This window comes from Mesorhizobium sp. M0174 (assembly GCF_040322275.1).
In the GTDB taxonomy this organism is placed as follows: Bacteria; Pseudomonadota; Alphaproteobacteria; order Rhizobiales; family Rhizobiaceae; genus Mesorhizobium.
The window spans coordinates 280,993-332,777 of record NZ_JAMYTB010000003.1; the positions used below are offsets into that span (position 1 = coordinate 280,993).

Annotated in this window: 68 protein-coding genes and 1 pseudogene (2 of these 69 only partly in view); 9 read left to right on the plus strand and 60 right to left on the minus strand. The window is 62.0% G+C overall.

The window, feature by feature from the left end; genetic code table 11:
- The 12 genes from NKJ13_RS07770 to NKJ13_RS07825 form a co-directional block, all read right to left on the minus strand.
- A protein-coding gene (locus tag NKJ13_RS07770) for a hypothetical protein (RefSeq protein ID WP_352710741.1) crosses the window boundary here: on the minus strand, positions 1 to 213 show its 5' end (the start). 444 nt of this gene lie to the left of the window's left edge; 213 of the gene's 657 nt are visible here — the first part of the coding sequence; it begins with the start codon at positions 211 to 213; the stop codon falls past the left edge of the window.
- Positions 210 to 1,343 carry a peptidoglycan-binding protein gene (locus NKJ13_RS07775; protein ID WP_352777510.1) on the minus strand — a complete coding sequence of 378 codons (1,134 nt, stop codon included), beginning with the start codon at positions 1,341 to 1,343 and terminating at the stop codon, positions 210 to 212. Before NKJ13_RS07775 ends, NKJ13_RS07770 begins: the two co-directional genes overlap by 4 nt.
- Positions 1,344 to 1,480: 137 nt before the next feature.
- Positions 1,481 to 1,858, minus strand: a complete 378-nt coding sequence (locus NKJ13_RS07780; protein ID WP_352777511.1) for a hypothetical protein — start codon at positions 1,856 to 1,858, stop codon at positions 1,481 to 1,483.
- Positions 1,859 to 1,938: 80 nt separating this feature from the next.
- Complete coding sequence (locus tag NKJ13_RS07785) at positions 1,939 to 3,345, minus strand: hypothetical protein (RefSeq protein ID WP_352777512.1); 1,407 nt, start codon at positions 3,343 to 3,345, stop codon at positions 1,939 to 1,941.
- A gap of 81 nt (positions 3,346 to 3,426) precedes the next feature.
- Positions 3,427 to 3,651, minus strand: a complete 225-nt coding sequence (locus NKJ13_RS07790) for a hypothetical protein (RefSeq protein WP_352777513.1) — start codon at positions 3,649 to 3,651, stop codon at positions 3,427 to 3,429.
- 61 nt (positions 3,652 to 3,712) lie between these two features.
- Positions 3,713 to 6,601: a hypothetical protein gene (locus NKJ13_RS07795; RefSeq protein ID WP_352777515.1), complete on the minus strand. Its 2,889-nt coding sequence runs from the start codon at positions 6,599 to 6,601 to the stop codon at positions 3,713 to 3,715.
- A 101-nt stretch (positions 6,602 to 6,702) separates the two neighbouring features.
- Positions 6,703 to 7,923 carry a hypothetical protein gene (locus NKJ13_RS07800; RefSeq protein ID WP_352777517.1) on the minus strand — a complete coding sequence of 407 codons (1,221 nt, stop codon included), beginning with the start codon at positions 7,921 to 7,923 and terminating at the stop codon, positions 6,703 to 6,705.
- A gap of 8 nt (positions 7,924 to 7,931) precedes the next feature.
- Positions 7,932 to 9,956, minus strand: a complete 2,025-nt coding sequence (locus tag NKJ13_RS07805) for a phage tail protein (protein WP_352777518.1) — start codon at positions 9,954 to 9,956, stop codon at positions 7,932 to 7,934.
- Positions 9,941 to 10,357, minus strand: coding sequence for a DUF6950 family protein (locus tag NKJ13_RS07810; protein WP_352777520.1), 417 nt, complete (start codon positions 10,355 to 10,357; stop codon positions 9,941 to 9,943). Before NKJ13_RS07810 ends, NKJ13_RS07805 begins: the two co-directional genes overlap by 16 nt.
- 6 nt (positions 10,358 to 10,363) lie before the next feature.
- Positions 10,364 to 10,996, minus strand: a complete 633-nt coding sequence (locus NKJ13_RS07815; protein ID WP_352777522.1) for a hypothetical protein — start codon at positions 10,994 to 10,996, stop codon at positions 10,364 to 10,366.
- Between the two features lie 3 nt (positions 10,997 to 10,999).
- The gene (locus tag NKJ13_RS07820; protein WP_352777524.1) at positions 11,000 to 11,203 is read right to left on the minus strand and encodes a hypothetical protein; all 204 of its coding nucleotides are present in this window, start codon (positions 11,201 to 11,203) and stop codon (positions 11,000 to 11,002) included.
- Positions 11,203 to 11,955, minus strand: coding sequence for a hypothetical protein (locus NKJ13_RS07825; protein ID WP_352777525.1), 753 nt, complete (start codon positions 11,953 to 11,955; stop codon positions 11,203 to 11,205). The genes NKJ13_RS07820 and NKJ13_RS07825 overlap by 1 nt, the downstream gene beginning before the upstream one ends.
- A 69-nt stretch (positions 11,956 to 12,024) precedes the next feature.
- Here NKJ13_RS07825 and NKJ13_RS07830 point away from each other — a divergent pair, with 69 nt between their 5' ends.
- Positions 12,025 to 12,390, plus strand: a complete 366-nt coding sequence (locus NKJ13_RS07830; protein ID WP_352777527.1) for a hypothetical protein — start codon at positions 12,025 to 12,027, stop codon at positions 12,388 to 12,390.
- Here the strand turns inward: NKJ13_RS07830 and NKJ13_RS07835 are convergent.
- From NKJ13_RS07835 to NKJ13_RS07860, 6 genes are all read right to left on the minus strand, one after another.
- Positions 12,387 to 16,226 (minus strand): phage tail length tape measure family protein, encoded by a 3,840-nt coding sequence (locus NKJ13_RS07835; protein WP_352777528.1) that lies wholly within the window; start codon positions 16,224 to 16,226, stop codon positions 12,387 to 12,389. The genes NKJ13_RS07830 and NKJ13_RS07835 overlap by 4 nt on opposite strands.
- A complete protein-coding gene (locus NKJ13_RS07840) occupies positions 16,223 to 16,531 on the minus strand; it encodes a phage tail assembly chaperone (protein ID WP_352777529.1) in 309 nt (102 codons plus the stop codon). The genes NKJ13_RS07835 and NKJ13_RS07840 overlap by 4 nt, the downstream gene beginning before the upstream one ends.
- A 47-nt stretch (positions 16,532 to 16,578) precedes the next feature.
- A complete protein-coding gene (locus NKJ13_RS07845) occupies positions 16,579 to 17,016 on the minus strand; it encodes a hypothetical protein (RefSeq protein WP_352640716.1) in 438 nt (145 codons plus the stop codon).
- A 294-nt stretch (positions 17,017 to 17,310) separates the two neighbouring features.
- Positions 17,311 to 17,853, minus strand: coding sequence for a hypothetical protein (locus NKJ13_RS07850; RefSeq protein WP_352777530.1), 543 nt, complete (start codon positions 17,851 to 17,853; stop codon positions 17,311 to 17,313).
- A complete protein-coding gene (locus tag NKJ13_RS07855) occupies positions 17,850 to 18,509 on the minus strand; it encodes a hypothetical protein (RefSeq protein ID WP_352777533.1) in 660 nt (219 codons plus the stop codon). The genes NKJ13_RS07850 and NKJ13_RS07855 overlap by 4 nt, the downstream gene beginning before the upstream one ends.
- Positions 18,510 to 18,639: 130 nt before the next feature.
- Entirely contained in the window at positions 18,640 to 18,900 is a 261-nt protein-coding gene (locus NKJ13_RS07860; RefSeq protein ID WP_352777534.1) for a hypothetical protein, read from the minus strand.
- 220 nt (positions 18,901 to 19,120) lie between these two features.
- On the opposite strand from NKJ13_RS07860, the gene NKJ13_RS07865 reads away from it, so the two are divergent.
- Positions 19,121 to 19,255: a ribbon-helix-helix domain-containing protein gene (locus NKJ13_RS07865; RefSeq protein ID WP_352777536.1), complete on the plus strand. Its 135-nt coding sequence runs from the start codon at positions 19,121 to 19,123 to the stop codon at positions 19,253 to 19,255.
- Between the two features lie 12 nt (positions 19,256 to 19,267).
- Here the strand turns inward: NKJ13_RS07865 and NKJ13_RS07870 are convergent, their stop codons facing one another.
- The 42 genes and pseudogenes from NKJ13_RS07870 to NKJ13_RS08075 all read right to left on the minus strand — a co-directional run bounded on the left by NKJ13_RS07870 (position 19,268) and on the right by NKJ13_RS08075 (position 49,514).
- Positions 19,268 to 20,755: a phage tail tube protein gene (locus NKJ13_RS07870; protein WP_352777538.1), complete on the minus strand. Its 1,488-nt coding sequence runs from the start codon at positions 20,753 to 20,755 to the stop codon at positions 19,268 to 19,270.
- 264 nt (positions 20,756 to 21,019) lie between these two features.
- Entirely contained in the window at positions 21,020 to 21,196 is a 177-nt protein-coding gene (locus NKJ13_RS07875; RefSeq protein ID WP_352777541.1) for a hypothetical protein, read from the minus strand.
- Entirely contained in the window at positions 21,196 to 21,606 is a 411-nt protein-coding gene (locus NKJ13_RS07880) for a hypothetical protein (protein ID WP_352777542.1), read from the minus strand. The genes NKJ13_RS07875 and NKJ13_RS07880 overlap by 1 nt, the downstream gene beginning before the upstream one ends.
- Positions 21,606 to 22,229 (minus strand): hypothetical protein, encoded by a 624-nt coding sequence (locus NKJ13_RS07885; protein WP_352777543.1) that lies wholly within the window; start codon positions 22,227 to 22,229, stop codon positions 21,606 to 21,608. The genes NKJ13_RS07880 and NKJ13_RS07885 overlap by 1 nt, the downstream gene beginning before the upstream one ends.
- Entirely contained in the window at positions 22,229 to 22,582 is a 354-nt protein-coding gene (locus tag NKJ13_RS07890) for a hypothetical protein (protein ID WP_352777544.1), read from the minus strand. Before NKJ13_RS07890 ends, NKJ13_RS07885 begins: the two co-directional genes overlap by 1 nt.
- Complete coding sequence (locus NKJ13_RS07895; RefSeq protein WP_352777546.1) at positions 22,579 to 22,989, minus strand: hypothetical protein; 411 nt, start codon at positions 22,987 to 22,989, stop codon at positions 22,579 to 22,581. The genes NKJ13_RS07890 and NKJ13_RS07895 overlap by 4 nt, the downstream gene beginning before the upstream one ends.
- Positions 22,990 to 23,640: a hypothetical protein gene (locus NKJ13_RS07900; protein ID WP_352777548.1), complete on the minus strand. Its 651-nt coding sequence runs from the start codon at positions 23,638 to 23,640 to the stop codon at positions 22,990 to 22,992. It abuts the gene before it with no gap.
- 3 nt (positions 23,641 to 23,643) lie between these two features.
- Positions 23,644 to 24,150 carry a hypothetical protein gene (locus NKJ13_RS07905; protein ID WP_352777550.1) on the minus strand — a complete coding sequence of 169 codons (507 nt, stop codon included), beginning with the start codon at positions 24,148 to 24,150 and terminating at the stop codon, positions 23,644 to 23,646.
- Between the two features lie 4 nt (positions 24,151 to 24,154).
- Entirely contained in the window at positions 24,155 to 24,523 is a 369-nt protein-coding gene (locus tag NKJ13_RS07910) for a hypothetical protein (RefSeq protein WP_352777551.1), read from the minus strand.
- 12 nt (positions 24,524 to 24,535) lie between these two features.
- On the minus strand, positions 24,536 to 25,051 hold the full coding sequence (locus tag NKJ13_RS07915) for a hypothetical protein (protein WP_352777552.1): 516 nt from the start codon (positions 25,049 to 25,051) through the stop codon (positions 24,536 to 24,538).
- A gap of 94 nt (positions 25,052 to 25,145) precedes the next feature.
- Positions 25,146 to 25,583 (minus strand): hypothetical protein, encoded by a 438-nt coding sequence (locus NKJ13_RS07920; RefSeq protein ID WP_352622221.1) that lies wholly within the window; start codon positions 25,581 to 25,583, stop codon positions 25,146 to 25,148.
- 78 nt (positions 25,584 to 25,661) lie between these two features.
- Positions 25,662 to 27,053, minus strand: a complete 1,392-nt coding sequence (locus NKJ13_RS07925) for a phage major capsid protein (protein WP_352777554.1) — start codon at positions 27,051 to 27,053, stop codon at positions 25,662 to 25,664.
- Positions 27,054 to 27,070: 17 nt separating this feature from the next.
- Entirely contained in the window at positions 27,071 to 27,970 is a 900-nt protein-coding gene (locus NKJ13_RS07930; protein WP_352777556.1) for a head maturation protease, ClpP-related, read from the minus strand.
- A 2-nt stretch (positions 27,971 to 27,972) separates the two neighbouring features.
- Positions 27,973 to 29,382 (minus strand): phage portal protein, encoded by a 1,410-nt coding sequence (locus tag NKJ13_RS07935; RefSeq protein WP_352777558.1) that lies wholly within the window; start codon positions 29,380 to 29,382, stop codon positions 27,973 to 27,975.
- Between the two features lie 15 nt (positions 29,383 to 29,397).
- Positions 29,398 to 31,230: a terminase large subunit gene (locus NKJ13_RS07940; protein ID WP_352777561.1), complete on the minus strand. Its 1,833-nt coding sequence runs from the start codon at positions 31,228 to 31,230 to the stop codon at positions 29,398 to 29,400.
- Positions 31,231 to 31,238: 8 nt separating this feature from the next.
- Complete coding sequence (locus NKJ13_RS07945) at positions 31,239 to 31,745, minus strand: helix-turn-helix domain-containing protein (RefSeq protein ID WP_352777562.1); 507 nt, start codon at positions 31,743 to 31,745, stop codon at positions 31,239 to 31,241.
- 78 nt (positions 31,746 to 31,823) lie between these two features.
- The gene (locus tag NKJ13_RS07950) at positions 31,824 to 32,156 is read right to left on the minus strand and encodes an HNH endonuclease family protein (RefSeq protein ID WP_352777565.1); all 333 of its coding nucleotides are present in this window, start codon (positions 32,154 to 32,156) and stop codon (positions 31,824 to 31,826) included.
- Between the two features lie 142 nt (positions 32,157 to 32,298).
- Positions 32,299 to 32,967, minus strand: a complete 669-nt coding sequence (nusG, locus tag NKJ13_RS07955) for a transcription termination/antitermination protein NusG (protein ID WP_352777566.1) — start codon at positions 32,965 to 32,967, stop codon at positions 32,299 to 32,301.
- The gene (locus tag NKJ13_RS07960; protein WP_352777568.1) at positions 32,942 to 34,165 is read right to left on the minus strand and encodes a helix-turn-helix domain-containing protein; all 1,224 of its coding nucleotides are present in this window, start codon (positions 34,163 to 34,165) and stop codon (positions 32,942 to 32,944) included. The genes nusG and NKJ13_RS07960 overlap by 26 nt, the downstream gene beginning before the upstream one ends.
- A complete protein-coding gene (locus NKJ13_RS07965; protein ID WP_352777569.1) occupies positions 34,162 to 34,704 on the minus strand; it encodes a hypothetical protein in 543 nt (180 codons plus the stop codon). Before NKJ13_RS07965 ends, NKJ13_RS07960 begins: the two co-directional genes overlap by 4 nt.
- A complete protein-coding gene (locus NKJ13_RS07970; RefSeq protein WP_352777570.1) occupies positions 34,701 to 36,770 on the minus strand; it encodes a DNA cytosine methyltransferase in 2,070 nt (689 codons plus the stop codon). Before NKJ13_RS07970 ends, NKJ13_RS07965 begins: the two co-directional genes overlap by 4 nt.
- Positions 36,767 to 38,224 carry a DHHA1 domain-containing protein gene (locus NKJ13_RS07975; RefSeq protein ID WP_352777571.1) on the minus strand — a complete coding sequence of 486 codons (1,458 nt, stop codon included), beginning with the start codon at positions 38,222 to 38,224 and terminating at the stop codon, positions 36,767 to 36,769. Before NKJ13_RS07975 ends, NKJ13_RS07970 begins: the two co-directional genes overlap by 4 nt.
- Complete coding sequence (locus NKJ13_RS07980) at positions 38,221 to 38,379, minus strand: hypothetical protein (RefSeq protein WP_352777573.1); 159 nt, start codon at positions 38,377 to 38,379, stop codon at positions 38,221 to 38,223. Before NKJ13_RS07980 ends, NKJ13_RS07975 begins: the two co-directional genes overlap by 4 nt.
- Positions 38,380 to 38,517: 138 nt before the next feature.
- On the minus strand, positions 38,518 to 38,811 hold the full coding sequence (locus NKJ13_RS07985; protein WP_352777574.1) for a hypothetical protein: 294 nt from the start codon (positions 38,809 to 38,811) through the stop codon (positions 38,518 to 38,520).
- Positions 38,808 to 39,104 (minus strand): hypothetical protein, encoded by a 297-nt coding sequence (locus NKJ13_RS07990; RefSeq protein WP_352777576.1) that lies wholly within the window; start codon positions 39,102 to 39,104, stop codon positions 38,808 to 38,810. The genes NKJ13_RS07985 and NKJ13_RS07990 overlap by 4 nt, the downstream gene beginning before the upstream one ends.
- On the minus strand, positions 39,097 to 39,369 hold the full coding sequence (locus NKJ13_RS07995; RefSeq protein ID WP_352777577.1) for a hypothetical protein: 273 nt from the start codon (positions 39,367 to 39,369) through the stop codon (positions 39,097 to 39,099). Before NKJ13_RS07995 ends, NKJ13_RS07990 begins: the two co-directional genes overlap by 8 nt.
- Positions 39,366 to 39,554 (minus strand): hypothetical protein, encoded by a 189-nt coding sequence (locus NKJ13_RS08000; protein WP_352777579.1) that lies wholly within the window; start codon positions 39,552 to 39,554, stop codon positions 39,366 to 39,368. The genes NKJ13_RS07995 and NKJ13_RS08000 overlap by 4 nt, the downstream gene beginning before the upstream one ends.
- Positions 39,551 to 40,156 carry a hypothetical protein gene (locus NKJ13_RS08005; protein ID WP_352777581.1) on the minus strand — a complete coding sequence of 202 codons (606 nt, stop codon included), beginning with the start codon at positions 40,154 to 40,156 and terminating at the stop codon, positions 39,551 to 39,553. Before NKJ13_RS08005 ends, NKJ13_RS08000 begins: the two co-directional genes overlap by 4 nt.
- On the minus strand, positions 40,153 to 42,780 hold the full coding sequence (locus tag NKJ13_RS08010) for a DNA methyltransferase (protein WP_352777583.1): 2,628 nt from the start codon (positions 42,778 to 42,780) through the stop codon (positions 40,153 to 40,155). The genes NKJ13_RS08005 and NKJ13_RS08010 overlap by 4 nt, the downstream gene beginning before the upstream one ends.
- On the minus strand, positions 42,777 to 43,013 hold the full coding sequence (locus NKJ13_RS08015) for a hypothetical protein (protein ID WP_352777584.1): 237 nt from the start codon (positions 43,011 to 43,013) through the stop codon (positions 42,777 to 42,779). Before NKJ13_RS08015 ends, NKJ13_RS08010 begins: the two co-directional genes overlap by 4 nt.
- Positions 43,010 to 43,210, minus strand: a complete 201-nt coding sequence (locus NKJ13_RS08020; RefSeq protein ID WP_352777586.1) for a hypothetical protein — start codon at positions 43,208 to 43,210, stop codon at positions 43,010 to 43,012. The genes NKJ13_RS08015 and NKJ13_RS08020 overlap by 4 nt, the downstream gene beginning before the upstream one ends.
- Positions 43,211 to 43,947: 737 nt before the next feature.
- A pseudogene (locus NKJ13_RS08025) lies at positions 43,948 to 45,063 on the minus strand (MT-A70 family methyltransferase); the annotation flags it as partial.
- The gene (locus tag NKJ13_RS08030) at positions 45,060 to 45,221 is read right to left on the minus strand and encodes a hypothetical protein (RefSeq protein WP_352777587.1); all 162 of its coding nucleotides are present in this window, start codon (positions 45,219 to 45,221) and stop codon (positions 45,060 to 45,062) included. The pseudogene NKJ13_RS08025 and the gene NKJ13_RS08030, both read right to left, overlap by 4 nt.
- Positions 45,221 to 45,490: a DUF2312 domain-containing protein gene (locus tag NKJ13_RS08035; protein ID WP_352777687.1), complete on the minus strand. Its 270-nt coding sequence runs from the start codon at positions 45,488 to 45,490 to the stop codon at positions 45,221 to 45,223. The genes NKJ13_RS08030 and NKJ13_RS08035 overlap by 1 nt, the downstream gene beginning before the upstream one ends.
- A 224-nt stretch (positions 45,491 to 45,714) precedes the next feature.
- Positions 45,715 to 46,329 (minus strand): hypothetical protein, encoded by a 615-nt coding sequence (locus NKJ13_RS08040; protein WP_352777589.1) that lies wholly within the window; start codon positions 46,327 to 46,329, stop codon positions 45,715 to 45,717.
- Positions 46,330 to 46,332: 3 nt separating this feature from the next.
- Positions 46,333 to 46,794, minus strand: coding sequence for a hypothetical protein (locus NKJ13_RS08045; RefSeq protein ID WP_352777591.1), 462 nt, complete (start codon positions 46,792 to 46,794; stop codon positions 46,333 to 46,335).
- Entirely contained in the window at positions 46,794 to 47,165 is a 372-nt protein-coding gene (locus NKJ13_RS08050; RefSeq protein WP_502901891.1) for a hypothetical protein, read from the minus strand. The genes NKJ13_RS08045 and NKJ13_RS08050 overlap by 1 nt, the downstream gene beginning before the upstream one ends.
- A complete protein-coding gene (locus NKJ13_RS08055) occupies positions 47,162 to 47,485 on the minus strand; it encodes a hypothetical protein (RefSeq protein WP_352777594.1) in 324 nt (107 codons plus the stop codon). Before NKJ13_RS08055 ends, NKJ13_RS08050 begins: the two co-directional genes overlap by 4 nt.
- Positions 47,482 to 48,039: a GcrA family cell cycle regulator gene (locus NKJ13_RS08060; RefSeq protein WP_352777595.1), complete on the minus strand. Its 558-nt coding sequence runs from the start codon at positions 48,037 to 48,039 to the stop codon at positions 47,482 to 47,484. Before NKJ13_RS08060 ends, NKJ13_RS08055 begins: the two co-directional genes overlap by 4 nt.
- Positions 48,036 to 48,494, minus strand: coding sequence for a hypothetical protein (locus tag NKJ13_RS08065; protein WP_352777597.1), 459 nt, complete (start codon positions 48,492 to 48,494; stop codon positions 48,036 to 48,038). Before NKJ13_RS08065 ends, NKJ13_RS08060 begins: the two co-directional genes overlap by 4 nt.
- Complete coding sequence (locus NKJ13_RS08070) at positions 48,494 to 49,159, minus strand: hypothetical protein (protein WP_352777599.1); 666 nt, start codon at positions 49,157 to 49,159, stop codon at positions 48,494 to 48,496. Before NKJ13_RS08070 ends, NKJ13_RS08065 begins: the two co-directional genes overlap by 1 nt.
- A 130-nt stretch (positions 49,160 to 49,289) precedes the next feature.
- Positions 49,290 to 49,514: a helix-turn-helix domain-containing protein gene (locus NKJ13_RS08075; protein ID WP_352777601.1), complete on the minus strand. Its 225-nt coding sequence runs from the start codon at positions 49,512 to 49,514 to the stop codon at positions 49,290 to 49,292.
- Here NKJ13_RS08075 and NKJ13_RS08080 point away from each other — a divergent pair.
- The 7 genes from NKJ13_RS08080 to NKJ13_RS08110 all read left to right on the plus strand — a co-directional run.
- Entirely contained in the window at positions 49,513 to 49,965 is a 453-nt protein-coding gene (locus NKJ13_RS08080) for a hypothetical protein (protein ID WP_352777603.1), read from the plus strand. The genes NKJ13_RS08075 and NKJ13_RS08080 overlap by 2 nt on opposite strands.
- 136 nt (positions 49,966 to 50,101) lie before the next feature.
- Positions 50,102 to 50,554, plus strand: a complete 453-nt coding sequence (locus NKJ13_RS08085; RefSeq protein ID WP_352777605.1) for a hypothetical protein — start codon at positions 50,102 to 50,104, stop codon at positions 50,552 to 50,554.
- A 112-nt stretch (positions 50,555 to 50,666) separates the two neighbouring features.
- On the plus strand, positions 50,667 to 50,852 hold the full coding sequence (locus NKJ13_RS08090; RefSeq protein ID WP_352777607.1) for a hypothetical protein: 186 nt from the start codon (positions 50,667 to 50,669) through the stop codon (positions 50,850 to 50,852).
- Positions 50,849 to 50,995, plus strand: coding sequence for a hypothetical protein (locus NKJ13_RS08095; RefSeq protein ID WP_352777609.1), 147 nt, complete (start codon positions 50,849 to 50,851; stop codon positions 50,993 to 50,995). The genes NKJ13_RS08090 and NKJ13_RS08095 overlap by 4 nt, the downstream gene beginning before the upstream one ends.
- Positions 50,995 to 51,186, plus strand: coding sequence for a hypothetical protein (locus NKJ13_RS08100; protein WP_352710871.1), 192 nt, complete (start codon positions 50,995 to 50,997; stop codon positions 51,184 to 51,186). The genes NKJ13_RS08095 and NKJ13_RS08100 overlap by 1 nt, the downstream gene beginning before the upstream one ends.
- Entirely contained in the window at positions 51,183 to 51,569 is a 387-nt protein-coding gene (locus NKJ13_RS08105; protein ID WP_352777612.1) for an HNH endonuclease, read from the plus strand. Before NKJ13_RS08100 ends, NKJ13_RS08105 begins: the two co-directional genes overlap by 4 nt.
- Positions 51,569 to 51,785 carry the 5' portion of a hypothetical protein gene (locus NKJ13_RS08110; RefSeq protein WP_352777615.1) on the plus strand. Its footprint extends 5 nt past the window's final position, so the window shows 217 of its 222 coding nt (coding positions 1–217); it begins with the start codon at positions 51,569 to 51,571; its stop codon lies beyond the right edge, outside the window. Before NKJ13_RS08105 ends, NKJ13_RS08110 begins: the two co-directional genes overlap by 1 nt.

Here is a 51,785-nt window from a genome sequence, read left to right on the forward strand (position 1 = left end):
ACGAGGATCACCTTCGGCCGGCTTTCGATTGTCCCTGTCGCCGGCGATATAGCCGTCCCTGGTGTACAGGATGTCGGCTTCGCCAAGTTCGAACATGGCATTGCAATAGCCGCCCGTCGCCGCGCATTTGTGCTGGTCGCTCGAAGTATATCGGCGAAGCCACTCACGCTCGCGATCGGTCGGCCCCCACCAGGATATCTTAACCTCGCTCATCGCCGCGCTCCGCTCTGGAACGCCTCGACGCCTTTGGCCTCACCGTGGCGGGCAATGAGATATAGCCCGCCGGCAACCACGGCGATCCCCAGCATCCACACCCAGCCGGGCACGTCGCCGGCGGCATCCTTCACCGGCTGCATGACGCCGGAAGCCTGGTCGAGATTGCCGAGAATGCCGTCAAAGAAGCTGCCGATCAGCGCAAAAATGCTGGCGAAGAAAGCGCCGACCTTGGTCAACCAGTTCGTGCGGACCTCCGGCACCTTTTCGCGCACGACGTCTGGCGTGGCATCGGTGCGCGCCGGCGCCAGCACGCGCGGCTTGGCCTTCTGCAGCGCCAGCAGCAGATCGTCGTCGATGCCGTCGCCGTCTGGCAGGCCGTTTTCGGCGCGGAAGGCGCGGATCGCGGTCGATGTCATTGTGCCGCCCTTGCCGTCGACGCCGCCGACCTCGGTGTAGCCGAGATCCTTCAGCTGCTGCTGCACGCGCGCGATCGTTTCCTTGGCCGGAGCGTCCGCAGTGGCTGGCTCTGCCGCCACGGGCGGGGCCGCAGGAGGCGTTGCGGCGACCGGCGGCTGCGGAGCGGCGGCCGTCGCGCCTCCCGCGGCCTTGACCTTGTCAAGCATTGCTTCGACCCGCTCCGGAGCGAGCAGGGCCTTGTTCAGCCTGTCGCCGGCATAATAGGTCTCGCCACGGGCCACCTTGCGATGCGCACCCTTGGTCGCCTGCAGCACCGGAAACGACGCCCATTCCTGCGCCAGCGCCAGGCCGAAGGCGGTACGAGAGCGCCGGCCGGCGATGAACTCGGTAAAGCCGCGTTCCTTGAGCAGCTGATAGCCGAGAGCTTCCTGCATCGGCCCGTCCATCAGTTCCTTGCCGATCAAGCCCAGAACCTTCTTGAGACGCTGAAGCGTCGCCTTCATGAACTGCAGCTTGCCGCAGGCCGAGCTACCGAACCGCTTCGTCCAGCTTGAGCCGGCCGCGATCACCTCGTCGATCGTCATCCTGGTAAGCGGCTTCGGCAGCTTGGCCTGGTTGTTGCCGTACACGGTATCATAGCCGTGCGGCGCCTCGATGCTTCCGATGAAGTCGAGCAGCATCGCCGCTCCCCTGGGAACGTTTCGGTCCATAGCAGTTCCTTTCCGCCCTCACGGGCAGGTTGCTGGATTAACTTGGCTGCGGGGGTTGAGCGCCTAATGGCGTTGCGGATTAGAAGCGGAAAGGAAAAGACCGCCGAAGCGACCTTTGCCTTCGAACGAATCTCGGGTCAGTAAATGCAGGCCTTGTAGGTGCCGCCAGCCTGGGCGGGAAGGCCGCAAAGCAGCCCCGTCTCTACGAGTTTTGCCGCAAGATCGGTGCCATCAGGCAGGAAGCATTGCACGACGATTGCGCCATTGAATTTCGGCGCCGTCCTGCCGTCGCAAGGCGTTCCCAGCCCGACAGGCTTGCAAGTGAGGGTGTTCCCTTGAAACGTCTGCACCGCTGTCGCAGCGTCCCTGGCCGACACCATCGGTCTTGGCTCAACGCCGCACAGGACGATCTTCGTGTAGTACGTGGTATAGAGCGACATGTCGTCCAGCGAACGGACCGTGAGCCTGCCGGTCATAGGCTTAAGTGCCGCCGGCTTCACTTCGACGTGCCTCACGTCAACGCCCATCCTTGCAATCACAACCATGAAGCCGGTCGCGAATAGGGCAAAAAAGGCGAAGAACCACAGTTTCCGCATTACCTGGCGATACGCTCTTTCAGTTGACCCGCGAACTGCCGCGCCGCCAATGAGCCGCGCGGCGGGCCGTAAGGCGCCATCCTGCGCATCTTTGGAGCCGGCATACCGTATGCGATCATCGCCACCATGAACAACCCGCCGCCGGTTACGAGGCCGGTGAGCAGCGGGATATTCGCCTCCTGCATGAGAAACGGCAGCGACACAGTTGCGGCAAAGGCAAGCCGCGCACGCGTCACCACTTTATTGGCAAGACTGAGCAGCACGCCGAAGACAATCCCGACGATCATGACGCCGATCATGCCGAACGCCGCCAGCCCGTCGCTTGCCCAAAAGCTCGAATTGGCGTTGAAGCCGTCGCCGCCGGCAAGCCGGATGCCAACGACAAACCCCAACGGGACCTTGTAGGGGTACTGGATGAACAGGTTGAGGATATTCGAATGTGACCAATAGGTTAGAGGGCTATCGGAAAACACGTCCGCGTAAACCCCTACCATTGCCCCTTGCAAGGCGAGAGTTCGCATGAAGATGGTGGACACAATGTCAAAAGCAACTCCTGACGGCCGATCCCCGGTAACGATGAGGATCGCGGAAACCAGCATGCCCAGCGCCGCCGCTCCAAACGCAAGCCGCGAAACCACGATGCGGCCATTCTTGACCGCGAAGATGTAAAACCCGACCACCACGAACAACATGACCAGCATCACCTTGCCGGCGAAGGCCATGAAGACCAGGACCTGACCCGCTATGGCGACAGGCAGCAACCATCTCCTTGACCTGTCGAACATGCCCACCGCCAGCAGGTAAGGGTTCATCGCGTTCGATAGCCAGCCTGTGAGATATAAGGCGAGTGTACTAGGGGCAGCCGCAGCGAATAGAGCGCGCTGAGTGTACAGCGATTCAAGGGTGGAAAACCTCAGCATTCCCCTGAACTCGTAGAAATAAAACGCAACCGCAGCGAAATAGACCCCCATGAACAGAAACAGGAACCGATCCGCTTGAAGGCGTTGCGTGATGACACCTTGGCGGAAAATAAGAACTCTCGGAATGTAGATCATAAACAGGAACGATATCGTCAACGACAGCATCAGGCCTGGAGCGCTAAACGATTCGAACCCTTGGACAGAGATGCACAATATCGCCGGAATGAAGATGATCAGGAAAATGATCCAGCAGGCGAAGTCAGAATATCTGTTGATCGATACCGGCAGGATGCACCCGAACAAGGCTATGATACTGTAGGCCAGTAAGGCATTGACGAGATCGTGGTTGTACCACAAGCCGAGATAGAAAAACGTTACTGTTCCCCAACTGATGTAAGCGTGCATAAAGCAAACGACATAGACGGTAAGCCAGAGCAGAGCCGTTAATCTCTGATAGCTAATATTGCCCGGTGTTACGTGCTCCACGTCCCCTGCCCCACCCCAAGAATAATTGCCCGTTGGTGGGTATAGGGTCTGCCAATTATTTAGGCAATGGCAAAGTTCTCTCTAGGCTTGGTTGATGGCGTCAGATTTCCAGGCCATTGCCGCGTCACTGATGGCGCCATAGAGTTGCGGGCCATCGCTCGACGCGAGAAGGCCCGAGATACCTCTTAGTTCGAAATAGCCATCCCCAGATTCATATCGCGTTTGATTGTCGGACACCACCACAACGCCGTTTTCGTAGACAATAACTGTTCTTTTCCCAACCGTGATTTCTACCTTGATAGTCATATGCTCAGGTCCCTTAGAGTGAACATGCAAGTATACCAATCTCCCTACGCAATACCAGCTATCAGGTCCGGATAATCGCGCCCGACGTCGGCTTGACGCCGATCTGATCCCAGACGCAGCCGCCATCGACAATCCCTGTGCCGGTTCCTGTCGGCCCTGTCGCACCGGAAATGCCAGTCGTAATGCTTGCAAGCTGGTAGATCTTGCCCGCATCGGCGGTGACTAGCTGCCCAACAACCGGATAGCTCGTCAGCGTTACCCATGCCGGCGCAAGCCAGCCGGTTGTGAGCGTGAAATACATCGCTGCCGCTGCTGCCGCCGGAGCATCATTGCGCATACCCATGATGGAGCCGGCAGGATAAAATCCATGGCCACCTGCTATGACAGGATCGGCTGTCACCAATGCCATTTCCCCATCATCATCGACCGGCGAATACACACGCATTGCACCAAGCCCGGTGATTGTCGGGTAGGCTTCCCCTGGTGCATTCATATGGCTATAGCCGACGATTTCCATCGCTTGGAGAACAGCTGGATTTGTCCCGCCGCCGACCATCATATGAAGGGTCTTGACCTCATCCCGAACCGTAATCCAGAGATCCTTCGCATAGGCAAGATCAGCCTGCACCGCAGCCGGCGGACCGTTCGTCAGGATTGGCTGGGTGGAGTTGAAGGCAAACCCGCCCTTGACGTATTGTTCGGTTCCCCACGTCGCCAGTTCGCCAGCCGTCAGCCAGTCGGCCGCGCCATAGGTCGCGGGCAGTTCGGTGATGGTACCTGTCAATGCCGCTCCCGCAGCGTCGAAAGCGTAGAAAGCAGGCCGGCCAGGGAAGTTATCCTGCGCCGCGTAGCGGAACCGGAATGTCTTAATCTTAGACGTATCAACAGCCACACCAACTCGCGTTCCATTTGCGATAAGCAGTGCATCTCTGTGGGCGCCAATTGAGGCGGCCGACGTAGTGACCCGCTTCTTTGTCGGAGTAGCGCCAGCTCCTTCCACGAGGAAGAGTTCATCCCCCTTTAGGTACGCTGCACCGGCACCGCCGGCTGATTTCAGCAACTTTCCAAGCCCACCCCGGCGCCAGGAATGGGCCACAGCGCCCGGCCCGGTCATGGTGTTGCCGACCGCGCCGTTGATTTGCAGGATCGAGATTTTCTGCACCGTCCCGGCAGAGTTGTTCCATGGCGCATCGAACTCGTTGAAGGACGCGGAGGGGCCGGCAGCGCCGCTGACCAGACCGCCATCGCAGATCATCATCGGTCCCTTGCAGCTCTCGAAGCGGCTGCCGGTAAATTTGTTGTAGATGCCGACGCCATCGAACAGGACCGGGCAGCGATATGTCGCGCCCGCTGGCTGGCCGAGTTCGAAGATCAGATCATGAAAGGCGTGGTTGTTGTTGCCACGGTAAGAGGCGACTTTATTCCAAGTAAACACTTGGCCGTACGCATTGCCAAGTAGTGCGGCAGAAGATGTGCAACCGTGGCGTCCTCCAAAAACTTGGCACGCATTGGTAAATCCGGCGTTAGGGTCAGTTCCAGACGTTGTAAAGATGCGTTGAAACTTAACATCGGAAATATGCAGACCATATATTTTCGTGTAGGGAAAGTTTACGTACTCAATGCCCTTGGTGAAGCCGTAGGTGAAATTCTCAACGACCTTGCAGAAAAAGCCGTATTTCATGCGGATGGCGGTATCGTCAGTCTGAAGGGTGCCGGGCCATTGCAGTGCACCAGTCGCGATGACACAAGGATGCAGGAAGGTGCCTTCCCAGAACCGCAGCACGGAAGTCCCGACGACATCGAACGCTACTTTGGTCCGCGCACCACTGTATTTGAACGTGACGTAGCTCAAGTCAATGAAAAGCGCCGAGGCCTGCGTCCCGCTCACCAAACCATAGACCGGCAAGATCACTGTGTCGGTGATCTTTGAACGTTGGAAGCTCTTAATCTTGATCGGCCTATTAAGGGCCGCCATGCCTGCAAAATAGTTATTCCAGGCGGTGGTGTTGTCGGTTACAAAATTGTCGTTGATGACGCCGTATTTTTCCGGCTGCGGATTCTTGTCGCTATCAAGCCAGTAGGCGCCGGCCGCATCCTGTTTATAGCACTGCGTGGGGATGCCGGTCAGGTCGGCCAATAGGACGCGCCGGTAATTGCCTTCTCCACCATCGCTATTCGATGCGTACCCGTTCAGTGTGATGTTGTTGATCCCGACAGGAATCGTCAACGAGCCAAGTCCGGTGCGCGTGGCATAGATCGGAACATTGCCCTGACTGACGATGTCAGAGGCGAAGCCTTCCGCGATGTCGCGTGCCGCTTCTGCCCTATCGGCCTGTGCGCCGGCCAAAACCACGGCGGCTTCGGCTGCGGCCTGAATCGCAGCGCTAGCCTGGTCGGACAGCAGGCGGAAAGTGGATCCGGATACAAAGCCAAGCACCGGACCGGCCGTGAGCCCGCCCACCACAACATTGTTGCCAGCGGCCGTCTTGATAGTCAGCGCGGAGCCGCCATTGAAGGCAACTGTGACTGGAGACGCCGTGTTGGCCTCAAAGACATCAAGGCGGACGATTTGGGAACCGGATGCCGACAAGCCTATGCTGGTCGTTGCCACAATGGCATTCGGTGTCCCTGCCCCAGCATCAACAGCGTGGACGATCTGAGTGCCCGGAACGAAGTCCAGGAGGCGAGACCACGATCCGGTAGCAGATGCGCCGACCTTCATGTAAAGGCCGTCGTAGCCAGGGTCGCCCGACACCAGCGCTGGAGTATTGGCTGCCGGCGTCAGGTCGGCGTCGAGCGCAGCCTTCGTCGCGTAGACCTTGCCGTTCGTGAACGCGAGAGTGGCGAGGGATTCAAGGTATGTTCCCCACTGGCGGATTTGTGATTTCGTCGGCTGCGATGGAGCTGCGCTCGGTCCGTCAGCCCAGATCGTGTTGGCAAGGTCGACCATGCGAATTTCTCCAGGTCCGGCCAAGAAGGCGGCCGTTCAAAAAATAGTGGCATTCGTTCGGATGAGCGAAGTGACCCCAGGGCGCGCGCCTGATTTAGGCCCTATGGCGCGACGTAGCCGCCGCAGTTGAAATAGACCTGCGCCCCAGTCGTGATGTTGGCGACATTGAGCGCGGTCGCTGCGGTAGATTTCAGCGGCGAAGGAAAGCTTATACGCAGCGGGCCAACCCCGAGCGCTTTGAGGAAGCCCCTGTAGATCACCGTCGAACCGTCCTTGACGACAATTTCGGTGTCGACCGTGGCATGCACGTTTTCGGCGGAAAGCCATGTCATATAGTTGCGCAGACCAGCCGCTGCCGCCGCCTTGACCGGCACGTCAGCCGTGCCGACCTCACCGCCAGACGCTGCGGCATAAGACCAATCAGCCTCTGGGATGGAGAATGGCTTTTGAATAAGCGCGCCAACGAGCGTTGCTACAAGATCAGCCGCATCTCCGGCCTGAACTGCGGTATAGTTTGCTGTTATCGCTCTTGCGCCACCCCGAAGCGGAGCGCCAGAGATTGCCGCGTCATGCGCGGCCGCACCGACGATCGGCAGAGAATTGTTCGCAACATTAACGCCAGCAACACTGCTGACCGAGACTTTACTAAGTTCACCAACGGCCGTTACCGTACCGGACCCATAAACCGAAACCCTCGCCCGGAAATATCGGGCCTTGCGCGGGAACTGGAGGAGCGCCGTCGTGGTCGTGGTGGTCTGCGGAGCGACAGATCCGATATCGAGTGATCTAAGGCCTGCGCATGAGAACCAGTTAGCATTGTCGGCGCTTGCCTCAAAAATTACCGTGCACCCGACGCCAATGCTCGTAATCTGTACGACGATGCTTTCGTAGCCAAGCATATCCTGGGTAAAGATGACGGCGGCACTGGTTGCCGACCCAGAGACCGCCAAGCCATCAAGTTGTGACACCGGCACTCGTGCAGCGTCCGACATCGCCGTCGCGGAAAGCAGGCCTGCAATCAGCGACGTCAATCGCTGCGCAATGCGCTGCAGCCTACCGTTTAGGCCGCTCGATGCCGTATCGCTGGCAGGCGCGGTTTCTGTTACAGCCCCAAGAAGGATGGCCTCGGCAGCGAGATCGGCCTGGATGGTGTCGAGCTTGGTGTTGGCTGCGGTCTGAAGGGTCGACGTTGCCTGCGGCACCGGCACATCAGTTTCGTCAACCGCGATGGTCCGGGCGATATCGAGACCGCCGGCCGTGGTGACCGAGCGATTTCGCGTTGCCGCCAAGGCGTCCTTATAGCTTGCTGCTGTTCCGGCCATGTCGGCTCCTAAACGTCAAAGATGAATTGGCTGTTGGTGGCGACAGAAAAGTCGAAGCTGGCATCGGTGCCGGTCGTGTAGACAATTTCTGAATCGGACCAGGTGCCATACTTTCCGTTCGACCCGATGAACGCGGCCTGCACTTCGATCTGGGTTTCCAGGGGAACCGCATTGGTGTTGACGATGATCAAGCCGGCAGCCGGCACGGCATCCGGGTACTTCTGTTCGATCCAGGCCCCCGGAACGCCGCCGCCGGTGTCAACAATCCGATAGCGCAGCACGGTCGTGACATCGGCGGTGTTTGGGTCGATGATCGCGACGCGGATATAGGCGGAACCGGCGGACGCCACGGCATAGACGGTGTCGATCACAGCGCTCGGCACGCCGTCCGATTCCGGCTTCGGCGGTACCGGCGGCGCCGATCCTTCGTCAATTGCCGGGGTCCACGCATCGATGTCGGCCGGCATGACGACGAAGGTCATCTGGAAGCCGCCGCGCTGCACCGACAGCACCGAGCGGCGGTTGTTGATCAGCTTCCCGTCCATGGAAGGAATGCTTACCGGGGTCTGCAACCTGACCCACGGCGCATAGACTGCGTTGATGCCGGTGAAGCGGACGTCGAGGGAGCCGCGCTTTTTCTGCCGCAGGCGGGCGAATTCGCGCTTGGCCAGACGGCGCGCCTGGCGCCATTGATTGACCCAGAGATAGGCGGCATCCTGCGGCAACACCCGGCCGGCCTGCAGCTGGGCAGGCACATCTTCGAAGAAGTCGGTATCGGTCGAGGTGTAATCCGTCGCCGGATAGGTGAACTTCGGAACGAGGCGGTTGACCTCTTCTTCCGGCAGAACGTCGTGCTGGATGGTGTAGCCGACGATATCGGCGTCGGTCAGCGTGGCGACGTACTTCTCGCGGAACTTGCCGGCGACGAACAGCAGCGCACCATCGCCGCGCTCGCACATCCATCCATCGCATGCGGCGAGAATGGCATTGGTGGCGGCCTTTGGATCATGCTCCGTGGTGTCGAAGCCGCCGCAGGTATATCTTTTCTCTGACCCGCCGACGGCGCGCGCTATGAGCTCGTCGCAGACGTCGGCCTCCTCCTGCCACATGTCGAGCACCGGCAGCAGCGCCTTCCTGAAATCCCGCTTCGTCCCGAATGGATTGAAGCACTCGTGCCAGGCCAGCTGGATGGCCGGGTTTTCGGTGAAGACCCAGGTCGAGGGGTCCTCAGGATCCTGCAACGGCTCACGAAAATCCCAGCACAAAGCCAGTTCGGCAACTACCGAGAGCGCCGGCTTGCCATAGGGGAACAGCGACTGAAAGTCTTCGGCCTGAGGCGATTTGGCAACCATGCCGATGTACGCCTGGCCATCGCCGCGATGGTTTTCGGTCCAGATATCATCCGCCCCAAAATAGGCCACGATCTCCGAGATGGCCGTTTCCGGGGTCAATCCGATCCGAGTATAAAGCTGACATCTCGTCGTGCCGTAGCGATTGCCATGGGCGGCGCTGACATCATTGCCGGTCAACACGATCTTGTCGTCATTGAAGTAGTAATCGATGTAGCCGTTGATCCGATGCGCGACGATCGCCTGCACGGAGATCATGAGATCATCGGCGGTTTCCCAGAGCATCATCGCTCCGGCCAGCCTTGCCCGCCCGACACCCCAGAACCGGTAGGGAATGGCCTGTGTCAGCGGCTGGCGCCCGTCCTCCGGCTTCGGCGGGGTCGGAGCCAGCAGGTAAGAAAGACCTACCGTCAGGGCCGTGGTGACAATTGCGGATGCAATCGCCGCGTAGGTGATCGTCGTGCTGCCGAAGGTTATCCCGCCCCCGCCGAGGATGGCGGTGAAGATCGGAACGAAGATCGGGTCCTTGTGGACCGGCCACTGGTACTCGCCGTTCCATCCCGACGCGAGGAACTCCTGCGTCGTCGTCGTCTCAAACGCGCCAATGCCCGGATTGTAAGAGACCGGCTTGCCCTTCAGCGCCTCGCGGATGGCCGCTTCGAGCAGGGTTATGCGATGCGCCATGCCCTGCCCGTCCAGTCGAGTTTCTTGACCATCGGGCCGCGCGCCGACAGCACCGCCCAGAGTGGACCGAACTTGATCCCGGGAATGTGCTTGACCACCATGCCGGCGGCATCGAAGCCAGTCATGGCGCTGACGATGCCGATATCGCCGTCCTGCGGCTGCTGGACGCGTTGGAAGCCCAAGGCGCCGAGCTTGGCCCCGATCAGCGCCCCAACCCCGCCAGCGGCCCGCAGGACGGCGTCAGCGCCATCGGCGTCGAAGTATGTCCCACGCAAATCGGCGGCAGGATCCTTGCCCGTCCTCGCCAGCACCCAACCAGCGCAAAACGTCGTGCAGTCGTCACCGCCCATGCCGCCCCACCGCCACCGGTGCGGCAGCCTGATATATTCCTCGAGGGTCATGATGCCTCAGTAGTTCGGCCATGCCGGAGCGACGCCGCGGCCAAGTCTCGCGATGTTCGAGCAGAACTCGTCGGTCGGATAGAACGCCTTCTGGTGCGCGGGCGTCCACAGCGACTGGGAGGCCCGCGACCTGGTGTTGGTGCCCGACACGACGGCCAGGCTCAGGGTGGTCTTCTTGTTCTCTCCGCCGGTGACGGCAGGAGATGATTCCGTCGGGTGCGAGGCCGTCCCGGTCCACAGCGCCACGATGCTGGACATCGGCTGGTAATACTGGTCGAGCGTCGTGAAGCCTATCTTCAGGTCCTTGCCGCGCACATCCGGCATGGTGTCCAACACCTTTTGCGCGGTGGACGGATCGATGCCGGAGATACCGAACTCCACGGAGCTCGACTGGCCGTTGACCAGCACTTCCAAAGTCGGGATGTTAAGGAGCCTGCCGCCGCCGAGATAGACGGTGTCATCCTCGTCGATGCTGTCGAAGCCGGCCGGGATGTCGTTGACGCCCGCCCAGATATGCAGACCGGGATCGGTCTCCAGACGGAAGAAGATACCAAGGATATGGCTTGTCGCCATGGCATCCAGCACCGGCTGCGGCACATAGTTGACCGAGTAGGAGCCGATCAGATCCTGCCAGGCCATTGGTCAGTCGGCCCGAAATCCATGAATGGTCCAAGCCGCACCGGCAAGGCCAGCCGCGAGTATTACACCCGCCAGGAAAACTGCTGGCGACGCCGTCCATTCCGGCAAATATCCTGCTTTCATTGCAGCTACACTCGCCTTCAAGAATACGGCGAGCGCCATGTATGTCAGCATCGCGATTTGGATAACTCTGAGGGTGGTGATCATCAAAATGCCTCAACGAACTGGAATGACACACTGGCCTGCATGAAGCCCTTTGCCCGCCAGGCGAGCGTAAAGCCCACCGGGAACTTGCAAACGCACCGCGGCCGGGCGAACTCGATACGGGTGCCCGCCGCAGCCGCCTCGCGCAATGGCCGGTCGAGCGAGAGCAGATATTGCGAGCCGGTGTAAACGACGCCGTCGATCGTCTCGGTGACGTCGACGGGATCAGATGTCTCCCAGTAGCGGTAGGTCCGCCAGCCCTTGATCGGATGACTGATGGAAAACCAGTCCGACCAGCGCAGCGCGCGGCTGGCGCCATAGATGTTGATGGTCATCTGGCCGGCGTTGAGCGCCGCATCCGTCGCGACAGTGCCGAACACCGTCGCCTGACTGTAGCCGGCGCCATCGGAAAACAGCGAACCGTCGGAATGTGGAATGCCGCCGATGATCGGCTTCGGAACACCATTGAACAGCGGGAACGGCCCCATCCAGTCCGATCGCACCGGCACGTTCATGAAGCGGAAGGAGCCGTTCATCCGGGCCGACACCCAGTTGATGTATTCGTGCTCCTCCGGCCGCTGCGCAAAGCAGTTTTCGTAAGTGGCGACGAAGACGCCACCGCCGGTGGTTTCGATGGTGACGGATTCGCCAAGCCCATTGCTGCCGCCCTCGAGGCCGCCGCCCTTGGTGTCGAACGACATTTCCGACGCCTTGATGAAGCCAATGTCGAGCGTGGGCAGGCCTGTGTATCTCATTCAAATTCCTGCCTTGCCAAACGAGCGCGCGGGGTAAACTCTGAGGGTCCACAGGGGGGAGTGAGTTCCATGCGAAACTTGTCGATCGCGCTTGCGATCATCGCGGCAACCGTGTCGGGTTGCCAAAATTCCGGCTACATCATGAAGACGTACAACCCGGTGCAAAAACAGGTCGTACAAACGTCTGGCGGCTCGTTTTGGGTGTTCGATCGCCCCGACCTCGGCAAGATCATGACAACACCTTCGGCCGGCACCATTGCTGCTCCGGCGTTTATCAATGGCGCCACCATCGGGCTGGTAAACATTGATCCGGTGATCGCGGCCCACCAAGCCGTTGCCCAGCAGTATTTCGCTCAGACCGGTCGCCAATGCACAATCAAGACCAGTTTCGAGATTTGGCGTCCGGAATACGAGCACACATACTCTTGCCCCTAACCCTTCTGCGAGTTGTAGCGACGCTGCAATTCGCCGAAGCCGCCGCTGGCCTGCGCCTCGTGATAATCGCCTATCGCCTGCTGCGCGCCTTGCCGGGCCAAAAGGCGGATATGTTCGTCGCCACTACCGCCATAGACATTGACGTGAAGCTCGACCCTGCTCTCTTGGCCACGGCCGCCACCCCTTGCACTCATGTTCGCATTGGCCGCCATGTCCATTGAGTGACCGTGACTGCGGATGACGTCGCCGCCGCGCAGCTTGCGCAATTCCGGGCCGCGCTCGCCGACCCATGCCCAGCCTTCCGGAGCGTTTTCGGTGCCGTCGGCAAAGCCGAACAATTTTGGCAGGAACCCAAGCAGCATGGAGAGCAAGCCGCCGCCTCCGCCGCCGGCGGCGGCAGGTGCTGGAGTTCCTGCGCCTATGCCCAACATGGCCGCAAAGCCGCCAGGATCCGGCGTGAAGTTGCCGGGCTTGAGACCCTCCAGGATGGAGGCAAGGCCACCGCCTGCACCTCCGACGCCGCCCGCCAGCGAGCCGATGGTCTTGGTGACCGTCGTGTCGAGCCCACCAAGGCCCTGCGTCGCCCTGTCCACCGCCGCGTTGAACTTGTCGACATAGACCGAACCGGAAGTGCCGAGCACATCCGTGGCGCCTGCGCCGCTCTTCAGCGGACCGCCGGTGAACCATGCCGAGGCGGCATCCTGAGGGTTGCCGTACTTCGACAGGTATTTGCCGAACTGCTTTTGGAAAATGGCATCCTGTGCGGACGGATCGGCAAGGAACTGGTCAGGCGTAAGCGATTTGCCGAGCGCGTCCTTCGACCAGGACGGAATGTTATTGCCCATGACCTGGTAAGCGCCATAGGCCCGGTCGCCGTTCGTCCAGGGACCAAGCGCGGAATAACCGCCGCTGCCGGCACTTTCGATCGAGCGGATGGCGCTGGCATAGGCAGCCATGTTGCCGCCGACCGCGCCCAGCGGCGAACGCGTCACAGCACCCGGCGCATAGTTGTCGTTCGAGGCGCCAAGAAACGCCGAGAGCGTCGTGTTGGCGGCGAAGCCGACACCGCCACCCATACCGGCACCGGGCGTCTGACCGGTCAGCAGCGATGCGATCCATGTCGCGAGCCGATCGAAGATGTCGGCGAGTTGCTTGTCCATAGAGGTCGTCAGCGCGTTAAGGATCGATTCACCCAGCGCCTTGCCGACATCGCCGCCATTGCGCAGCAATTCGGACTTGAAATCGGTCAGGAAGCCGACGGCGAGACCCTTGGCGTCGGCAAAACGTGCGAGATCGCGCATCTGCTGCGCCGCCGGCGAATTGAGGTCGACGTCGAGCCCGGCGCCCTGCTGGCGCGAGGCGATCTGCTGATCCTGCGCCGAGCGGAACTGCTGCTCGCGCTCGAAATTGAGGTCGGCCGACAGCTTCGCCTTGGCCGATGCCTCCGCCAGGGCTGCGAGTTCGGCAGTGTTCCTGCGGATGGCTTCGGCCTCTTCGCCATAGAGCGGAATACCGAGCTTGCGGATCTCCTGCTCCGCCTTGAGCATGGCGATGGCGCGGTCATGCGCCAGCGTGTTCTCACCGATCAGGCCGAGCTCGGCGCGCTGCGTTTCGATATCCTGCGTCTGGCCGAAGATCGTGCTTCTGGCCTGTTCGAGAGCCTTGAGCCTGCCATACTCCGCCGCCCTTGCTCTGATGGCAGCTATCTCGGCTTCATCGGCCTTGACGTTGTTGCGCGCGGCTTCCTCGCGAACCTGCGCCTCGAGTTGGGCCGCCATCCGGAGGCCGTCGACCTCCGCCGTCGTCTTGCCGATGAGGTCGAGGTCGAGCTTCGCCGAGGCCAGCGTCTGGTCCAGCGAGCGAAGGCGCTGATCCTGCGCCTCCTTCAGCGCGTGCTCGGCTTCGATTAGAGCCTGCTTGCCGGCGAGCTCGATCCTGGTTGACCTGGTGCCTGCAGTCTCGTCCGGGTTGACGGTTGCGGCAGCACGGGCGCGGGCGGCCGCCGCCAATTCCTGCGGCGAGCGAGCATTGAGACTGAGTTGGTCGGCATCCAACTGCTGCTGCATTCGATACTTCGCGCCGATCTCACGAGCGGCGAGTTCGTCACCTGCGGCACCCTTCGGCAGGATGCCCCTTTCCGGCAGCCGGATCTGGTTGATCCGATCGAGGACACCAGCCGTCTTGTCGAGTTGCCCGGAGGCCGCCATGGCCGCATCAGCGATCCCCATTATCTTGTCATGGATACCCTGAAGGCCAGGGTTCTTATCGACGACCGCCTGCATGTCCCGTTCGAAGGTCTGGAAATCGGGATGGGCGGTCTGAAGCCCCTTGCTGAGGTCAGCGATAGGGGTGGCGAAATCGGAGAATTCGGATCGCGCCTGGTAGATGCCCGACTGGTGGTACCCAGGCACGACGAATCGCGCGAGCTGGTTGAGCGTGTCCGTATTTGCAGACTTCGCGGCGGCGCTAAGAGCATCGGTCTCGCGTCGTGCCGCTGCCGCCGCCGCTGCCTGTGACTTCTTGCCGAAATCCTCGGCCTTGAGCCCGGCCATACCATAGGCGTCGGCGAGCTCGTTCACTGCCTTGCGCTGTTCTTGCGTGGCATCCTTGAGCGATTTGGTCTGCGGCAGCAGCTTGGAACCGAACTGGATACCGGCGGCGACAACCGCGGTGAGACCGACCGCAACAAGATTGATCGGGCTGACTAGGCCGAGCACGGCCGAGCCGAGCATCTTGGCGGCGCCGGCGGCGCCCCGCCCTCCAAGCGAAGTCTCCATTGTCATGCCGAGCTGAGTGCCCTGCTGAAGCGCAATCATCATCGGCGACATGCCCATCGCCGATGTCACGGCAATGTCCTGAAACTGGTATGTCGCGTTGGCGATCGCGGAGTGGTTCCCGCCACCACCGTTCTGATTCGCGGCCGCGCGGCTTCGGGCCATGGCTTGCGCCTGCGCCAACTCATCGGCGGATATCGCGCCCCTTGCCGCCAGCGCCGAATATTCGGCCAGCTCGGCGTTGACGCGATCCTGTGCCGCCGCAAGCGGGTTGAGTTCGGCGCGAAGTGCGGCAACCCGCGCCGCCATCTGATCGGCTTCGCGGCCGGCTTCGTCAAACACGGATGCCGAGGCCCGCGCCGACTTGCCGGAGTTAGCCATCACCGACGAATTGAACTGGTCGGCGAAAAGTGCCCCGGCTTGCTGTGCCCGCAGTTGCGCCATTTGATCAAGCTGCGCGAACTCGGCTTCGAAAATCGATGCCGACGAACGGGCGCTGGTCGATGGTGTGGTCTGGACGCCTAGGACAGCGTTGAACTTGCCTTGGTTCGATGCCGCGATCTGCCGGCCGTTTTCCACCTGCTGATCGGCCCGGGCCTGCGCGATCATTGCCTGATGCGCCGAAGCCGCATGCGCCAACGCGGAAGCCTGCCCTTCGATCTGGGCGTTCGCGGCACCGACGGCGGCGGCGAGCTGCGTCTGTCCTTTGGCCGCAAGCTCCGAGGCGTTGGCCGTCAGGCCAAGCTTCTGATTCATGCCGACAAGAACCGTCGCAGCATATTCTACCGATGCCTTGCCGGTATCCAACTGGCGACCAAGGGCACGAAGATCGTTCTGGAACTTCTGGGCTTCTCGCTGGCCGTCAAGATATGTCCGCGCCAGGCGACCGACGACATCCCCGGACTGGCTGATTTTACTGTCGTTGGCGGCAATGACCTGACCGACAGCCTGCGCCGAGGCCACCATGGCGCGATCGGCGGCGACCTTCTGATCGGCGCCGGTCTTGTATTTCGAGGCGTCGATCTCAGCCGAGGTCACCAGGCGGGAGAGCTGTATGGTCATTTGTTCTCAGCCTCCCTTGCTTTTGCAGCGACGTGGATCAGCCATTCGGTGTCGATGGCGGTCATGAATGCGAGGAACCGATCGAAGGCGTCGCCTTCGATACGGTAGCGGCGGGCATAGACATCGTAGGCGATGAAGCTGATCGGCGATTCCCCGCCCATCGCGCCATATTGCCGGTCGAAACGGAGTGCTTCCCACGCCTGCCAGTAGAACTGATGCCAGTATTCGGCACGCGCCTCTTCCGGCCGGGTCGGGACCTTGGCCGCCGGCAGTTCCAGCGGGAATTCGGCAGCGATCTTCGCCAACCATTGGTTCTGGCCTTTCCGCTCGAGATCGTAGCGGAAGGCCGCGGCTAGTTTTTTGTTGCGGCCTTGACGAACTCGACCTTCTTCTTGCCGACGCGGCCGGCGCACCAGAAGATCATCTGCCGCATGACACGATGTTCCTCAGCGACCAAGATGGTGGCGACCAGGTCGGGAGAATACTCGACGTCGAGGCCCTTCCAACCGAGCAGAAGGTGCTCGACCGACAACTGACCCTCGATCCTGGCCTGAACATCCGCCGGAACCTTATCGTTCGGATAGTCCTGCTTCAGTTTTTCCAGAGCATCCTGCCGCGCTGTGACATAGTCCGGATACAGCGTCGAACGGACCCAAAACGAGAGACCGGGCAAGGGCGTCGCTTCGAACGGCTTTTCGGGGTTAAGCCCATGCCATTCCTTGACCGGGATCCAATCCCCTTCGCGTTCCTTGGAAAGGTCAGCGCTCAGGCTGGCCAGCTTGATGGTCATGTCGGTTTCCTTTGTCGGAAGGGTTTTCGTTGTTGAAAGGGAAATTCTGCCACGGCGTGCCACACCGCGCCTTGCCGTGCCACACCCAACCATGCCTCACCTGCCCTACGTGGGCCCGGCCGCGCCAAGACACGCCTAAACTCAACGGGCCTAGCCTTGCCTGCCAAACCGCACCTTGCGATGCCATGCCAGACCAGGACTTGCCTTACCTTGCCTGCCGCGCCTTTGGCTGCCATGAAATCCCGAAGGACGCGAGGTTGATTGGAGAACTCTCGCCGTAACTCCACGCTCGCCCTAGTCTCTTCCGGCGACCTTCGGAAGCATTTTCACCGTCTCGTCGATCGCCTCAATCAGCGTCGAGAATTCCTTCAGATCAGCATATCGCCGCCGCCATGCCTGCAATTCATTCCAGGCCTGCCGAAGGACGATATCGCGCGTCTTGGTCTGCGACAGAGCGTGGCTGGTTTCCCGATAGTGGGCCGCGCCCGGCTCGTTGATGTGCACATAGGCCTTCGTCCGAACCGCCGGCTTGTCCTCACGGACATAGATCGCAACGACAGACCGGATCAGGCCTCTGGCTTGCGAGAGCCGGTGCGCCTCGGCCGCTACTGAGTCATCCCACTCAAAGAAACTGTGAAGCGGCGAGTTGCCGTTCCGAGCGTCCGCGACCACGTCCTGCGGCGTGAGTTCGCCCTTGAACTGCTGGCGCAGCATTTCAAGGTGCGCCCCGACCATCTTCGGATCTTGAATGGCACCTTGCTGGAACCGCGCACCATCAGAGAATTCATAGCCGGCGATCTTCACCGGAGAGTTTGTCGGCGCGAAAGCGATGCTCATGACAAGCCCTCCATGTCGCGCTCGGTGGCAACATGAAACAACCCATATTGCCCGTCCTTTTCGGGGCGCCACTCGCCAACACCAACGGCGAAACCGCCGGTGTTCAGCAGGTTCAATATCTGCGGCGGCGAAAGGACATTCTGGTTGAAGCGCACAAGGATCTTGGTGTGCCACTTGGGGAACTCCGCGCGATAGCGAAGGTCCGCCGTGCCCATTCCGACCCTGACCATGTCTTCCCGCATCTGTGGCGCCCCGCCCTCGATACGGCAGAGATTGACCCGCGAAACCGACCCGTCGAAGGCTCCCCTGATGTCGGCATCCTCGCCGAGAATGTGGAAGGCTTGCCGGGCCTGTATCTTGGTGATTCCTGCAACGGAGGTGCCTGCCGTCACCGCCGCCGCCTTGAAGGCAACGGAAGGAAAACCGTAGCCGCCATCAGCAAGGCGATACATCGACGCTTCGAAGTCAGCCTTCGGGTCCTTCGCTTCCTTGGCCCCTTTCGCGGCCTTCATCTGCTTATCCAGCATTTCCCGCTTGGCCTTTGGTGACCATGCATGGACGATCAGCGGGCTGTCGCCGATGAGCGTCACCTCCATCAAATCGATCTTGAGTGGAGGCAGTTCGATTCCGACTTCCTTTTTGGCTGCGTTCGCCATGGTGGTTCTCCATCGGCGTCCCGGCCCTGGCAGGCCCGGAACGCACGGGTTCGCGTGAGCGAAACCGGGAGCCGATGAAGCTCTCGATTTTCGCGTTCAAACCGCCCTGCCAGAGGCGGAATCCCGTCATTCAGAATGGTTTTCCGTACCTCAGCCGAGGGCCGGCGACGCCTGAAACGTCATGGAGGCCCGCAAACCGCCGGTCCACGGCGATGTGGAGCAATTCACGCTGGCCATCGATCTCAACCCAGTCGCTGGAGAACAGCGCCATGTTCCAGGGCAGCCCAGTCTCCTCGCAAAGCAGTGCGTCGAGCTCTTCGAGGCAGGCCTTGATCTTTTCCTTGCGCGACAAGGCCGGCGCTGCCACTGCCGGAAGGACGGCGGCGGCCATGCCGCCCGCACAAAATGTTGAGAACGCCATACGACGTGTGATATTGCTTAGTTCAGCCACTGTGAGCCTCCAACTAGGTTCGCCTCGGTTAGGGCCGCTTTTGGTGGTGAGACACCTTGGCGGCCCGACTATTATGTGGTACCAGTTATTTATGACTGACGCAATACCCGGTACCAGAAAATCGCGTGGGCGGCCAAGGGTCGGCTCTACGCAGGTTCAGGTGAGGCTCCCGCCCGAGCTGCTGGAGCCTCTCGACAATGCAGCTTCCGAGCTTGAGGAAACCTCGCGCCCCGAAGCGATCCGCAAGATCATCCGAGACTGGCTTGTCGGCCACGGCTATTTGAAAGCCGAATAGGGCAAATCGGTCTCAGGTCCAGTACTCAAACCGATCCACGACTAAATGCGCCGAGGTCAGATCGTCTCTTGACGCCATTCCCACCAAAGGCAGCGTCGTATCGGTGTTCTTGGCCGTCGCCGACGGCGAACCATCGGTGAACGTGACGCGCGGTATGGCAAAGATCAGCGCCTGGTTGTTCTTGGCGATACGACAATTGAGGTTGGTCGGCGTACCGGCGAACAGCTTCGTGAGCAGCGCGTCGGAGCCGAAATAGGTCGGCGCGTTGACGGTGACGTCGAAGCTGCCCTTGCCGATGTCCACCGGCCCGATCGTCTCGTCGCAGTCGAGCGCTGAAATCATCCTGATATTGTTGTTCACGCTGATCTGCAGCGACTGCATCCAGTTCGGCGAGCCGAGACAGACGCCGTTTTCGGCGATCCGGCCGACATTGACGGCCGCCGCCATGATGGCGTTCGTCGTCGCCGCATCGGGCGCGCTGTCGAGCGACGTCGTCGAGGCCTGACCGCTCATGCCGGAGAAGGTGAAGGTGTATTTCGCCTTGTCCTCGGTGGTGAAGTTGAATTGGCCTTCGCCGGCGACCATGCCGCGCTGCGCGATATAAGTCGGCACGGCCTGACCCATGAAGCCGCGCTCGATCGTGCAGCTTTTGGTGTCGACGCCATTCTTGATCTGGTCACCGAAGAAGGCCTGGATGGTCTTGCCGGTGCCGACATCGGTGGTCCAGCCGGACGGAAGGTTATCGAGGGTGAGTTTCGCCGCCGCTATGGCGGTGATGCGAGCCCAGGCGTTGCGGCGGGCAACCAGGCCGGCGGTGACCAGGAAGGCGAAGGTCGAAGCGTCCGCCGAACCGCCGATCTTGACCCACTGGCCGACGGCGAGGCCGAGCGTGGTGAAATTGAGCAGCGTCGAGCCAAGACCGTCGGCGAGCGCCGTGATGTCGGCCGCGGCACCCATGAAGCCGACAACCTTCATGCGGGCAGCTGCGGGCGGCGCAGCTTCGGCGACGAAGCCGGCACCCAAGAAGGCCGGAACGGTCGCGCTGCCGGTGGTGCATTTGAACACGCCATTGTTTGCCGCGGCGGTGAAGCCGGTGAAGCGGACGAGCTGGCCGGCGACGAAGGCGGCGCCAGTCGTCACCGTGGCGACGTCAGTGGTGTCGGTGAGCGCGGTGATGACCGAATCGGCGACGCCGTCATTGTCGCGGAACGGCGTGTTCAGCCAGGTCGAGCACATCAGCGATTTCAGCCAGATCGACAGCGGCGATTCGTCGACCGGGAACGACAGCTCGCCATTGATGGGGCCGCTGTTGGTCTCGTTGACCTTGATCGGGTCGCTCGACATTCTGTCATCGCGAATTTCTTCCGAGGTGACGAAGGTCGGCCGGAACGACAGCGTCTCACCGGTGAAACGCGCCGTGCGCATGCGCGGCGTGGTTGGCGTCGTGCCGAGGGTGACTTCCTCGACGACGGTCATGCGGGTGCGGTTGGAATCCGTCATGGGAGGCTCCATCAAGAAGGCGCTCGGTGGCGCGAAAAATGGGAGGGACGGCCGACGTCGTCGACGTTGGCGGTTCGCCTTGCCCAAGGGCGGTTTGGGCTACCGGATTGGCCGGGATTCTGTTAATCTCTAGATGTGGGGCTGAACTGTGCGTGGACAGCGCGCCAATGCGTACAGCAAAGTCGGTGGCTTACACTCAGGTCTCGGCCTGACAACCCGAAGGGCGGCAAAGCGGTCTCCCCCACCAGTCTCTCCGGCGCAGGGTCATGTCTTGTCGACGTCTGCTTTCTTGGCCTTCGCCGCGATCGGCAGCTTTTCGATGTAGCCGGCGTCGACCAGGCCTTCGAAGCTCTGCGGCGCTAGATCGTCCTGCGGCGAGACGCGATCGCCTTCTTTGAACCGGCGCAGCCGCGTCGGGAATGCTTTCAGCACCTGTGCCATCATTCGTCCCTTTCGAAGTTCACGGTTGCCGTCATGGCGTAATAGTTGGCGAAGGTCCGGCCCGGATCACCGGCGCCGATCGAGGCGTCGCGAAATGTGACGCCCTCAATGTCCTGGCCGCGGAACAGGCCGACCAGCTGCTTGGCCAGTACGCGGGCCCGGCGGCTGCCGGTGTTGTTCGGCGTCATCAAGTGCAGATAGACCTGCCCGCCTTCGCGCCACAGATTATCCTCGCGCGGCTCGGCACCGAGCGAGATCTGGTCGTAGAAATCGCCATAGATTTCGACATAGACGAACTCGGTCGGAACGTCGGGCAGCTGGTAGTCATCGTTCTCGAAGACGACGGGCGTGATGTTCCAGCGATCGGCGATCTGCTGCTCAACGACGTCGAAGGCTTCCGGGCTGGCCATCAGAGCGCGTTGATCACGAGGGCGGGATAAGTCAGCGGGGTGCCAGCCGCACGCCGGCGGGTTGTCCGCTTGAGCTTGTATGGAGCCAGCGGGTCAATGCCGCCAGGCACGTCGACGAACTTCGTCTCGAATTTGAAGGCGCTGTTGAAGCGGCGGTTGAGCGCACCCTTTGAAAGGTCGAAGTGCCTCTTACCTTGTCCGTTGGAACCGGTCTCTGTTTTGCGCGTGTAGGGCTGAGCGTTGAAGATGATCACTTCTGCATCCGCTCGCAGACGCGAATAATCGGTGACCACTGTCCTGCCGCCGACAACCACCACGAAAGACCTTGCATACCGGCCAGACCTGCGGGGCGAACGCCTGATCAATTCCTGCAGCGCCGCGTTGATGATCAGCGGCCAGTTGACGAATTCGTAGACGATCGGCCCGGGCGCCTTCACTGCCTCTTCCGGCGCACCCTGGACGCCGTTGACATAGCGCTCGTAGTTCGAGCTGGCGATCCCTTCGCCGATGACGCGCGCGAGCTCCTGCTTCGCGAAGGCCGCCAGCGCGTTGTTGATCGCCTCCGGCTCCATGCCGGCGGTCGCGAGCTTGAGATCGCGCTCGAAGAACTGGAAGCCAGCCATCAGCCGCCCACCGTCAAATCAACCCGCACCAGCTCATTCTGGAGCCGGATGTGCTTGGCGAACTCGACATTCCGGACCTTGCCATCCTGCACGATCTTGTCGCCTTTCTTGACCGGCAGACGCCACTGCGCGCGGTTGATGTCGGTCGGACTCAGCACGACGCGCGACCAGGTCTGATCGATGGCGCCGACGAGCTCCTCCGGCCGCAATGGACGGATCGCCGCCCTGACATCGGCATCGAACGGTATCTGGATCGCATTCGGGCCAAGCGTCAGCCGGCGCAGCTTCACGTCCTCGCCGGCATCGAGCAGCGCGGCGTCGAGATCGGCGATCAGTTCGGCCGGCGTCGTCACCTGGCGTGAATCCGGCCCGACAGCACGGTGCTGCCGGCATAGGTTCCGGTCGAGACTAGCTTCAGTCGCAAACGATCGCCGAGCACGCCGTCGATCGCCGTGTCGTCGGCCAGAGCGCCATCGGTCGGAACGACCTGCGTCAGTTTCGGCGTGAGCGCCGAGAAGTTGAGGACAGCCGTTTCGCTGGCCGTGGCGAACATGACGCAAGCGATGTCGACCGCCGTCGTTCCACCGTCGAGACTTGTTTGCAGGTAGGCGCGGATCGTGGTGCCGCCACTGCCATAGGCGAGCCGCAGGTTGGCCAGCGCCGCCAGCATGCCTTCAAGGTCGGTGATCCAGTCACCGACCTGTGTCCCGGCGACGGTAACGGCGAGATCGCCGAGCGAGTACAGGCCAGGATTGTCCATCTATGCCACCATCATGTTGCGGAAGCGGGTCAACTGGCCGGCGACGATGTCGGGCACCGCCCCTTCACTGGACTGACCAGGAACCGAGCCGACCCAGTAGCCGCGCTCGACCCGGCGAACATCAGGGATGTCGACGACTTCGGATTTCAGTGCGGGGTCGCGTTTGCTTTCGGCCCAGGCGAGCCGCATGAAGTCCATGGCCGCCTGCTTGAGATCGCCGGGAACGGTGACGAAGCCGGCTTTATAGACAACCACGACCTTTCCTGCGCACCAGCGACGCGGACAGTCGTCGGAAAGCCTGGTCACAAGGCCTGATTCCGGATCGACCGTGAAGCTGACCTCATTTGTCAGCGTAACGCCGTCTTCGATCAGGCTCGTTATCTCGACATTGTGCCGTCGTGCCAGAACCAAAACAGCAGCATCGACCCTGCGGCACGTCTCGGTCAGGGTTTCCTGCAACAGCGTCGGCTCTGCGCCGGCACCGATGGCGACGTTGCACTCGGCCATGATCGCGGCCCCAAGCCGCAGGTCGAGCGCGGCCAGTCTCGTGTCCTGGCTGGAATCGGTCACGCCGATTGCCTCGCGACGCTCGGCTTGGGTCAGCAGCGAGCGGTCACTCGCCGGTGTCGTGACCGCCAGGACGGACAGCATTGATCAGCCCTGCGCTGCCATGCGAGCGTCGGCGATCTTCCCGAGCACAACATCCTTGCTGTCGCCGTCGACGACGGCGATCTTCTCGGCTTCAACGACCTTGGCGAGATCTTCGTCCGAAAGCTTCATGAGGTCCGCCAGGATGGCATCGCGCATCTTGGCCTTCTCGCCTTCGGCCTTTGCGGCGGCCTTTGCGGCTTTCTCGTCTGCCTTAGCCTTTGCGGCTTCAGCCTTCGCAGCTTCCGCGATATCCTCGGCAGTGCTCCGCGAGGCATAGCCATGCGGAGGATATTGCGACGCCGAATAACCGGCCGCCACGTACTCAGTGACGGTGGGACCATCATCGCGCAGAGCAACGCCGCCGTTGGACTTCGCATCCAGCTCGCCAATCAGTCCGGCCTGCTTCAGCCCTTCGGCCATTGAACCGAAATCGCGTTCGTCGCCGACGTTCAAGGGCTCTGCCTTGATGCCATCGAAGGAGCACGGGAATGCTTTCAGTACCTTGTGCATGGGATCATCCGATCAGGAAATGGAGCGTGCCGGATTTTGCGTTGCCGCCAGCGGCCACAACGATCTTGATCCGGTCGTTCGCGATTGCGATGTGGTCGTTAACTGCGAATCCCGTCCCGGACTCCGCCGCGACACCTGCGGTGGAGTGGGTCGGCTGCCGCGGCGCTCGAGTGGCCGAAGCGTTGACATCCGATTCGGCCCAGATCGTCTGGCCGGTGGCCTCTGATGTGATCGTGAAGTCGACGCCATCGGCAAAATCGGTCTTGACGTAGCGGGCTTGCAGGACGCGGCCTGTGGCCGCACCCTCTGTATATGCCGTCGCCGAACCGTCGGCGGCTGTGGTGATGACGACGGTTTTGCGCTCGACTTGCATATCAGTCTCCGATCAGCGCGTGATCAGGGCGACGAGATGGATGCGGGGCGAACCGCCGGCGCCGCCGCCAGTCACGACGAACTCGATCGCCTGGCCAGCGGTGACCGTATTTGCTGCGGTCGGGGTGGCAACATCGACATCGCCAGCAGCGCTGGCCGCGGTCGCGATTGTCACGACACCGTTGGTAACGGGCACAGTCGCGATCTTGGCCGTAACGGTGATATCGGCGGTCGAGACGGCGCCGTCTATGACGGTGTAGATCTTGCTGATGTCGCCGGCGTGCGGAGCGACCGCAAAATACGAACCCTCGGCCGACCCATCAGCGATGTCGAGCGAGACCGGATAGGCATTCAGTTCGGCCGCGGAAGCGGTCAGACCAGTGAGGGCCAGGGTGCTCCCGTCGATAGTGACGCCGGCGACGACCAAGGCGCCGCCGCTCTCGACGGTGATCAAACCGCCTGATGCGACAACGAGCTCGTCGCCGCCCTGCTTGCGGTAGACTTTCGGCTGGTAGGAAGTGTCAACCATGGAAATTTCTCCTTTGCTACGAGGTCGCCCGCGGCGCCTCTAGCGCTATGCGCTTTGGAGGAAGATGGGAGCGGGCCCGAAGGCCCGCCTGATATCAAACTTCGCTGGGGTCGTTGAGCAGCGCTGAAGCGATCACGCTGGCATCCTGCGAGGTCGGCGCCGACCACGGCATGTACTGGATGGCGATGATGCCATCGACCACCGCATTGGCGGTGCCACGCTCCAGGATCGCTCGGATGTAACGCTCGCGCGGCTTGTGAACGTCGAGAACCAGCGCCTTGCTGTCGGCGCTAGTGGCACCGGCGGTGAATGACGCGGAACCAACCAGTTCCGCCATACCGCCAGCCTGGTTGAGGGGGTTCTGCTCCGCCTTAAGTGCGAGCGCGGAGGTATCCAGGACATCGCCGGTAAGGGCGATGAACATGACGCCTTCGAAGCCGGCCATATCGAGAATGGAGCTGGCAACATCGGTCGTCGCCGCGACGGCCGCAGCCGAGACGCGGGTAATCTTGCAGTTCTTGAGAAGAGACATCGGTTTCGGTCTCCGAAACGAGAGGAAAGGGAGGGCGACAGCGGCGGGTCGAGCCCGCCGCCGATGCGATCGGGAGGCTTAGGAGGCCGCGATCTTCAGCTTCTTCAGGGCGTCGGGCTGGCGCACGCCGCCACCGACGCGCTTGCGGCAGCGGAACACCACGACGCCGTTGTCGGCGCCTGTCGTGTAGTCCGGCTGGAACGAAATCGCGACGCGATCGACGATGACGTATGCGCGACGGAAGTCGCCATAGGCAATCGGGTAGGTTCCGGCAGCGATGTCGGGCATATCCGGGAATTCCAGATAATTCGCGCCGAGGATTGTGTTCGGGACCGACCCCGCGATACCGGGCATCCAGAGATATTGCCCCTCGCCATCCTTCAGCTTGCGGGTCGCGGCGATGGTCCCCCGGTTCATGGTGAACACCGCGCGGCTGGCATAGCCGGTTTTCAGTGCCGCCCACAGATTGATGAGGCCGTCACCGGTCATCGCAGCCGCAGCGCCGCTAACGACTTCGGCCACCCCGGCGGAAGCCAGCAGGAAGCCCTGCGCCTGGTTCGCGGCGCCGGTACCGGACACGAACTCCTGGCCTTCTTTGACCGCGAACTGATCAACGAATTCGCCGCGGAGCTCCGCGATGAGATCGTAATCGGCGTCTTCGAGCATCTGGAGCGAGATCTCGCCACGGGCGAACATCTCCGGAGCCGGGAAGTCGAACATGCCATAGGCAGGATCACCGGTATTCGTGCGGGGCTGCACTTCACCAACACGGGTAGCGGCGCCGGCCGCTGCGGTGCGCTTCGGCTGCTTTAGCGAAGGCCCGCCGATGATGCGGACAGTCGCGATCGAGCGCATCGGCGACATCTCGATGATGTCCTTGATGATCTCGCGGTTGACGTCCGGAGGAGCCAGGAGGTAGCCGGCGCCGGCGTCGTCACCCTTTACCAGAGCGGCGCGCCGCTTGTTGATGATGTCGACCTGGGCGGTGTCGCGGCGATCCGCTGCGCGGCGGATGCAGTGGTCGAAAGCCGCGTTGTACTCGGCGTCCTCTTCCTGGCCTTCCTTGCCGGTCTTCGGCCTGTTCAAGACCTTCTCGACCTTGTCGAGCTGCTCCTGCATGGCCTTTTGGCTGTCCTGAACCTCCTTGGTGAATTTCTGGTTCAGGGGCTCCCACTTGTCGAGGTGGGCGTTGATCTTGGCTAGCTTTTCCTCGAGGACGACGTCGCGCTTTTCGAGGTTGGCATCGTTGGTCTTCTTGAATTCCTCGAAACCGTTCATGAAGTCGCCGACGGACTTCTGGAGGGTTTCCAGCGACGCGGGTGCCACCGCGGTCGCAATTAGCATGTGGTTGTGGTCGATGTGACCGAAAGCCGACAGAATGTCGGCGCCGGCGTCAGGGAACGCCATCACGGCGAAGGCGGCGATCAGCGCAACAGCGCACACCGCCGCAAGAATGCGGGTGATTTTCATTTCAGGTCTCCAGTTTTTCAGGATTTGAAGAGGGATGTCGCCCGGTCGAAAACCGAGGCGAGTTCGGCGATCGCTGCATTCCCGCCCTCTTCGCGAGGATCGGCGTCCGCCTCATCACGAGGCGTCTGGAAGACCCGTTGCGCGGCGGCAGCAAGACGCTTCGCGAGGGCATTGGGCATCTGCTCTGCGTCGCGCAGAAGATGCTCGAATTGGCGGACCTGCGGCGCGTCATGCGTCGGCTTCAGGTCGGATGGGGTGTGATTATAGAGTTTCAGCAACGCGGAACGCGCTGCCTTCTTCTCCTTGCCCTTGTTTGGTACGATGGAATCCGCGAAGCCGTTGTCGACGGCCTGCTGACCCCTGAACCACGTCTCGGCGGCCATCCAGTTCTTCAGCTTTTCGTCGTCAAGCTCCGTGCGAGCCGCATAGATGTCGACGATTGCCTGCTCCAGATTGTCGAGGATGGCGCCTTCTTGCCGCATGTCGTCGGCATCACCGATCACAAAGCTCCACGGCTTGTGGATCATGATGTTGGCGGACTCGCCGATGCGGACCTCGTCGCCGGCCATAACGATAACCGAGGCGATGCTCGCGGCGATGCCTTCGACATTCATGATGACCTTCGCGGAGTGTGCGGCGAACGAGTTGTAGATCGCGATGCCGTCAAACACGAGGCCGCCAGGGCTGTTGACATGGACGTTCAGCGTCTCGACGTCGAGCGCCGCGATTTCGCGCGCGACATCCTCGGGCTGGATGCCATCCCACCACCCGCCGATGTCGCCGTAGATGTAGATATCGGCGCTGTCAGCCCCGGATTCCGCGGCGACCCGAACGGAGCCGACCCCGATAGAGTTCGGTGCGCGGTTACGCGCGGCCGATGCCTTGAAGGGCGCGAGGTCGATGATGATTTTTTTCATCGTCAGGTTTCCTGTTGCTCGTCCAGTTTCGCCAGGACTGCGTCTAGGTTGTCGCGAGCGCTTCGAATCTTGCCTTCATTTTCGGCCGAGAGAACTCGACCGGCATTCATGCGATCGCGAAGGGCGTTGGCTGCTACACTTGCCTTCTCGGCGGCCTCGTCGTCGAGCGGTGGACCGCCGTTGTCACCGATCCCGCGGCCAGGCATCGCCTTGGTCGCGTTCTCGACGGTCATCATGTTGCCGGGCACCAGGTGGATATCGCCGCCTTCGTAGCCGTCCTCGTCCTCGAGCTCTGCGATCTGGTTCGGCGACATGCCCATCTGGAATCGCTTCCAGTAATATTCGGCGCGATCCTTGGCGGCGCCGCGGAGCAGCTCGGTGTCGAAGAATTTGAAGTAATAGCCGGCCTTGACCTCCTCACGCGTCAGCAGCGAGCGCCGCATCGACTTCTCGAAGCGACGATGCCAGGGTCTGACGGTATGAACGGCATGCGCCAGGAACATCTGCTCCGCGCTGGCGTAGGTGGCGGTCTTGTCGGAAAACCCGACCATGATTGGCATCACACCAAAGGCGCGGCAGATCTCTTCGATCTGCAACTTCCTGGTCTCGATGTGCTGGGCATCGACGCCGGTGAGATCCATCGGATGCCACTTGGCGTTCTTGTCGAGCAGCAGCGGTTTCCCGCTGTTCTTGGCGCCGACATAGTTCTGCGTGATGAAGGCGCGGAGCCTCTTGTATTGAGGTTCCTTCAATTCGCCTTCCACCGAATACATGCCGGTCGACTGGATGCCGTTCCCGAACCGGCGGGCATGAGCGTTCTGTGTAGCCATCGAGAGGCTTAGCGCTTCGCGCGCCAGCCTGGTGACGTCGAGCCCGGTCCACGAATTCCATGACGGGCCACGGAAATGCCAGATCGTTTCCTGCGGGTACTCTTCCGCCGTGCCATCTTTTGCGGTGACATGATAGACGAGGCTGTAATCGTTTTTCTGCTCGACACGGACACAGTCCGGCATCAGGGGAATCATCTCGACGATGCGTCCGCGCACCCGGTTGAGAAAAACGTAGGCGTTGCCGGTGAAGACTGCGTGGATGGCCACCGTCTCCATGAACTGAAGCGGGTCCATCCAGTCATTGACCTGGTAACCGAACAGATCGCTGAGCGGATGATCTTCAGCCTCGGCCCGGCGCCCCGTAGCCGGATCCTTCCGCATCACCTTGCACGGCACCGTCGACACGCCGTCCGAGATCGTCAGGCCGCAACGAAGGGCCGTGGTCTGTTCCAGCGTTGTCTTCCATGTGACGCGCTCACCCGAAAGCGTCGGCAGACCTATGCCGAGATCATCATGCCAAAACGATTCGCTGAACGCGACATTCTGAGCGGGTTGACGCCGGAAGTGATCGAACAGCCACATCCAATGATGTCCCTCTCAGGCGGCTTCAGATTCGACATCTTCAGCGGTTTCTTCTTCGTCGAATTCGCCGTCATCCCAGAATGATTTGCCACCGGCGGGTTCCGGGTTCTTCACCATCATCGTGACCGCGTCGAATAGAGCCATCGCCGGGTCTATTTTTGCGTCTCCGGCCGTCTGTTTGGTGGCGCGAATAGCGGTGGCGGTAGGTTCGATTTTTAGGTTGGCGACGCACCACGGCATCAATGGACCGCCTGCGTGCCGCAACATGCCGTTCGACAGCCGCCTCTCCGCCGTTTTGATCGCGTTCATCAGCGCGAATCCCTGCGGCACGCCGACAAGCAATCCGTTCTCCTGAGTGATGTCGATTTCTGGAGATGCAAGTGCGTCGACAAACTCGCCAAGACCGGCAGGATCCACGGCCACCGATGACAACAAGCCGGATTCCTTAACGGTGCTGATGATGTCGATAATTGACGCCAAGTCCTCAAGCGCCATATCAACGATCGTTAGGTGGCCAGCCTTTTCGAAATCCAGCAAGACTGGAGCGATCTTCTTCCGCCGCTTCAAGACATCCCGATGACACCAAGCGTGTGACCAAGTCAGCCAGCGCTTCATTCGGACGATTGCTCGCTGGCCATTAACGACTACCGGGATTTCGATTTCATCGGGCTCTCGCCCGACCAGTGTCAGCCCGAATAGGTCATCAAGGCCACCGCCATCGACGCCGACAACCACGACCTCGACACGTTCCAAGAAGCGAGCCAGTGCCGCGAAATGGTCCAGTCCGGCCAGTTCTTGATCGACGGCACGTTCCCAATAATTTGCGCCAGGCCAGCGATTGCCCCGCTGCCGCATGCCGATCTCAACATTGAGATGCTTGGCGAGGAAGCTTTGGTGTGTATCGCCTTCCTCGTCCTCGCCGCTCTGGATCTTGAGCAGCTTGCGCTCCAGCCAGTCCTTGCGAACCGACCGGCCCATGTTCGGGTTGGTGACATACCAGTTTTCCGAATCGAGATAGGCGTCGTTGTCGATCATGCTGTCTGGAAATTCGTACAGGACACCCAGACTGGTAGGATCGTCGATCTTCCCATCGCGAACATCGCGGAAGTAGTCGAGCTTTTCTTTAAACACGCCGGCTGGAGGTTCGTCCGACTGGGTCGTGATGTAGATCACGAAGCCCTCAGGTCGCGATATCAGGCCGCCGGTTGCCTCCTGAAGCATGCCGGCTGCATTGGCCTTCTTTCCGAACAGCCACAGTTCCTCGATAAGAACAAATGCTGCCTTCTTGCCGGCCGCGGTGTTGGAATCGGCGCTGACGATCTTTAGGACTGCCTTCGTCAGCGTGTGTGTGATTTCCTTGGTGTTTTTGTTGACGTGCAGAAGGACCGTCAGGTCAGGATCCGACGCTACCATTGCCGCGGCGGGATTGAAGGAATTCCCAGCTACCTCCTGCGTGGGTGCCAGTATCATAAGCTCCTGGTTGTGGCGCCAGTTTCTGATCAATGCGGTCAGCATGATCCCTGCTGCCAGCGTCGACTTGATGTTCTTCTTGCTGATCAGCAGGAAGAATTCCTCGATCACCCGATTTGCGGTGTCCGGGTCATAGGCGCCGAAGACTGCCGCGACGAAATCGAAAACATATTGCTCGCAGGACTCGCCAAACGTGGGATGGCGCGCTCGGCCAAGCTTTCGGTCGTAGACCTGCGGCAGATCGGTGATCTGGAGCGACTTGAAGACGTCGAGGGCCGCCTCAGCCTCGCTCGGGAACAAGGGCTGGAACGGGATCAGGCTTTCGCGATTGACGATGCGGTTTTCCCAGTCGACGCATGCCGTGCTGAACCTGCGCATGCCAACTGTCATTCCTCGTCGGAAACCGCTACGGCCTGTCCATTGCTGGCGACCAAACGGGGAGCCGCTGGGACCGCGTATTTCCCACCGATCGCCTGGGCACTCTCAAGCCGCTGATCCTTCTTGGAGATATACCCGCGCGCCACCGGCTGGTTTGCGGCCTTACCCCGAAGATCGCTGGCAACTCGTTCAGCGCTTACGGTGTCGAGCATCCGGAGAGAAGCAGATAGAGCCGCGGCGTTCCCGGCGAGGCCCTGCTGGATTTGTGCGGTGCGCAGCTTGGCCTTGAGCCTGGCCAGCAGGACGTCTCGGTTTCGAGTGAGGTGCAAATAATGCTTGCGCAAAGTTGGAACGGAGATTCCAAGCGTCTTTGCAACTTCGCGGTTCTTCATGCCGCTGGCCAGCAACACCATGATATTAATGATGTTTTCTTCTGTCGGCTTATGCTCCGGCCGACCGGCCTTACGCTGGTCGGTATCGCACGGGTTGCCGAACAGGTCAAAATCACCGCCCATAAGAAAAAAATCCCTGAATGACCCCCAAGCGGTTAGGGGCCCCATCGGCCCCCAGAGATTTGGCCCGCCCCCCCTTGGTCAGGGTCGGGCTGCCATCCTCTTGGCCCGCTCGGCCAGCGTCTTCTTGGTGTGCGATGCCCCGCAGCGGAGCATGATGTTGCGCTTGTCGAGCGGCGCGCCGCCGTCCCTGAGCTCCACGACGTGATCACCGAACACGCGCATGCCAGGTCGATGGGTCCTGCCATCGCAGTGCGGGTCCTCGCATCTGCGACCACGCTCGGCGATGATCTCGGCCATCAGCTTGCGCCACTCGGGCGACAGGTAGAACGGTTCTGCCGTCTTGGGCGCGAGCTTGACCGTGCGCGTGTCGATGGTCCGGATAACCGGAGCCATCATCTTCAGCTTTGCCAAGGGAATCTTTTCCATTGCGGTGAAGCATGCCGGGCCGCGCCCTTCGCTTCACCAGGATCCGTTCGGGGCTCGGCCTTGCGGCTGCCACTCGGTCTTAGAAGCTTTCGCCTCAAGTCAACGGGTCGTCCTTGGGTGAGATTCGCTATTCGGATTTCGTGATTTGCGCAAGATCCAGCTCGGTGGGTGCGAGGCGTCCGAAGATGTCGACCAGCACGATCGCTCGCTGACCGTCGACCAGCTTCTCGATGGAGCCTCCGAAGCTGGCGAAGGGACCATCTTCGATCCGCACTCTGGCACCCACCGGGAACGCAGCCTCAACCACGGCTTCATCAGTGGACTTCTCATCCAGTTTCTTCTTGAGTTCCAAGTATTTACATTCAGGGACAGGGACGGGTCCACGGGCACCGCCAAGCACGGCACGAACCCCTTCCAGCGTCAGCAAAGCAGCCCATGTTTCGTCACGGTTCAGCACCTTTACGAAGACGTATCCGGGCAGCGCGGGCACATGGTACACGACCTTGCGCTTCGCATGCGGAGCGTTCCGCAACCGCTTCTCGACCGGAAACCAGCGTTCAACGCCGGCTTGGCCGAGCGACTTATCCACATCCTTTTCGGCATGATGGGCGATGCATAGCACGAACCACTGCATCACCGGGCCTGATTCTCCCGCTGCCGCGAGCAAGGCCTGTGCCCTTCTAGAGAGATTCATCTGTCTGTCTGATTCGGCGTATGCGCGGTCGACATTGATCGGCTCGCCCTTGCGATCGATCCAAGCACGCTCAACGTCACTCGGCCGCTTGCTGTGCATCATTGGTCCCTCGCACCGCTTGTTCAAATGCTTCCAGTCCTGCCGGCCCGCCAGCCGGGAAATACACCACCGGCATCTGGCCAGGGTCGGGGAGCCACGGCCAGCCGCGCTGCTCATGCTCGGCCCGCCAGAGGTCCCACACCTCGCAGCCGACCTTGACCGGCTCCATCAGAGCGGCCAGCGCCTCGAGGTCGGGTGTCACGGTGATGCCGCGCCGGTTCTCGGCCGCCTCCTGCATGCGCAGCACCACAGGCCAGCCATAGGCAGCCTGCCGGGTCATGCGCGCCTGGTGGCCCTTGTCGTCGTCCTGGGCCAGCAGCGCAGCCATGAAGCCCTTGGCCGGCGGCGCGGCTACGGGTGGTGTGAGCAGCGTCCGCATCCGCACAGCGCCCCACACCGGCCCGAAGGGCGGCGCCACGATCGCCGTCGGCTTGACCTCGACCGGTTCGGGGACCTCGCAAAACAGCTTCTGCCCGAAATAGGTCGAGGGTGCCGGAACATGATCCTTCCGCTGCGCCTTCAGCAGTGCCAGCCAGTGCGGGAACAATCGCTCGGCATTGATGCGCTCGTGCGGCGTCAGCGCCGCGAAGGCGCGCAGCCCGCCGTCCTTCGGCATGCCCTTCTGGCCCGGCCAGACCCGCACCATGCGCCAGAACGCCGCCTCGATCTTTTTCGGACCATCCGGCTCTTTTTCCAGATCATCGGTAGCCTCTCTCTCGCGCGCTTGCGCGCCCGGTTGAGAGGTTCCTTGGACGGTTCTATTGGACGGTTCCTCTATATAGGGCGGTTGCTGGTTGCCGGTAGGAGGGTCCTGGTTGCCGGTAGGATCGGCGTCTGGTTGCCGGTTGGTCCTACCGGCAATTTCTGCCGGTAGGACTTCGGTTTCAGGCGCGCCCGAGCGCAGCCGCTCGGTCCCGTCGAGCACCTTGCAGTCGAGTTTCAGCATGATCAGGTCGTTGGCGCGCGCACCCCTTGCGCCAGTGCGCCGCTGGCGCTCGATCAGGCCCCATTCCTCGAGCCGCTGCAGCCAGTCACGCGCCGTGCGTTCAGACACTTCAGCGTCGGCGGCAAGCTGCTCCTGGCTGGGCCAGCACGATGCCTTTTCCGGCTCGGCATAGTCGCCGAGGCAGAGCAGGATCGACTTCGCCGCCGGCGAGCCGAGCCGCTGTTCTTTCGCCCATGCGGAGGCTTTCCAGCTCATGCGGCACCATTGCTGATGATGTGGAATGGCGCGCGCACGCCGGCACTGAACCGTTCGGCAGCTTCCAGGGCGATCCGCAGCCGGTCCCGTGGCTTGCCGGCCCGGTTGGCATAGAGCGCGCCGAGCGCGATCTCGTCGCCGCAGCCGCAGGCAGCGAACCCATCGACGTGCTCGCCGACCTGATAGTCGTCATAGATGCCGAACAGCCGGCCTTCGTAGCCGACTAGGAAGCTGCCACCGCTTTCGACCTCATCATGCTTGACGGCATAGCCGCCGGCCTTGAGGCAGTCACGCACGCCATTGACGAAGTCGGTGACCATGAACTTGTACACGTCAATATCGGCATGCCGCTTTGGTGGCGTGAAGGCATGCGCCAGCAACTGCCCCATACGGAACGATGTGGTGAAGCCCATGATGAAGTCGCCGTTGCGGAACACCTTGCGATCGGCCCGCACCGACATCTGATAGCCGGCGACGCCGGCACTATCGCCGCCGAGATAGACTTTGCCGCCTTCGACCAGTCCGACGATGCAGGTCATTCCGCCGCCTCCTGGAACCGCACCATGTGGCCGCAATTGGCCGCTACGAGCGCCGCCGCCATTGGTGGCGAGACGCTGTTACCGCAGCAGGCGATCTGGTCGCTCTTCGGCAGCGGCTTGCCCTTGTATTCAAGGTCGATGATGTAGTCTGGCGGGAAGCCTTGCGCCGAGAACAGCTCGCGCGGCGTCAGCATACGCATGCCGATGTCGACGATGGTGAAGGTCTCGCCCTCGATATCGACCGTCACGAACTCGCGCTCGTCCCAAAAGCCGTGCTCGCGCATGAAGCCGGCGACCAATCGCGCCCGCGCCGCCTGTTCTTCAGTGAACGGTGGCCAGCCGAGGTCGCCTTCGACGAAGCCGAAGCGGTCTTTCGTCGTCACCGAGTGACATGGCTCATCAAGGCGCGAGCCGTCGCCGGTGCCGTAGTATTTCTGCATGAATGGCGCGACCAGCATCGACTTGTTGACCTTGGCCGTGGCGGTATGCGTCGGCTCGTCGATGTCGTGTCCGGTCGACGTGCCGAACTGGCGCGACATGAAGGCGGCAATGACGCCTTGCTGCGGGTTGGCGGTGATCGTCGAGACAGGTTCGTCGGCTGGTCGGCCGGGATTGACGCCTCCGGTACGCCGGCCATCGTTGTTGTGCTGGGCAAGGAAGGCCGCTGTGACGCAGACGTCGGCCTTGGCGGTCTGTGTCGCCATCGGTTCGTCGCCGCCGCGTGGCCGGCTCTGCCCTGCCCTGCCGCCGCAGCCGATCAGCGTCGGCACGGCCAACGCATGCTTGACGCCGCCGGCGACGACGGTGCCGATCGGCGCCTCTATGTCGAGTACCCGCGGCGCTTGGCCGTCACGCTCGCCATAGCCCATCTGGATCAGCGTCGGCGCGACCAGCAGGTTCTGGTCTTTCTTGCTCGCTGTGATCGTATGCGCTGGATCCTCGACGCTGCGGTTTGCGCCACCCTGCTGCGCATAGGACAGAACCGGCGCGACGACACCCAGCGGCGCGGCGCCGCCCGGCCGCTTCTTGAAGCTGTTGGCAGTCACCGTGGCCAACGGCTCGCGCGCATCGTGGCCGGTCGCGCCGGTGTTGAAGCGAATGACCGACGGCGAGACCACCGCGTGCGAGATGCCGCCGGCGGTGACGACGCCAAACGGATCATCGATCGGATATTCTCTGCGCCCGCCGCTATAGCCATGCGCAACGCTGACCAGGAACGGCTTCTTCGCCTTCAGCACGTAGCGATCGACGCCACGCGCCACCCGGCTCATCGTCGCATCGGCTAGCGGCCGCACGGCGCGCAGGCCGAGCTTTTCCATGATCTCAGCGCCGGTGTCGAAGATCGAGGGGCACGCGAGCTCCCAATCGATGATCTCCGCAGCCGTCCGCCAGGGCAGCTTGCGCCCGGCAATCACCTCCGGATCGTCGGGCTTGCCATGCGTCGGTTTCGGCCAGACGATCTTTTGGCCGTCGCAGCGGGCGATCAGGAACAGCCGCTTGCGGATAGTCGGCGCGCCGAAGTCGCAGGCGCGCAGCTCGCGCCATTCGAGCTTGTAGCCAAGCTTGCGCAGCTGCTTGCACCATTTGGCGAAGGTCTTGCCCCGCCCATCGGGATCCGGCATCAGACCGCGATCAGTTTCGATCAGCGGTCCCCAATCGCGAAACTCCTCCACGTTTTCGAGCAGGATGACATCCGGCCGCCGGCGTTCGGCCCAAAGGCACACCACCCATGCGAGATCGCGAATGTTGCGCTCGACCGGCTTGCCGCCCTTGGCCTTGGAAAAGTGCTTGCAGTCGGGCGAGAACCAGGCGAGGCCGACATGCCGGCCGTGCGTCACCTCGAACGGGTCGACCTGCCAGACGTTTTCCGACAGGTGCAGCGTATCTGGATGGTTCGCGGCATGCAGCGCCAGTGCCGCCGGATTGTGGTTTATGGCGATGTCGGGCGAGCGGCCGAGCGCCATCTCGATGCCGGTCGAGGCACCGCCGCCGCCGGCGAAGCTGTCGATGATCAGCGGCGGCAGGTCGGATTGACCCAGGCGCGAATCGAAATCGAGAAGTGTCATTGCCCCGCCACCGCCTCAAACCCGGCAGCGTTGCGATGACCGCCACCACCGAAAGACTTGGCGACTTCGGACACGTCGACGCGACTATCCTCAGAGCGAAGCGAGAACTGGATTTGGCCGTCAGCACGGCGGAACCAGCAGGCCACGAAAGGGGCGTCAGGGAAGCGAACCAGCAGTTCGTGTGCGGTGTCGCTGGCGTAGTGGTAGGGAACATTGACCGTCGGCACATGATGGTCGCCGATGTGGGAGAAATAGGCCTCTTGGAGGAATTTGCCGATGTTGGCCTGGTGCGCGCGCAGGATCGCCCTTCCCTCGTCGATCAGATCATCCGGCTTGGTGGCGATCGCATCCCAGACCGCGAAATCCATGGGATAGGTGCGCAGCGCTGCCGAAAATTGCTTTGTGCGGTCACCATAGGAAAAGCGCCAAAGATCACGATCCTCGATCAATTCCAGCATGTGAGGAACCGGATTGTGATAGCCGGTCATCTCGTGCGCGAACTGCCAAGCCATTGTCGCGCCGGATCGGTCCATGTCGAACACCGCCACGACCGGCGACCCAGTCTCAGTGCAGGCTTTGGCCGCTAGAAGCTCGATGTCGGCCAGCGCTGGCATTGGACCATTCCAGTCCTTCAGCTCGGCCTCGGCTGTTTTGTGATGGTCGATCACGACCACGCTCTTAGCCTTGTCGGCGAGCGTCACCAGTTCGGGCCGCTTCGCCGAGAAATCTACAAACAGCACGTGGCGCCCGGCGACGTCAGGCAGGGGTTTGCCGTAGAAGCCCGGCACATAGGCGACCGAGTTGCCCCACTTTTTCCAGATCGCCCACGCGGCGCCGAAGCCGTCGTCGCAATTGCCGTGATAGATGCAAAGGTCAGGCTTCCATGTCATCGCGGTTCCCTCTTCAGCCATGCGGAAAAGCTGCCGCGCAGCGCTATCCACGCCTCGCTGGCCCGCCCGCCATTGTTCAGTTCTTTTCGTGATTGCACGCCGAGCAGCGAGCGTCACCTTTTGCGCCACGCGCTCGTCGGTCAGCGGCTTTTCCAGGCCGTGCGCCTCATGCAGGAACAGCTTGAACGCTGCATCGTCCTTGCACTTCATCGCGCATTCGGCGGCGAAGTTTTTGACGTCGCGCGTCATCGGTTCGCAGGCCGGTTCGTTCTGCCGGCGGGGCTCCGGCAGGCCACGCAACTGGCGGATTTGAAAGCAAGCGGCATCGAACAGCCGCAGGAGGAAAGCGACCGTATCCGGCGCATTGCAGACGAAGTCGATCTCGTCGACCGTCGCTTCGTGGAACTTCGCCAGCACGAACAGCTCGCCCATGTCGCCGCGCGATTCCACGTAAGCGCCATCGGCGCCATGCACACGCGTCCACACCGCAGGCTCGATCGCGGCCAGCGCAGCGCGAACGGCTTTCAGCCGCGCGGCATCGGGCGAGAGCACGGCGGCGTTCACGGCATCCGCCCGTGCTTGCGCATGGCGCGGCCCAGAAACGTTGCAGCCCGTTCCAGCGATTTGCGGGCCGCAATCTCTCCTACCCCGAACTTGGCCTGTGCCAGCGTGTCGGCGGCATTGGCCACTTGGCGGCAGGCTTCCATGATGTCCGTCATCGGCCTTGCTGGCGCCGGTGGCCTTGGGCTTTGCGACTGGAATAGCCGCAGCAAGCCGCTCGACTTCCGCGATCAGCATTTGACGCACGACCGGGGCCAGCAGGCGCGCCAGCGGGTCGACGTTTTTGTCGATCGCGCTCATGACGCGCCTCCCGCAGCGAATTCGGCCATGCCGATACGGTATTGCTCGGCCTTGGCGGCTAGATCGACCGGGGGCAGTCCCGAGGCATCGCGAACCGCCAGAGCCAGCGAAACGCGCAAGGCGACGAAGTTTGATCCGGCCTCAAATTGCGCACGACGGCACGCGGCTTCGATCACCGGGTGATACTTCAGCATGACAGAATCCGGCATGCGCAGCAGCGTGTCGGCGCGGGATCGATCACCATCCGCATCGTGTAATTGCCGCAGGATCGGGATCATCGAATCGTTCATCGCTCTGCCCCTGTTTCACGTTGGACAGGTGGTGTAACCAACTGTTCTGAAATGGTTTTCATCGTCACACGCCGGTGCGGCGCCGTCTCGAAATAGGCGTATGGATCAAGCCCGGCATAGTTGCAGAGCAGCAGGTAATTGCCGGCCGAAAGCGTCTTCCCGTTGGTGGCGCGCGACAGCATGGCGCGGTCGGTGTCCGGCCACTTCTGCTCGGCGATCCGAAGCGAATAGCCGAGCGCGTCGAGGCGCTGCTGGAAGGCATCGGCAAAGCGGCGGAAGGCGACGTCAGCCATGGTCGTCGGCCCTCATGCTGGCGAGGCCATCTGACAAGCGAGGGATGTCGCCGAAGCGGCGCTCGTAGCCGCTGACCAGTTCGGCATGCTCGCTCGTCAATCCCTCGCACCAGGACCGGCACCTTGCCTCGCGCGACGACGCGCGGTTGTCGCGATGGATGGTGATCCACCGCGATGCAATCGACAGAGCGAGTTCCGTCGCTCGGATCGCGGCGACGAGCGGCGCTTGCGGCATGTGATTGGCACGCTCGGCACCGGTCATCATGCCAGCCCGTCCTTGCGCAGCTTGCGGTCGAGTGCGCGCTTCAGCCGCTTCAACTGCTTTTCGGTTTCAGGATCCGGCGCTCGCTCCCTGGGCTCCGGCCAATGCGTGTCGCCGCGCAGCCGCTTGGCCTCGACAGCGGCGGTATAGGAGCCGGCGGAATCCTTGGCGGGATCGTACTTGGTCATAGCCCGAGCTCCCTTTGCTCAGGCGCGGTCACACCGCCGGAAAACTCACCGGTGCGCGAGTTGAGGACACCGTTGGCGCAGGCCCGCCACAACACCACGTCAACGGTCGCAGCGCGGTACCCGGTCTCGGCAGCCAGGCGTTCGCATAGCGCCTGAGGACTGATCCCCTCGCGATCGGCGAGGCGCTGAAGGTGAACGTCGGGCTTCGCCACGTCGGCGCCGAAGTTCTTGGCGAGGTGAAACTTCGTAATGCCGCCGATCCAGGGCAGCGAGGCGCAGAACTCGATTTTGTCAGTCGCGGAGAGATAGCCGGCCAGCAAGTCAGCCCGCGTCCGCCATATGAGGTCGATCGCCTTGGCCTTGCCCGGATGACGGAAGACATCGAAGGCGCTGAGATCGCCCTGGATGGCCGTCATGACCTTTGCGAATATCTTGACGGCGATGGTGTTCTTCATGCCGGAGTTGCAGATGACGAAGATCGCTTCCGATGCGAAGTCTTCGGCATCGGTCGGCGGCTTGAGATTTTCCGACCAGGCGATGTCGTCGACAGCCTGATCTCCGAGTGCAGCGATCATCTCGCGGAAAAGGGCTGCCGATATCATTCCGCCGCCTCCAGCTCGTCGCCGATGCCGAGCATGTCGAACATGGTCGGCACGGCCATCTGCGCTTCGGCCTTGCGGCAGTAGTGCGCGCCGTCATGGAAGTAGGTGGCGGAAAGCTCGGAGGCCTGCCCGCGCCGGCCCTTCAGTATCGCCCGATAGGGCACCGTCATCAGCCCGCCGAACGGGTCGTAGATGATATCGCCCTTGTTGGAATAGCGGTCGATCAGCCGGTCGACGATGTCAAACTGGAGAGGGCAAACGTGCTTCTCCAAATTCTTGAACGCCTGCTCGCCGTTCAGCGTCAGCATGCGCACCACGTCGGTCCAGATATTCGGATCGGCGGATGGCGGATCGAGCATCATGTAGGTCTTGGACAGCGCATCCTTTGCCGCCAGTTCCTCGCCGAGCCGCACATGCGCTTCGAAGTCGTAGACGGCGCCTTCGAACATCGTCTGGAACAGCGCCCGCACCGCTTTCGGCCCGAGCCGCACGATCTCGTCGGTGGTCAGCAGCCGGTCGCCGGAGGACGGCCAGAAGGCATGCGCATCCATCTGCCAGCGCGCCAGCGTGTAGCCGCTGCCCGGCACCTGCGGCCGGCGGTCGCCATCGGTCCACCGCTCGTGGCGGCCGTCGGCGGCGATCACCAGCGGCTTGTCGTGCTCGACAGGCTCGTCGGCATAGCCGCGCGAAAGGTCGCTCTGCGGGCGGCGGAACAGCAGCACATATTCCGGAGAGCCGACGCCCATCTTGGTGGCGTCCTTCATCATCTCGGAATAGCCGAGCCGGTAGGTCTGGTTGTTTTCCTTCACCACGTCGGTGGCGATGGTGATCATGCCGACGAACTGGAAGCCGTGCTTGAGGTAGTGGAAGATCGCCTCGGCATGGAAGGGCGAGACGGTCGGCACGCCTTCGCCGGTCACCGAGCCGAACAGCACCCGGTCCTTGACGTGGATGCAGGCCAGCCGGCCGGGCTTCAGGATCCTGAGGAGCTCCGGCGTCAGGAAATCCATCTGCGCCCAGAAATGGCCATTGTCGTCGGTGTGGCCGAAATCATTGTAGGAAGCCGTGTATTCGTAATGGTTGGCGAACGGGATCGAGGTGACGATCTCGCCGATGCTGGCGCTGGCCGTCTGCCGCGCCTCGAGCACGGCATCGTTATGCGCGATGACGAAGCTTTCGCCGCGCTCCTCACGTCGTGCCACGCCGATCGAGCGCGACAGCACGTCGTCGAGCGGCAGGCCGTCCAGCCCGTAGCGACGGATGATCTCGGCCATGCGCGCCATCAGCCGGTCGTGTTCGGCCCACTTGCCTTCGAGATTGCGGCGCACTTCGCGTTCGGCTTCGGAAAAGATGATGTCGATGCGGCATTCATGCGCCTGGCCGAAGCGCACGATGCGGTGCACCGCCTGGATGAAGTCGTGGAACTTGAAGCCGACGCCGACGAAGATCGCCCAATGGCAATGCATCTGGAAATTGTTGCCCGCGCCCGACATTTCCGGTTTTGTCGCGAGGTCGCGGAACTTACCGTTCTTGAAGCCAACGGCGTTCGTCTCATTGGCATTGATGCCTTGCGCACCATAGATCGAGCGCACGCCCGGCACAGCCGCCTCGATGGCGCGGCGCTCATCCTCTAGGTCGTGCCAGAGGATGCGGTGCGCCTCAGGATCCTGCGCAATCAGCTCGACCATCTTGGCGATCCGCGCCGACAAACTGTCGCGCTTGGCCGCACTCGCTTGGGTGACGCCGAGCGCGGCGTTGCGCAGCAGCAGGCCTTGTCCGTCGCGATCCTCGCCGGCCGTCGAATGGTCGATCGGCACCTCGTGCCAGTTCACCGTCACCGGCGGCAGCACATAGCCGTCATCGGAAAAACCGAGATCGGAAGGCGACTGCAAAAACACCGCCCAGCTGTGCACCCACAGCCAGAACTCATCTTCCTTGTGCGGGAACAGCGTCAGGTCGCCGGCCTTTTCCGAATTGCGCTGGAAGAACCGCGTCAGCGCCTGGCCGGTGTCCATCACGCCAAGGAAGCCGGCATAGTGGATCAGTTCCTTGGTGCGGTTCGGCGACGGCGTTGCCGTGGCGACGAACTTGAAGCGCACGGCCTTGAACAGCGGCAGGAAGGTCTGGAAGGTCTTTGTCCCGTAGCCGCGCAGCACGGCAGCCTCGTCGAGGCTCGCCCCCACAAACCGCGACACGTCGATCTTGCCGGCCAGCACGCTCTCGTAATTGGTCAGGTAGATCGTGTCGTCGCCTTCAATGCCGGCGTCGCTCTGGATGAACTTCAGCTTGACGGCGCAGTCGCCGGCAAAACGCTCTTCCGCCTCGGCGAAGAATTCGTGGCGCACGCCGAGCGGGATCACGATCAGCCGCAGACCAGGCGCGAACTGCCCGACCAGCCGCATCAGCTCGATCTGCATGAAGGTCTTGTGCAGTCCGAACGACGCGAAGATGGCGCGGCTGCCGCCCTTTAGCGCCCAGCGCACGATGGCCCGGCAATGCGGCGCGCCGGCCGGGTTGATGTCTTCAACCGCGACGTCGAAGCCATCGGCCTTGGCCAGTTGCATCTTGCCGCGCAGGAAGTCGAGGTAGGGATCGTCGGCCGGGAAGGTGACGGGCGCGTTCATGCCGATTCCTCGACACGCGAGAGGTCGCAGAGGTATCCGGCCTGAGTTACGCGGAGGCGCCTGCGCTCCTGGTAAAACTCGACGAGCTCAACCGCAGCGAGCTTGTTCCACGTCGCCCGCATGACCGGGGCGCGGTCGCCACCGGCGAGCAGCACCTGGTTGCGGTCGAAGCCGCCGTCGCCATTGCGATTGCGCAACCATTTGAGCGCGGAAAGCTGGCTTGACGGAATCATGCCGGCACCGCCTTTTCAGCCGCTGCGGCCTTCTGAAGCCTGTCGAGATCGCGGCCGATCATTGCGTGCTGAACGCGCAATGCCGCGAGGTGCGCTGCCAATTCATTTGAAGGGATTTCATCCGTCCGCTTCAGCAAGCGACGCAGCTCGAGCGCGTCGGCTCGGGCAAAAGCCAGGCATCTCTGGAATTCGCTCATGCCGGCACCGCCTTGCGCCCGCGCTTGTTTGGCGGCGGCGCGTCGTCGGCAATTGGCGCGAGGTCAGCCTCAACGAGAGGCTTTAGCGCATCACGCCGCGCGATCTCATCGGGACTAAGATCGTCAATGTCGCGCGCATTTAGCCGATTGAATTCAGTCCAATCGGCTAACGCATCACGGAAGCCACGTTTCGTGGCGCTTACAACATTGACGGCATCACCGTCGGATGCGGCATCAACTAACCTTCCCAATTCTGCGAGGCGCTTAGCACCGCCGACCGTGAGTTCTTTGCCAGCCCAAATCAGGCGGCCTTGCTCCTTTAGAGCTTCGAATAGGGGACCAGAAACACTGATGCCGCCGGCGATTGCGCCAAGCAACTTGAACTCGGTGAGCTCCTCGGTGGTCACCGATGGACGCTCAAAAGGTGCCGTCTCTCCGGCTGTCGCGTCCATTCTCTCAGACGTTGCAGATGCCGACCGACCGGCATCGGCCCTACTCACCTCTCCCGTCATGGGGGCGCCCTCAATGGCGCTGATCCCACCGTTGTCCTCGGAGGCTTTCGCTACGGGATTCGTTGCCGTCTCTCCGGCTGTCACGCATCGATCGATGCCGCGTTCCATCTCTGCCCCTTGTCGCGTAGGCAGAATTGCGTCCAGTTCTCTCCGCGTGACAAAGGCGCTGCAGGCACTGGCAACCCCGCCCACCTTCTCGGATGCCGTTTCCGGCATATCCCCTATTTCAAAACCCCAATGATCCCAGCCCGGGCGGGGCGAGCGGCAGAACATCTCCAGCCGCGCCACGCCGGGGAATAGCCGCTCGATCGTCTCGGCATAGAAGTCCGGCTTGGCCGAATGCTTGCCCTTGCGCTCGCGAAAAACCGTCTCCGGTTGCGAGCCGGGCAAGGGTGCGGCGACGTCGCCGCGGCGGCCGATCAGCAGGATCTCGTGACGGTCGCGGCCCCAATAGCCGGTCCCGGCGACTTCCTTGTCCCACACCCAGTGATGCACGTAGGTGAAGCCGAGCGCTTCCAACAGGCGCAGCGCGTCCAGCAACATCGGGTTGGTCGCCCAGCAGAAGAACACAGCGTTTTCGGTGAACGGGTCGAGCTCGCGAAACAGCGCGATGATCTCGTCGGTCGTCATCGTCGGATAGTGGTTTTCCGCGCTCTTCTCGCGGCCGGTCACTTCGGAGCGGACACCGAATTTCCACGGCGGGTCGGCATAGCCGACGGCATACTGGCGCATGAGCTTGCCCGGCGCGCTGGCGCCGCCGGTCTCGCGCACCATGTCCATATGCGCAAGGCGCACCGTGTGGGCGATCTTCTGCTTTTCGGCGCGGATGATCTTGGCGCCCTTCAGGAATTCGCCGACATTTTCACGATCGGGCACGAAGGCCGTCTTGATCGCCTTGCGGGCAGGCTGGCGCACGCCATCCTTGCCCTCCACCTCTTCATGGTGGCTAATTTCGCCACCATCGACCAACCGCTTGCGAACACCCTCGACCGTGGAATGGTGAACACCGAGCATACCGGCGATAGCCCGCGACGAGATCGATGGCGTGTCGCGCAGCTGATCGGCGATGACATCCTGCTTCTGCGAAGTCGTCATATGTCGACGGGCGAAGTTCAGTTCGCGCGACAGCGCCCGCTTGTCGGTTTCAGAAAGGCCCTTGCGCACGAAGCGCGGCCAGTCGACGAGGCCGAGGCTTTCGCAAATCTGGACGCGGTGATGGCCGTCGATGATTTCGCCCGCCTCGTCATACTCGACAGGCACCAGCACGCCATGCGCGATGATCGAGCGCTCGAGCGAGGTGAATTCGTCCGGCGAGAGCGGCGGCAGCAGCTGGTACTTCAAGGCAGCGTCCTCGCGACCAGCCAGGCCAGGATCGCCAGCATCGTCGAGTGAAGGAACCGTCCAAGACCGCCGCGCCAGCCGCTAGCCGGCGCAGGCAAGTTCTTGAATGCCCAGAGGAAAGCAACAGCAGGAAGGATGATGGTGATGATGAGCTTCATCAAACCATCCCCAGCGCTGCTTTATAGAGGTCGAGGATAGCTTCCTCTTCCTGGCGCTCGGCCTCGTCCTTCTTGCGCAACCGGACGATCGACCGCATCGCCTTGGTGTCGAAGCCGGTGCCCTTGGCCTCGGCGAACACTTCCTTGATATCGTCGGCGATCGTCTTCTTCTCTTCCTCGAGCCGTTCGATGCGCTCGATGAAGGCGCGCAGCTGTCCGGCTGCGACGGTCTGCGCCGCGCTCTCGCCGGTCTCGTCGGCGGAAAACATCTCTTCGGTCGGATCGTCCTTGCCGCCCTTGACCACCTTCAATGCGGCCTTCACCACGCTCATCGGGACTTCACCCGTCGACCGCCCGTCCGCCGTGCGAATTGAGATCATCGGTTCGGAATCACCCTTGGCCCGACGGGTCACCTCGGGCGGTAGTTGCTCCGGCTTGCCCTTCGGCTTGCCATCTTTTTTCTTCGGGGTGCGTGGCGTGTAAGGATCGTAAGTCATGCCGCTTGGTCCTCCCCTGCTGCCGCAAGCGCGCGCGGCCAGAGCTCGACGGCAAGCGGCCAATCACCATCAGCGATCAGTTGTTCCCGCACCTCGTCGGCACCGTCATCGGCGATGCGATTGGCAAGTTCGTCGACGGCGTCGTCAGGATCATCGACGAGGCGATCGGCAAAGGTCATGCATTCTTCGCAGACCACGTCGCCCGCAATGATGCGCGCGCCGGACTCAGGATGCGTTTCGTAGCCGCAGCGTTCGCAGCAATGTCCGAGATTGGCCTTCAGCCAGTCCGCCGGACGGATGGAATCCGGATCCTTGCCGTCCCATTGCGGAACGCGCGTCACATAGTCCGCGCAAAATACCCGCTCCTCGGCAAGCCCGTAGCCCTGATGGTCGCACCACTGCGCCCATGCTTCCTCGGCAGACTTAGCGGTGACACTGATCCAGTCATATTCGCCAGGCGTGCCGACGGCGAAGCCGAGCACGTCGGGCTGCGCGCCGAGGTCGATCCCAATGAATCGCGGAGCTTCCTCTGCTCCCACCGTGGGAAGCATCGCCGCTGCGGCTGCTGCAACTGCGCCGACCAGAACTGTTCTGCGTGAGACGCCAGCCATCGCTCAGTCCTCGCCGATGACGCGGTAGGTAGCAGACGTGCCCATCTTGCCTTTGCGCACCGTCTCCAGCAGGCCCGCCTCGATTAGCGCGAGAACCAGCCGCCCGGTCGATGCGTGGTCGCAGCCGATGTCTTCGGCGAGCAGGGTCTGGAAGCGCTGGACGTGGCCATTTTCGCCGGCATGAACGCGAAGCGTGCCCCACAGCTTCGCGGCCATCAGCGTGACGTGATGGCGCTTGCTGAATTCCACGGCATCGAATCCGGCAGCATCGAAGGTGGCCAGCTTGGGCGCGTTCGGCCTGGCGTCGAGTATGGCCTCGAAATGCCGCTGAACGAACGCCGTCACGCTTATGCCGGCCTTGCGCGCCGCCGCTTCGATCTTGGCGCTGGTCGCACGGTCGCACCTGACCGAATACCGGTAGACGGCATCGGCACGCTCGGCTTCCTTGAATCCAAACCCGCCCATCAAAACCCCCGCGGCGGCACGAAAAGGCAGATCGTCTTCCCGTCATTGGCGCCGGCGACCGAACACCAATGGAACTTGCCGTCGGGGCTCCGCCTGACCTTCGGATCGGTCATCGCGATCAGTTCGCCGGTGCGGCGGATCTCGTAGCCGCGCGCGCCCTCGACGATGTCGGCGTCGGGGACCTCGCGGCAGTCATAGCCGGAGCAGCAGGCGAATGGATAAGACCAGCCTTGCGGCATAGCGGCAGTTGGAATCGCCTCGTGCGGGAAGGCGACGTCGCTGCCGAATATCATCGAACAGGCGACGCCATAGCCGACCGCAAGAACGGCAGCGGCGATGGTGGCTCTTACGGTGAAGAACGAACGCATCATTTTGCCCCTCCCTGCTTGCGCCATGCCCTGAGGATCATCGTGACCAGCGACAGCCTGACGCCGGTGGCGGTCGAGATCGCTGCCGCATCGCCCTGCCCGGCGCAGGCAAAGACCAGCGTCACCTGCCGGTCGAGTTCGGCATCGCTGGCCGGATCACCGCGTTCCTGCCCGATGCGCGCGGCGAAGGCGGCGTCGAACAGCAGCTTGGCGTAGCCCGTCGGCGACATGCCCTGCGAGCGTGCACGCTTGGTCACCGCATCGAAGACCTTCGGCGACACGGCGAAGGCGAACTGCTTGCGCTCTATGGTGTCAGGCGTCATGCCGCCTCCGCCACGAACAGCGGGCGCACACCGGCGCGCAGCGCATGGTGCGGGCAATAGGAACTGAAGCTCGCAGCCTTGCCGCAGAACAAATGCTTTTCCCCTTGGGCGGCATTGTTGACCGGCCAACGGCATTCGCCATGGCGCAACTCTTCAAGCGGAATGTGCCGGGCAGCGGCGTCATATGCATGAGGCTTGAGGCCATCGACCGGCCGTCGCGCCGGTGGCGCAAACACCGGGTCGAGCGCCCTCGCCTCCTTCTTGCTGCGGATGTTACCGGGATGGAGCCGAGCCTCCGGTTTCGGCGCGCGCGGCACCGAAGGCGCTTGGGGCACAGGCGATCCCGCCGACGGCTTTCCCGATGGTCCGCTCAGGCCGATGGCCGCCAGCACCTTGTTGCGATGCACGATGCCGATGATGGCATTGCGCGAGACGGCGCAGCCTCGTTGCCTTGCCAGCCGGTAGGCGATCTGGGTCGCCGAGAGGTTCTCGCCCAGCCAGTCGGCGATGAGGGCAATCTCCGCCTCGGAATAAGTGCTTGGATTCGTGATCATGCCGCCTCCACCTTCGCCTCGATCGCTGCGATCGCCTGGCGAAGATCGGCGAGCTCATTCAGGATCCGTTTCTTTGCCGATGGCGTGATCGTCTGGTCGGCGATGCCGGCCATGATCGCCGACACCGCTTCCGAGGCCTCGCGGTGCAGGCGCTGCAGATCGTCGAGGTCGAGGTTTTGGCCGGTGCCCTTTTGCTCGGCCTTGACCAGGTCATAGCCTTGCAGGGCGGCCAACGTGCGCGTCACCGCCGGGTCGCCGGCGGCGATCTCGAGGTCGAGCACCACGTCGATGCCGGCGTGCCGGTCGTCTTCGTGCGGCGCGATGTAACGCGACAGCATCGTCGCGTTGACCCGCGTGACCGTCTCGGCGAGATTGCCCGCGCCGATCAGGTCGATGACGCGCGCTACTGCCATCTTCAGGCTGTGACGCTGCTTGTCGGAGGATGAGCGAGACATCAGCGGCCTTTCCCAAACCGGTTGAGGCCGGTGCGGTCGAACGCCGGCACTTCGTGGAAATCGTCGGAAATCGTATTTGCGTGACGCTCGCCCCCGTCGGATTCTATCTGGCGGGCAAGCGAGGGAATCCCGATGGCTTCGGCATACACACAGATGGCGCGAGCGATGATCTCTGCGGCGGGCAAGCCCTTGGCGGTGACCGCTAGATTGAGGATCAGCGCTACTGCCGGTTTCAGCTCGAGCGAAAGGGTGACCGCGCCGGGGCCGGAAGAGGCAGTCTTCAACTCCGGCGCGGTCTTATCCTGCCCCGTTGCGGCGCAAGGACAGGATTCGGTGAAATGGGAAAATGCCGCCGAAGCCGGGAGGTCTTGGGCTTCGGCGGCAGTCGCGGTCTCCTGGGAGGGAGAGGAAATGGCGGGGAGGTCAGCCGAAGCCGCCTCCCCTTCAAGGCGGCCCTCACGATCCGCAAGCGTCCTGCTACCTATGCCGGCAAGGGAGGCTTCGGCTTGCGGACCCGCCCCCAGGGATGGCTCATCGTTGATCGAGGGCCTCTGTGCATTCGAGAAGTCGGCGCGCCGCGGCACCAGGCGCTCGGTGAAGCCGGTGCCAGCAAGGCGGGCGCCGCAATCCGCGGGGACCGTGGCAGTGGCGAGGGGCGCCTTCATGGCAGCACCTCGACGGCATCGCCATTAGATTGGATGATGCGCGGGCCCGCAAAATGGTTACGGCTTAAGGTTACCAATCGGTTTCTGTGGAAAAAACCGGCCCATTGGAGCATTTGAGGGGAATGGAAGGTCATTGCTCAGCTGCGATCGGATCTGAAGTGAGCAGCGCATCTGTGGTGCCTGCATCAGCCGCAGCAGCCAGGATGACCAGCAGCCGCAACACGGGGCCGGACAGCGTCTGGCCGTTTTCCATACGGGAGATGCTGGAGCGGTCGACGCCGAGATATTGCGCCAGCTGCTCCTGGGTCCAGCCGATACGTTCCCGCAGTGCCTTGACTTCGAAAGACTGATTCATGTCGCGTAACGTGCATAACGCACACCACCTTGTCAACGCGAAACGCACACCGGTTTCGTGCTTTATGCACATTATGCCATTTGATGACCGCCCAGATCCCGCTAAGAGACTGCAGATCGCTCGAGAAAACGCAAAGTTTTCCAGCGCCAAGGCGGCAGCCGAGTTCTTTGGCTGGAGCGTACATACCTATCACCAGCACGAGAACGGCCTACGCGGTTTCGGCCGTGCCTCGGCCAAATATGCCAAGGCCTTCAAGGTTTCGGAAGGGTGGCTGCTGACCGGCGAAGGGCCGGGGCCTGGCAAGCAGAGGAGCATCGACCAGCGACTATCGCAGTTGCGGCTCCAGCGTCCCGACATTGCTGACTTGATCGCTGACAGCATCGAGAAACAAATCGATACGGCGTTCGAACACTCGGTCGGAACCGAAGGCGCTGCGCGCAAGAAGCAGTGAATTAACCATCTATTTACCGCGCCAAAAAAAGCTTCGGTTGAAAACTCTTTCATGCGTCGATTTTTTATTTGATTCGTCGACTGGTTCTCCTGCTTGTTCAAAAAATAGGCAGCAAGAACACTAGGCGGGCACGCATATGGACAAACTGGTGATCAGCAGGTTTCCTGCTGAAACCGATACGATTTCCCCGAAACCGGAAGATCAAGAAGTGCTGGGATGGCAGACAATGGTCGAGCCGGACGGAAGCGCGATGACATTGACCCTGCATACATCCGAAGGGAGCAGCCGTTTCCTGGTCCCGTTCGGTCAGGCGTCCGGTCTGGAAGCGGAAGTACACCAGGCAGCACTCTTGATGCTCTACCGCCAGACCGCCGCACCAAGCGCCTCGCACAATCCGATCGACGATCTTATTCGCGCCGCCCTGCGGCCATCGCGAGTGTCGGCTGGGATCGACCGGTCGAACGGTGACCGCCTTTTCTTGCAGGAATTCGGCGGCGAGCGCCTGCCGCGCATAATCCGTATGTCGCCTGACGCGGTCAATGATACCATCACCGAGCTGTCGGCCGCCGTGGCATCCAACGCCAACTGACGACCGCGAATCGCACGCAAGCAGGCTCTCTCGTGTGCGATACGCACTTTTCTGTTGACATAGCTGTGTGCGTAATGCACGCTTGTTATCTCGAATGTTTCGGGAGGCAAGAGTGTCGAACAAGCCCAAGCAGTGCCCATTCGCGCATCCGATCAAATCCGGCTCGGCAATAGAGCCGATCAACAGTCATTTCCATGGCGTCTGCCGGGATTGCGGCGCTCAAGGGCCGGAGGCCGACAGCTTCGCCGAGGCCTTGGAGGCATGGAACGCTCGCCGTGGCGGTGACGGCAAACAATGAACACCGCCGAAAAGCTGATCGCGCTGGCCGACGCGTCGCCCAAGGTCTTCGACTGGATATCCCTGCAACTCAAGGCAGGTCGCAAGCCGTCTGAGATCCTCGCCGATCTTGAGCCGTCACCATCCTTGGCGGAGGCCCGCTGATGGCCCACCGCAACAAGTATCTTGTACGTGCCGTCCGCATGCTTCGCGAGATGCATGACATGGGCTTTACGGTCGACATCATCGCCGAGATAGCGATGACAGGCCGGGAACCCCGCACACATTCCCCAGAGGATCGTGAGATCGTCAAAGGGGTCTACCTCGATTCGCTGCCGCCGGAGTTGCGGCAATGAAATCGTCCCGTATCACCGATCCTCATGGCGGTAGGAGCGTTTCCGAATGGATAGGCTCGACACCCGACGCAACGGTTCCCGACTGGGTGCGCGATCGCATCTTCGTTCGCGCCGGGCGCCGTTGCCATATTTCCGGCCGCAGGATCCGGCCCGGCGAAGGCTGGCAGATCGAGCACATCAGGCCGCTGTCTCTCGGCGGCGAGCATCGCGAGAGCAATCTTGCGCCGGCGCTGAACCTCTACCACCAGGCCAAATCGTCGATTGAAACCGATCTCCGCGCCAAGGCCGACCGCCAGCGGCGCAAGCACGACGGCACATGGCCGAAGCCTGTCCGCCCGCTGCAATCGCGCGGATTTCCCAAACACCACGAGGAGCAACGCTGATGCCGACGTTCCGCATTCATTTCGCCGACGGGACAAAGGTCCATGTCGACGCCGAAAGCGCGGCCGAGGCCAGGAAGATTGCCGAGCGGAGACGCATCGGCATCATCACCAAGGTGAAGCTGGCTAGCGATCTCCAATTTCCTTCGACCACGCTCGCCTTTGCGGTCAGCTTGATGTTCGGCCTGACCTTCTGCGCATGCTGGATGGGAATACCGG

Coding starts and splice junctions, on each gene's coding strand:
- NKJ13_RS07775 (WP_352777510.1), bottom strand. CDS start 1,343: ATGGACCGAAACGTTCCCAGGGGAGCGGCGATGCTGCTCGACTTCATC.
- NKJ13_RS07790 (WP_352777513.1), bottom strand. CDS start 3,651: ATGACTATCAAGGTAGAAATCACGGTTGGGAAAAGAACAGTTATTGTC.
- NKJ13_RS07795 (WP_352777515.1), bottom strand. CDS start 6,601: ATGGTCGACCTTGCCAACACGATCTGGGCTGACGGACCGAGCGCAGCT.
- NKJ13_RS07800 (WP_352777517.1), bottom strand. CDS start 7,923: ATGGCCGGAACAGCAGCAAGCTATAAGGACGCCTTGGCGGCAACGCGA.
- NKJ13_RS07805 (WP_352777518.1), bottom strand. CDS start 9,956: ATGGCGCATCGCATAACCCTGCTCGAAGCGGCCATCCGCGAGGCGCTG.
- NKJ13_RS07810 (WP_352777520.1), bottom strand. CDS start 10,357: ATGACCCTCGAGGAATATATCAGGCTGCCGCACCGGTGGCGGTGGGGC.
- NKJ13_RS07815 (WP_352777522.1), bottom strand. CDS start 10,996: ATGGCCTGGCAGGATCTGATCGGCTCCTACTCGGTCAACTATGTGCCG.
- NKJ13_RS07820 (WP_352777524.1), bottom strand. CDS start 11,203: ATGATCACCACCCTCAGAGTTATCCAAATCGCGATGCTGACATACATG.
- NKJ13_RS07825 (WP_352777525.1), bottom strand. CDS start 11,955: ATGAGATACACAGGCCTGCCCACGCTCGACATTGGCTTCATCAAGGCG.
- NKJ13_RS07830 (WP_352777527.1), top strand. CDS start 12,025: ATGCGAAACTTGTCGATCGCGCTTGCGATCATCGCGGCAACCGTGTCG.
- NKJ13_RS07835 (WP_352777528.1), bottom strand. CDS start 16,226: ATGACCATACAGCTCTCCCGCCTGGTGACCTCGGCTGAGATCGACGCC.
- NKJ13_RS07845 (WP_352640716.1), bottom strand. CDS start 17,016: ATGACCATCAAGCTGGCCAGCCTGAGCGCTGACCTTTCCAAGGAACGC.
- NKJ13_RS07850 (WP_352777530.1), bottom strand. CDS start 17,853: ATGAGCATCGCTTTCGCGCCGACAAACTCTCCGGTGAAGATCGCCGGC.
- NKJ13_RS07855 (WP_352777533.1), bottom strand. CDS start 18,509: ATGGCGAACGCAGCCAAAAAGGAAGTCGGAATCGAACTGCCTCCACTC.
- NKJ13_RS07860 (WP_352777534.1), bottom strand. CDS start 18,900: ATGGCCGCCGCCGTCCTTCCGGCAGTGGCAGCGCCGGCCTTGTCGCGC.
- NKJ13_RS07870 (WP_352777538.1), bottom strand. CDS start 20,755: ATGACGGATTCCAACCGCACCCGCATGACCGTCGTCGAGGAAGTCACC.
- NKJ13_RS07875 (WP_352777541.1), bottom strand. CDS start 21,196: ATGGCACAGGTGCTGAAAGCATTCCCGACGCGGCTGCGCCGGTTCAAA.
- NKJ13_RS07880 (WP_352777542.1), bottom strand. CDS start 21,606: ATGGCCAGCCCGGAAGCCTTCGACGTCGTTGAGCAGCAGATCGCCGAT.
- NKJ13_RS07885 (WP_352777543.1), bottom strand. CDS start 22,229: ATGGCTGGCTTCCAGTTCTTCGAGCGCGATCTCAAGCTCGCGACCGCC.
- NKJ13_RS07895 (WP_352777546.1), bottom strand. CDS start 22,989: ATGGACAATCCTGGCCTGTACTCGCTCGGCGATCTCGCCGTTACCGTC.
- NKJ13_RS07900 (WP_352777548.1), bottom strand. CDS start 23,640: ATGCTGTCCGTCCTGGCGGTCACGACACCGGCGAGTGACCGCTCGCTG.
- NKJ13_RS07905 (WP_352777550.1), bottom strand. CDS start 24,150: ATGCACAAGGTACTGAAAGCATTCCCGTGCTCCTTCGATGGCATCAAG.
- NKJ13_RS07910 (WP_352777551.1), bottom strand. CDS start 24,523: ATGCAAGTCGAGCGCAAAACCGTCGTCATCACCACAGCCGCCGACGGT.
- NKJ13_RS07915 (WP_352777552.1), bottom strand. CDS start 25,051: ATGGTTGACACTTCCTACCAGCCGAAAGTCTACCGCAAGCAGGGCGGC.
- NKJ13_RS07920 (WP_352622221.1), bottom strand. CDS start 25,583: ATGTCTCTTCTCAAGAACTGCAAGATTACCCGCGTCTCGGCTGCGGCC.
- NKJ13_RS07925 (WP_352777554.1), bottom strand. CDS start 27,053: ATGAAAATCACCCGCATTCTTGCGGCGGTGTGCGCTGTTGCGCTGATC.
- NKJ13_RS07930 (WP_352777556.1), bottom strand. CDS start 27,970: ATGAAAAAAATCATCATCGACCTCGCGCCCTTCAAGGCATCGGCCGCG.
- NKJ13_RS07935 (WP_352777558.1), bottom strand. CDS start 29,382: ATGTGGCTGTTCGATCACTTCCGGCGTCAACCCGCTCAGAATGTCGCG.
- NKJ13_RS07940 (WP_352777561.1), bottom strand. CDS start 31,230: ATGCGCAGGTTCAGCACGGCATGCGTCGACTGGGAAAACCGCATCGTC.
- NKJ13_RS07945 (WP_352777562.1), bottom strand. CDS start 31,745: ATGGGCGGTGATTTTGACCTGTTCGGCAACCCGTGCGATACCGACCAG.
- nusG (WP_352777566.1), bottom strand. CDS start 32,967: ATGATGCACAGCAAGCGGCCGAGTGACGTTGAGCGTGCTTGGATCGAT.
- NKJ13_RS07960 (WP_352777568.1), bottom strand. CDS start 34,165: ATGAGCTGGAAAGCCTCCGCATGGGCGAAAGAACAGCGGCTCGGCTCG.
- NKJ13_RS07965 (WP_352777569.1), bottom strand. CDS start 34,704: ATGACCTGCATCGTCGGACTGGTCGAAGGCGGCAAAGTCTATCTCGGC.
- NKJ13_RS07970 (WP_352777570.1), bottom strand. CDS start 36,770: ATGACACTTCTCGATTTCGATTCGCGCCTGGGTCAATCCGACCTGCCG.
- NKJ13_RS07980 (WP_352777573.1), bottom strand. CDS start 38,379: ATGACGGACATCATGGAAGCCTGCCGCCAAGTGGCCAATGCCGCCGAC.
- NKJ13_RS07985 (WP_352777574.1), bottom strand. CDS start 38,811: ATGAACGATTCGATGATCCCGATCCTGCGGCAATTACACGATGCGGAT.
- NKJ13_RS07990 (WP_352777576.1), bottom strand. CDS start 39,104: ATGGCTGACGTCGCCTTCCGCCGCTTTGCCGATGCCTTCCAGCAGCGC.
- NKJ13_RS07995 (WP_352777577.1), bottom strand. CDS start 39,369: ATGATGACCGGTGCCGAGCGTGCCAATCACATGCCGCAAGCGCCGCTC.
- NKJ13_RS08000 (WP_352777579.1), bottom strand. CDS start 39,554: ATGACCAAGTACGATCCCGCCAAGGATTCCGCCGGCTCCTATACCGCC.
- NKJ13_RS08005 (WP_352777581.1), bottom strand. CDS start 40,156: ATGATATCGGCAGCCCTTTTCCGCGAGATGATCGCTGCACTCGGAGAT.
- NKJ13_RS08010 (WP_352777583.1), bottom strand. CDS start 42,780: ATGAACGCGCCCGTCACCTTCCCGGCCGACGATCCCTACCTCGACTTC.
- NKJ13_RS08015 (WP_352777584.1), bottom strand. CDS start 43,013: ATGATTCCGTCAAGCCAGCTTTCCGCGCTCAAATGGTTGCGCAATCGC.
- NKJ13_RS08020 (WP_352777586.1), bottom strand. CDS start 43,210: ATGAGCGAATTCCAGAGATGCCTGGCTTTTGCCCGAGCCGACGCGCTC.
- NKJ13_RS08030 (WP_352777587.1), bottom strand. CDS start 45,221: ATGAAGCTCATCATCACCATCATCCTTCCTGCTGTTGCTTTCCTCTGG.
- NKJ13_RS08035 (WP_352777687.1), bottom strand. CDS start 45,490: ATGTTTTCCGCCGACGAGACCGGCGAGAGCGCGGCGCAGACCGTCGCA.
- NKJ13_RS08040 (WP_352777589.1), bottom strand. CDS start 46,329: ATGGCTGGCGTCTCACGCAGAACAGTTCTGGTCGGCGCAGTTGCAGCA.
- NKJ13_RS08045 (WP_352777591.1), bottom strand. CDS start 46,794: ATGGGCGGGTTTGGATTCAAGGAAGCCGAGCGTGCCGATGCCGTCTAC.
- NKJ13_RS08050 (WP_502901891.1), bottom strand. CDS start 47,165: ATGATGCGTTCGTTCTTCACCGTAAGAGCCACCATCGCCGCTGCCGTT.
- NKJ13_RS08055 (WP_352777594.1), bottom strand. CDS start 47,485: ATGACGCCTGACACCATAGAGCGCAAGCAGTTCGCCTTCGCCGTGTCG.
- NKJ13_RS08060 (WP_352777595.1), bottom strand. CDS start 48,039: ATGATCACGAATCCAAGCACTTATTCCGAGGCGGAGATTGCCCTCATC.
- NKJ13_RS08065 (WP_352777597.1), bottom strand. CDS start 48,494: ATGTCTCGCTCATCCTCCGACAAGCAGCGTCACAGCCTGAAGATGGCA.
- NKJ13_RS08070 (WP_352777599.1), bottom strand. CDS start 49,159: ATGAAGGCGCCCCTCGCCACTGCCACGGTCCCCGCGGATTGCGGCGCC.
- NKJ13_RS08080 (WP_352777603.1), top strand. CDS start 49,513: ATGTCGCGTAACGTGCATAACGCACACCACCTTGTCAACGCGAAACGC.
- NKJ13_RS08075 (WP_352777601.1), bottom strand. CDS start 49,514: ATGAATCAGTCTTTCGAAGTCAAGGCACTGCGGGAACGTATCGGCTGG.
- NKJ13_RS08085 (WP_352777605.1), top strand. CDS start 50,102: ATGGACAAACTGGTGATCAGCAGGTTTCCTGCTGAAACCGATACGATT.
- NKJ13_RS08095 (WP_352777609.1), top strand. CDS start 50,849: ATGAACACCGCCGAAAAGCTGATCGCGCTGGCCGACGCGTCGCCCAAG.
- NKJ13_RS08100 (WP_352710871.1), top strand. CDS start 50,995: ATGGCCCACCGCAACAAGTATCTTGTACGTGCCGTCCGCATGCTTCGC.
- NKJ13_RS08105 (WP_352777612.1), top strand. CDS start 51,183: ATGAAATCGTCCCGTATCACCGATCCTCATGGCGGTAGGAGCGTTTCC.